Source organism: Clostridium isatidis (assembly GCF_002285495.1).
Classification (GTDB): Bacteria; Bacillota; Clostridia; order Clostridiales; family Clostridiaceae; genus Clostridium; species Clostridium isatidis.
Map to the genome: position 1 here is coordinate 1,757,132 of NZ_CP016786.1, position 57,671 is coordinate 1,814,802.

Consider the following 57,671-nt stretch of genomic DNA (forward strand, 5'->3'; position numbering starts at 1 on the left):
TTGCTGTTGTATCATCAAATTCTATGATACCATCAATCATATCTCTTTCAGATTCATTTATCGCACCATTTTCTTCTCCTATTTCTATAAGGCTTCTAATTTCTTCCCTTGATATTTGCTCTTCTACTCCCTCATTCTTAAATCCAAAAATCTTCATTATTAGATTAGTTGAAAAGGATAAAAACCATACAAAGGGTTTTGTAACCTTAGACACAAATAGAATTATTTTTATTGCAAACATTGCTACCTTTTCAGTATTTTGCAATGCTATTCTTTTTGGTACTAACTCTCCTAAAACTAGTGTTAAATAGGAAATTATTAAAGTTGTTACTACTAATGCAATATCATCACTATATGGCACATTAAAATTATTAAGAAGTTCTGCAAAGCCTACTGAAATTGATGTTGCTGCCGATGCTGAAGCAAAGAATCCAGCAAAGGTTATACCTACTTGTATTGTTGATAAAAGTTTATTTGGCTCCTTTAGAATATCTCTTAATAATATTGCTTTTTTATTTCCTTCTTCCGCTAAAATGTTTATTTTAGTTTTATTTAAAGATACTATTGCCATTTCTGCAGATGCAAAAAATGCATTAACCAATATCAATATAAAAATTAAAATAAAACTACTCTCGGGACTACCTTCCATTAACTCATTCTCCTTTTAAATTTATTGCTTATAATTTTATAGTAATTATTATTCTATCATATTTATTTAAATTTTCAATCAAATTTGTCTTTGTTAATAATTATTTAAAAATCCAAAATTTGAAATTTGCTCCATTTTTAATAATTCATCAAAATAAAAAAAGTGCTTTCGCACTTTTTTTATTGCTTCTTAAAGGCTTCTTGAATTGTATGCCATGCAAGCACTGCGCACTTAACTCTAGCAGGCATGTTTGAAATATTTTGAAGCACCATTGCATCTTCTAATTTTTCTAATTCTTCTTCATCTTTAATTTCTCTTTTTATCATTCCAATGAAAGTTTCAACTAAGTTTAATGCTTCTTCCTTACTCTTTCCTTTAAGCAAATCTATCATCATTGAAGTTGAAGCTTGAGAAATTGCACATCCTTGACCTGAAAAAGCAAGATCTTCTATTATATCTCCATTCAATTTAAGTTCAAGAGTTATTTCATCTCCACAGCTTGGATTATGACCTCTTTCACATATATCTGGATTATCAAGTTTTCTTCTATTATGCTTTGAAGCACTTTGCTCCATTATAAGTTGGGTATATATGTCTTGTAAATCCATTGTATTACCTCCATTTTGCGAACATATCGTAAGTTTTCTTAATCGCTTCTATTAACTTATCTATATCTTCCTTAGTATTGTATAAATAAATACTTGCTCTACAAGTAGCATTAATTCCCATATATCTCATTAAAGGCTGAGCACAATGATTTCCTGCTCTAATGCAAACTCCTAGGGAATCGAAAATTGATGCGCAATCATGTGGATGAACTCCATCAATTGCAAAGGATATTACTCCTCCTCTTTTTTCTACTTCCTTTGGACCATATATGGTTACATAAGGTAGTTCTCTAATTTTTTCCATAGCATAGCTCATTAATTCATGTTCTATTTCTTCTATTTTATCCATGCCTACTTCATTTAAATAATCTATAGCCTTAGCCAAACCTACTGCACCTTCAACATTTTGTGTTCCAGCCTCAAACTTATATGGTAATTCATCAAATGTAGCTTCTTGTTCATATACATACTCTACCATATCTCCACCAAAGGTTACAGGAGGCATTTTTTCTAGTAATTCTTTCTTACCATAAAGTACTCCTATTCCCATAGGTCCTAAAAGCTTATGAGCAGAGAAAACTAAGAAGTCTGCATCTAAATCTTGTACATCTACTTTCATATGAGGTACACTTTGAGCTCCATCTACAACAACTACTGCTCCCTTTGAATGAGCATATTTAGCTATTTCCTTAACTGGATTTATTGTACCTAATGCATTTGATACTTGAGTTATTGCTACTAGCTTTGTTTTATCTGTTATTTTAGTCATAATTTCTTCTTCTGTAAGCTCACCATTTTCATTAGTGTACATATATTTTAATAATGCACCCTTAGCTTTTGCTACTTGCTGCCATGGTATAAGATTAGAGTGATGTTCTGCAATGGAAATTACAATTTCGTCCCCTTCATTAATAAAATTTAAGCCATAGGATCTTGCTAAAAGATTAAAGGAGTCTGTTGCATTTCTTGTAAATATTATTTCTTCTTTATATTTTGCATTAATAAAAGCTCTAACCTTTTCTCTTGCTTCATCATAAGCTTCTGTTGCTGCAACACTTAATGCATAAGCTCCTCTATGAGGATTGGCATTTGAATTTTGATAGTACTCTACCATAGCCTCTATAACTGATTGTGGTTTTTGTGTTGTTGCAGCACTATCTAAATATACTATTCTCTTACCATTTACTTCTTTTGTTAAGGTTGGAAAATCTTTTACTATATCTCTATTATTCATTATCCAAACATTCCTTTATAGCCTTAAATATTTCTTCTCTAGAATTTTGATCATCTATCTTATCTATTATAGGATTAAATGCACCTTCAATTATTACCCTTCTAGCTTCGTTATAATCTAACCCTCTAGTCATTAAGTAAAATAGTTTGCTTTCATCAATTTTACCTGAAGCTGCAGCGTGTTCTCCTGAAACATCATCTTCTTCACATAATAGTAAAGGTAATGCTTTTGATCTAACCTTTGGAGATAAAATCATGCAATATTCATCTTCAGCTCCAGTACTTCTTGATGCTCCTCTTTTAAAATCTATTGTTCCTCTGAATATTTTTTGCGCTTCATCTTTTAATGCTCCCTTAGTAGAAATATTTGAACTGCTTCTTCTACCTCTGTGTGTCATAACATAATTAATATCTATAACTTTATCTTTAGCACCTAAATAGATTGAATTTAAAGTTGAAGCTGAGCTTTCTTCTTTTAAATCTCCATGATAGTTAGTTATACTATATTTTCCACCTAGCTCTGCTGCTATAAAATCAACGCTGCCATTGTAGCTTACATCTGATACATTTGAATCTAAGTGCATTGTATTATTGTTTAATAAGTTTATCTTTGTTAATTTTAACTTGCTGTCATCTTTACTAAATACTTTTAAAATACCATTGTGATATCCTTCAGAAGCGTCCAAAGAATTGTATTTTATAATAATATTTGCTTCAGATTGTTCTTCACAAACTATTATTATATTATCTACTAAGGTATTATTGTTTTTATCCATATTGAACTCTATTATAATAGGTTCTTCTATTTTTGCTTTTCTTGCTATATTTATAATATAACCTTGGTTAAAGTCCTTTTCACCTTGATTAATTAATTCTTCTGATACACCGTAAGTAAAGTTTTTATTAAAAGGAAGTACTTTGTCCCTATCTATCTTTTCAATTATTACTCCATTATTTTCATTAGCAGTTATTTTTACATTTTCAAAAGTACCTATAGCTGGAGCCTTATACTCTAATGTTACATCATTAACCTTTAGCCAACTTTTTGTTCTTACAGGAGTCTTATTTAAATTACTAAAATTAATTTCATTAACCATTATCCTATGCTCCCTTCTAGTTCAAGCTTAATTAAATTGTTCATTTCAACTGCATATTCAAGAGGTAATTCCTTTGATATTGGTTCAACGAAACCTCTAACTATCATTGATTTTGCTTCATCTTCGCTTATACCTCTGCTCATTAGGTAGAATATAGCTTCATCGCTTATCTTACCTATTTTTGCTTCATGTCCGATTTCTACATCATCTACTGCTAAATCAATTACTGGAATTGTATCTGATTTTGAAAGATTGTCTAGCATTAGAGATTCACAGGATACAGTTGATTTTGAATTATGAGCATTTGCATTAACTTTAACAACTCCCCTGTAAGTTGCAGTTCCGCCGTTTTTTGATATTGATTTTGAGTTAATTGTTGAACTTGTATTTGGAGCAGCATGAACAACCTTTGCTCCAGTGTCTAGGTTTTGACCTTTACCAGCAAAGGATACTCCAGTAAATTCTGCAGTTGCTCCTTCTCCCTTTAAAACACTCATTGGGTATAGCATAGAAATATGTGATCCAAAGGATCCTGATACCCATTCTATTCTTCCGTTCTTTTCAACAATTGCTCTCTTTGTATTAAGGTTTAACATATTTTTAGACCAGTTTTCTATTGTACTGTATCTTAAAGTTGCTCCTTCTTTAACAAATAACTCAACACAACCTGCATGAAGGTTTGTTACATTGTATTTAGGTGCTGAACATCCTTCTATGAAGTGAAGCTTAGCTCCTTCTTCTACAATAATTAATGTATGTTCAAATTGACCTGCTCCAGGTGAATTTAATCTAAAGTATGATTGTAGCGGAATATCTACATTTACTCCCTTTGGTACATATACAAAGGATCCACCTGACCATACAGCCCCATGTAAGGCTGCAAATTTATGCTCTCTTGGAGATACGCATTTCATAAAGTATTCCTTAACAATATCTCCATATTCTCTTATAGCTGTCTCCATATCAGTGTAAACAACACCCTGTTTTACTAAATCTTCTTTTATACTATGGTAAACAACTTCTGAATCGTACTGAGCTCCAACACCTGCTAGGGATGTCTTTTCTGCTTCTGGTATTCCTAGAAGATCAAAAGTCTTTTTAATATCTTCAGGAACTTCATCCCAGCTTTCAGCCATTTTAGATTTTGGTCTAACATATGTAACGATATTATCCATATCTAATTCATCTAAAGATGGTCCCCAAGTTGGTAAACTAATTTCATTATATATATCTAAAGATTTTAATCTAAATTCAGTCATCCATTCTGGTTCATTTTTTTCTTTTGAAATAGTTGTAACTATTTCTTTTGTAAGACCTTTATCAGTTTTAAATTCAAATCTATCTTCATTCTTAACGTCATAGATTCCTCTATCCATTTCATCTATGACAGTTTTCTTTCTATTTTCCACAGGCTCACCTCCAAACTAAATTGCTGCCTTCTTAAATGCTTCATATCCATCTTGTTCAATTTGTTCAGCAAGGCTTGCGTCTCCAGTTTTAACAATTCTTCCATCAACTAAAACATGAACGTAATCAGCTTTTAAGTTTTCTAATATCTTTGTATTGTGAGTAATTATTAATACTGCATTATTTTCATTTGAGTACATTTTAATACCTTGAGAAACAATTCTTATAGCATCTACGTCTAGTCCAGAATCTGTTTCATCTAGTATCGCTAGTTTAGGGTTTAACATAAGCATTTGAAGAATTTCGTTTTTCTTCTTTTCTCCTCCTGAGAAACCTACATTTAAATATCTCTTTGCATATTCTGGTTTCATTTTTAATTCTTTCATATTATTCTTTAAGTCTTTATCAAACTTTAAGAACTTGATTAATTGACCATCTATAGCAATTTTAGAACTTCTTATAAAGTTCTCAACAGTTATGCCAGGTACTTCTTCTGGATGTTGGAAAGATAAGAATAAGCCCTTTCTTGCTCTTTCATCTGTTTTTAATTCTGATATATCTTCACCTTCGAAAACTACTTCTCCAGATATTACCTTATATTTTGGATGAGCCATTAATGTGTTAGCTAGAGTTGATTTACCTGCTCCATTAGGACCCATTATTACATGAATTTCACCTTTTTTTATTTGTAAGTCTAATCCCTTTAGGATTTCTTTTCCTTCAACCTCTGTTCTTAACCCACTTATATTTAATAATACTTCGCTCATTTTTACATCTCCTTGTTTATATAATCCATACAATTTCACTCTGATTTAATTATATCATACTAAATAACTCGTATTTAATCAAATATATTTTTTATAAATATAGGCTGTATGTATTTATTTTCACATAGTAGCTTTTAATAGCTATTTATTTCTTATGAAAATGATAGGATTTTACATATTTACGAGTAATCCTATCAATTATTGTGTAATGTAGAATTTTCAAGGTTCATTCTACATTACTATCTTAGTTCTTTAGAAAGAATGTATCTCCTTAACCCTCCGTATTTTAGCTTATCTTTTTTTATTTTATAACCTGAATTTAAAAATGTGTTTAGACTATATTTATTATAAGGTGATACTGTTGCTGCAAGAAGCTCCATTCCATCTTCTCTTGCAATTTCCTCTATTCTCTCGCATATTATCCTCTGTAATCTGTTACCCCTATACTCTTCCTTAACAACTGTTGTCTCAATTTGGGCAGTTTTTAAAAGTATTTCTCCTTCTAAGGCTAAATCATAAGCATAATTTTCCTTATCATATCCCTTTTTTAAATAAACCCCCATCGCTATTAAATTATCTTCTTCATCTAAACACCCTATTACTTTTCCCCTTTCAAAGGATTTTATAAATTCCTCCCTATCTGTCTTTGCAAATAACTGCTTATCTTCTAATCCCTTATATATTTCTTCCTGCAGTTCCATAATTTTATCTAAATATGATAGATCCAATTCCTTAAAAAAAGCATCTATAATTTTACCACTTCTATTTTTAATTCTTAATTTAGTCATAATACATCACCCCTTTAATTCAGTGTGGAGTTTTGAGTTTGGAGTGGGGAGTGTGGAATTCAGTGTGGAGTTTTGAGTTTGGAGTGCTGAGTGGGGAGTTGTTTGGGCTGGACAAGCTAACTGATAACTACTAACTCAAAACCCAACTCCAAACTCCTAACTTCTAACTTCTAACTACTAACTCCACACTCCTAACTACTAACTCCACACTCCTAACTCCTAACCCCTAACTCCACACTTCTAACTACTAACTCCTAACTCCTAACTCCTAACTCCTAACCCCTAACTCCTAACTGTTTCTAACTATTTATAAAGTTGCTTATTGCAAGGTATGCCTTAACATCAATCTTCTGTCCTGATTTTAATATTTCTCTTCCCTCTTCCTTAGTAATTAATTTTACTTCTATTTCTTCATCTGCTTCTAAATTTTCCAAGGATACTTTTCCTTTGCAATTACAGCTAACCAAAGCAAAAGACTCATCTGTCATTCCCACTGAAGCATAGGTTTTTTCAATTGTCTTATTATAATCTATGTTAACTAAATCTAATCCAGTTTCTTCTTTTAATTCTCTTTTAACTGCTTCCTCAAAAGTTTCATTTCCATCAATTAAACCTGCTGGAAGCTCTATAACAAAATCATTAAGAGGAACTCTAAATTGCTTTATTATTACTAACTTATTTTCTTCTATATGTCTAGGAATTATTACAACCGCATCTATTTTATCTTTTTTCCCTTGAAAGAATTTATCATCTATCTCTTGTTTATTTTTTCTAGAAGCTATTGTCCACTTCTTATTTTCTCCAAGCTTATTAATATACTCTGCTTCATATAAGTTTAAAAATTTAGTTTGAGCTAGAGTATTGATTTTAGTTATTTTTCCCATAAAATCACTCCAATGTCTACTATTTTATTCAATTTTTATTATACAATATATTATTGTAATAAGCTTCTAAAATATGTATAATATTTCTAATAAAAATAAAAGGATGTGAAACTTTGAAAGAAATAGACGAAAAATTTAAGAAAAATTTATTATTAGGAACATTATTGATATCAATATATTTTATATTTTCAAACTTAGGTTATTTTTTAAAAGGCTTTAATGTTTTTATACAAATAATCAATCCATTTTTAGTTGGTTTTGCAATTGCCTTTGTATTAAATATCCCTATGAATTTTTTTGAACTAAATGTTTTTTCTTTTTTAGATACCAAAAAATATATTAAATATAGAAACTTCAAAAGACCATTGTCAATATTAGCTACTTTTCTAACAGTAATAGGTCTAATTACTGCACTAGCATTATTTGTTATTCCACAATTAACTTCTAGTGTTTCCACATTACTTAAAACTATTCCTGGACACATGAGTTCTTTTGAAAGACTAATTTCTCAATATATAAATGATACTGAAATTTCTAAAGAAGTTTTACAAAAAGTTTCTTCAACAATTATGGCTGCATGGAAAGACTTATTCACTGTTGGCGGAGAAATTATTTCTAATTCTTTATCTAGTATTTTAAATACCACAATGAACATAACTAGCGGCTTAATAAATTTTATTTTATCAGTAATTCTTTCAATTTATATGTTATCTAGCAAAGAAACATTAATTCATCAACTAAGGAAAATAATTTATGCCTTTTTACCTAAAAAAGCTGCTGATAAACTTATTTATATAGGGAATTTAAGTAATATTACCTTTTCAAAATTTATTTCTGGCCAATGCGTAGAAGCTGTTATTTTAGGTACTTTATGTTTTATTGGAATGCTAATATTAAGAATGCCTTATGCATTATTAATAAGTGTATTGATTGCTGTTACAGCTTTAATACCGGTATTTGGGGCCTTCATTGGAACAATACCTGCTGTTTTCTTAATTCTTTTAATAAGTCCTATAAAAGCCTTATGGTTTATTATCTTTATACTATTTCTTCAACAATTTGAGGGAAATATCATCTATCCTAAAGTAGTTGGAAACTCTGTTGGTCTTTCAGCCCTATGGGTTATGATGGCCATGTTAGTTGGAGGAAGCACCTTAGGAATATTAGGAATGCTTATTGGTATTCCAATCTTTAGCGTTTTATATCAGCTATTAAAAGAAAAGACCAATAAGAAACTAAAAATGAAAGAAATTGAAATTGAATAAGAAAAAAAGGCTAATCCTCTTGGATTAGCCTTTTTAATATATTTGTATCTCAATACTCTTAATTCCCCTTAGTTATCCTATCTAATATCGCCTCACAAAGCCTATGAGTTTCTAAAGCATCTTCTAGACTTATTGATGGCTCCCTGTTTTCTTTTACTGAATTAATAAATTCATCAATAATTGGCTCAAAACCTCTTCTATATAAAATTCTATCCCAATCATTAAATTCTTTTATTTCCTTTTTATTATTCTTGTATATTTTAGAAGTCATTAAATTTTCAACGATTACTTTAGTTCCAGAGGAAATATATTCCACATTTTCTTCATTGTAACCGCTATCTCTATTCATCATAGCAATAGCAGTAGAATTATTTGTCTTTAGAGTAACAACTATATTATATAACAAATTATCCTTCATTAAGAAATTTAGCTCAAAATCTTCTATTTTATCTCTTAGTAAAAATCTTGTAGTATCAAGAACATGTATAAAGTCATCTAAAATAATAATTTTAGCTTCTTTAGGACTAAATACTCTGTTTTTTTCTACTTTAATAGTGGTTGGAATATCCTGTTCTATAAGATTTTTATACATTGGAGCAAACCTTCTATTAAAGCCCACCATTAATATTTTATTTTTCTCTTTTGCTAGATTATAAGCTCTTACACTTTCCTCATAAGAATAACTAATAGGCTTATCAACATAAACATTAATTCCAGCCTTCAATAACTTTTCTATTATTGAAAAATGACTTTCTGTAGAGCTATGCACAAAAGCAGCATCTATATCCTTGTCTAAAAGCTCATCTACATTTGTATAAGCTTCATTTATTCTATATTTTTTGGCTAATTTATCTAGTTTTTCCTTGTTTCTTGTGCAAAAGACAAGCTCAATATCTTCTTTTGATGTAATATATGGAAGATATGCTTTAGTACATATATTTCCAAGTCCAATAATTGCAATTCTCATAAAATCCACCTCACACCCTTATTTACATAAGGCTATCAAATTTTTCGCTATTTTCTTTTATAACTTCTATAAAGGCATTACTTAATTCTGGATCAAACTGTGCACCTGAACATCTTTTTAATTCTTCAATTGCCTCTTCATAAGTTTTTCTCTTATTATATGGTCTATTTGATGTCATTGCATCAAAACTATCAACAATGCATAAAATTCTTGCTAAAAACGGTATTTCCTCTCCTTTTAATCCATAAGGATAACCTTTTCCATCGTATCTTTCATGATGATGAAGTATTATTGGCATCGCTCCTGATAGACTATCTATAGTCTTTATTATTTCAACTCCATTTTCAGGATGCTGCTTAAGCATTTCCCACTCTTCATTTGTTAAAGGCATCTTCTTCATAAGAACTTCCTTAGGGATATTAATTTTACCAATATCATGCATATATGCACCATAAATTAAGTTTTCTTTATCTTTTTTACTTAAATTTAATTTATTAGCCATTAAACGACTGTATAAAACAACCCTTTCTGAATGACCATATGTATATCTATCTTTAGCATTAATCACGCTAATCAAGGTTTTTACTGAAGATACTAACTCTATGTCTTTATCTTCTATGTCCTTTTCTAATTCTTCTAATATAGATTTATATCTTTCAACTCTGTTCTTATTAAAGAATTTCGCCCTATATAAAGCATCATCAGCACTCTTTAATAATTGCACTTCATCTTTAGCCCTATCAGGGAAAACAGAAACTCCTGCAGAAATTGTTAATACTTTATTAGGTTGATTTTCCTCACCATAGAAGCTTTCTTTTTCAACTGTTTCTCTTATTTTATTTGCTATTTTTATAGCGTCCTCTTCATTAGTTTCTGGTAAAATTATAGCAAACTCTTCTCCTCCATATCTAGCAGCAAAATCATCATCCCTAATATTTGCTTTTACAATTTCTCCAATGGTTTTTAAAACTTCGTCACCCTTTTGATGGCCATTTAAGTCATTATAATGTTTAAAATAGTCTATATCAAAAAAAATCATTGAAACTGGCTTTTTAGTTTTTTTTGATAATAATATTGTCTTCTTTAATTTTTCCTGAAAAGATCTATGATTATACAAACCAGTTAAAGCATCTAAATTAATTAATTCTTCTAATTGTTTAATATGTTCTCCTTCTACTTTTACATAAAAACCCAAAATCCAGGCAGTTAACAAAAATATTCCGGATAAAATTATATCATTTTGAAAGTATGTATTTACTTCCTGATTCGATCCAGAAATTAAATCAAGAAATAATATTAAACATGAACTTATACTTGCTATAGTCAATCCTGTTTTTAAACCTTCTTCAATTGTTACACTACATATTATAAATAAAAATAATATTTTATATGGACTTTGGTATCCACCAGTTACGTTAATTGCATAAAAGAATATAGCTATAAAAATTACGTTTTCAATCCAATTACCATATTTTAAATCTCTTTTACTGAATTTTTTAATTGAAAATGTCCATAAAAAATAAATAAGAAATAAGCCTAATCCCGTAACATAAATTAAAATTGAAGTAGTTTGAGTATAAAACAAGCCTAAATTCACATTTTTGCCATCAAAAATATACCAAAAAAATATAATGCTCGTTAGCATTAAAGAAGATAGTTTAACTATTGATACTATATTATTTATTTGAATTATTCTATTATCTTTAATCATTTTCATACAATCACCTATTTATTAAACAGAAAGATCGGTTACCCGATCTTCCTCTTTAATTTTATTCGTCTCTTAAGCACTTTGGTTCCTCAGGTTGGTATCCATACCAATAGCATGCAGAAGTTGCAACTGTTGAAGCAATAAGTGTTGCTAATGCTGCTACTGCCATTAGTACCTTATTATTAATTTTTCTCATATTGCTTTCTCCCCTTTCTAAAAAGAATAAATATAAAAAAGGAATCCATTAACTTAAATACTATATGACCTAATTTTGTAAGAGTAAAACTCTGCCATAAAGTTCCTATAGCAATACATAAACTATATACTAAGAAACTTAAATTATTTAGTTTTACACCAAGAAAAATATTTAAAGTAATTATAATCATATAAATTATTAAAGTAATTAAGGATCCCTTCTTTAACCTTTTAATCTTCTTTTCTGATCTTATGGGCTTATTTGGACTATCAACAGGGGCTAATTTATAATTTAAATAAATTGAAACTATGAATATCAAAATACTGATTATTATTGTATAAGTTATATTTATATTGCAAGAATCTAAAATAATCGCTGGAATAACGGTTCCTACAACTCCAATACTAGCACAGGACAATTCTGTACTTGCATGAGCTCCCCCTGAAGACCTTCTTAAAATACTAACTGTAAAACTTATTATCAAAGCTTCTAATAAAACCCCAAATGCAGCCCCAAATATTATAACAAGTATTACTGATAGAAGTGCATGAAAAAAAGCATGCAAACCATATTCTACAACTTCATATTTTTCTTGATTAAATTTAAGTTCTTCGGATAAATTTTTAGCTAAATTACTTGAAATCCCTTTCAAATTAAACATTTCTAGCATCAACCTTCTTATTATAAAAATAAAATAGTAATATAATAGTTATTGTAATTATTAATGATGGTATCCCTATTAAACATTTAGATACTGGATCTACAAATACTTTATCTATATCTAAGTTAGGAATAAATTTAATAAGAAGCATATTAACTGCTTCAGATAAATATTGAAGAATAAAAGTAATAATTGTTGACTTTGCAGCTTCAGCTAAATTAATTTTGTTATAATTTATTGATAATAACATTATAAACAAAATCGATAGAACAGTATGAGCTCCAAAAACTATAGGCAAAAGCCTAATAATATATATAAATACTGCTGTTATTAAAGCTGAAATTACATATCTTTTTTTATCTAATTTAGTACCTGAAAAAACATATACAGCTAAAATATAGATAAATCCTTCCGGTAAGCCTCTTAATAAAAACTCAATTGGTTGTATCTGTAACATATTAATCCTCCTAAACATCTTAATTAGATTAAATTCTAATTAAATTTTCTTTTGTATTAATTTCTTTTATTACACTATAAATAATTATAAAAACATATGCTCTTATAAAAATATCACCTAAGCTAAGTACAGTATACCCCATATCAAATATATCTGTTAAAAACTTCAGCTTAGTGGATTCATTCCCTAAAATATGTATATTATCTACCTTTCCAAAGGCATCTAAATCTGCATAACCTGTTATACGTGAGAGAGTTGGAAATACAGGCATAAATCCATTATTAGCTTTTATGGCTATATCATTTAAAAATCCTCCAATAAATATAAAAGCTGCACCTATTATAGCTTGTACATACTTTTCATAATAAAATATTAATGGTAAATAAGAACACAAATAAATAATTTTTAATATGTTAACATATTTAATCATGAAATAATTGCCCATAAAAATATTGATTTGAGCAAATAAATATATTATTTCTAAGGCTAATACAGGATAGATTGTCCAATTTTTAAAAATTCCTTTTATTTTATATCCTTTAATTTTAGAAAAAATTAAAGAAATAACTATTGTTTCTAACATATATTCACCTTTTCAAAATATTCGAAATATTTTTCCAAATTCTCACTGTTACATTATACCATTATAGAGTAATATTTTCCATATAATTTTGAAATTTATATTATATTTTTTTTAATTATATTAAAAATTTTATCTAATTTTGCAAAAAAATGACTGTATCTAAAATAATTTTTAGGATACAGTCATTTAATATTAATTTTTTAATTATTTGTCACCATATATATTTAAAGAAAATCCTTTATTTAAAGCTTCTTTTGCATATTCCTTTGCTCCAAATAAGGATAAATCTCTATAATTTCCACATTGAATTTCATTGGCTGCTGGAATTTCTGTAGCTTCTAGTACTTTTTTTAGTGCTTCTTCAAGAGCTTTCTTTATTTCTAAAGCTTCTCTATCTCCCCATATACTTAAATAAAACCCTGTTCTACAACCCATTGGAGATAAGTCTATAATTCCAGTTAAACTTTCCCTTAAAAAATTAGCTAATAGATGCTCTAATCCATGCATTGCCGCAGTTCCGAAAGCTTCTTTATTAGGTTGTAAAAATCTAATATCAAACTTAGTAACTTTGTCCCCTTTTTCTCCACTTAATACACAGCACTTTCTTATATATGGTGCCTTAACAATTCTATGATCTAATTCAAAACTTTCTACCTTTTCCATATCTTATCCCCCTTAAATATTAATAATTCAACTTACTAAATTACAAAACACTCTTAATTTTCATCCCTGCTAAAAATCTAACTTCATTCTACTCTGCATATTATATATGTGTATTAATTTTTTACTAATAACAATATAATTGATATTAAACTAAAAGCTAAACTAACTGCATTTATGTACATTACTACTTGTTTTGGTGAAAATCCTTTTGCTTGTAATCTAAAATGTATCTGACTTCTATCTGCTTGATATACTGGTTTTCCATCAATAAATCTCTTTATTATTACAAATAAGTTATCAAATATTGGTACTGCCAAAGCTAATATTGGTATAAAAATACTCATTAAAGTAGCTTGTTTAAAAGCTCCATCTAAAGCAATTATACTTAAAATAAAGCCAAGAAAATTTGCTCCTGAATCTCCCATAAATACCTTTGCAGGATACTTATTATATATTAAAAAGCCTATAGTTATTGCTACTACTATTATCGAAACTAATATTGACTCATCCTGCTTTAATATTATTGCTGCTCCTAAAAAAGTAATAGAAGATATGCAAGACAAGCCACCAGCTAAGCCATCCATTCCATCACACCAATTAATAACAGTTGTAACACCAAATATCCAAGTAATTGTTAATATCAATTGTATTATTGATGATAATTCTATATATATTCCTGTTAAGGGATTTGTAAAACCCCTGAATATTATTCCTGTTTTATAAATAATAAAAGCAGAAAAAAGCTGAATTAATAATCTTGGATATATAGGAAATTCCTTTCCCTTAGTTTTATAAAAATCATCTATTAAGCCAATAGCTATTATTAATGTTGAAGCAAAAAAAATAGACATCTTTTCATGAATACTAGAATAATCATTAAAAATAAAAAAACTAATAAAAAAAGCTATATACATAGCCAATCCACCTGTAAGAGGTGTTTCTTTACTATGCTTCTTTCTTTTAGTAGGCTTATCTGTAAAACGAATTTTAAAAGCAATTTTAATTAAAACCGGAGTTAATAAAAATACAATTAAAAATGCTAATATGAAGGCCAAAATATATTGCATATTATTCTCCTTAAATTTAAAATGTTAATGTTGTATTGAAACTTTCTTCCATATTACAAAATAGCTTCAAATTTTTTCTAATGCAAATAATTTATTATTTATTATACTATTATTATAATAAATTATCAATTAATAAAGATTATATAATTATTAACAAGGGAGTATTTATATGAGTATTTTAACCTTTTTCTTAACAGGCATTGGTCTGTCAATGGATGCCTTTGCTATATCATTAACTAAAGGCTTTTGCATAAGGAAGGATATTATTAAAAAATCACTTATAATATCCTTATTTTTTGGCTTATTCCAAGGGATAATGCCCCTGCTGGGATGGCTTTCTGGTATTTATTTTGAAAGTTATATTAAATCTATAGATCATTGGATAGCTTTTCTCCTATTAGGCTATTTAGGTGCTAAAATGATTTATGAAAGTGTTAAAAATAAAGATGAGGAAGATTTAGAATGTTCCTTAGAGGATGATAGTTTAAAGCTTAAGGAATTATTTATTCTTGCAATAGCAACTAGCATTGACGCTTTAGCCGTTGGCATTAGCTTTGCCTTTTTAAATGTAAACATAATCCAAGCATCAATAATAATATCAATTACAACTTTTATTATATGCTTCTGTGGAGTTTCCTTTGGAAAAGTAATAGGTAAGTATATACAAAAATATTCCGAAATATTAGGGGGGATTATTCTAATAGGAATTGGAATAAAAATATTAATAGAACACCTTTTTATCAGTTAACAATTAATAAAGATTGCGAAACAATCTTTATTAGTGTGCAGTGTACAGTTTACAGTGTACAGTTGAGGAAATAATTCAGCTTAAGCTGAATTATAATATTTATAATCTCTAAAAGAGCTTATAGAAATATAATTTTAGAAACTACGCAGTAGTTTCTTCCTTAACTGCTAACTGCACATTATAAACTGTAAACTAAAAGATTGCTTCGCAATATTTTATAAGTATTCATCTGTAATTACCAGTCCTCCATGACTATATTTTGCAATTTCTTTCTTTGTTAACTTTTCACCTGCTAGAAGCCTAGGTAATAATACATCAAAGGTTGTTGATTTTGAAAAAATAACTCCTCCTGGTAAACCTAAAATAGGAAGCTCTCCTTTATAAGAAACTAAGAACATTGCTCCAGGAAAAATTGGTGTTCCATAAGATACAATTTCTCCTGTAACTTCTTCAATTGCCTTTGGAGTAATATCATCTGCATCAACAGACATTCCTCCTGTACAAAGTATAAGTTCCGCTCCTTTATTAATCCATTCAATTACAGCCTCTTTTATTTTCTCCTTATCATCCGGTAAAATACTTTGTCCTATTATTTCGCAATTGTATTTTTCTATTTTCTTGCTAATTGCAGTTTTAGATGCATCTTTTATTCTTCCATAATAAATTTCGCTGCCAGTCGTTACAATAGCAATCCTCTTAGGTATTATTGGAATAATTTTAATTATTTTTTCTTTTAATAATTTCCCTGCCTCAATTAATTTATCTTTTTTTATTGCTAAAGGAATAACTTTTGTAGCAGCTATTTTGTCTCCCTTTTTTACAACAGTATTATTTCTTATGGTTGATAAAACTATTTCTTCTATAGAATTTAATTCTATCAACTTTTCTACATCTATCTTCAACAGACCATCAATCTTTGCAAATATTTCTATCTTTCCTTCCTTTGCTTCAGCTGCTACAGTTCCTTCACCACAAGTCATATTGAAAAGCTCCTCCGCTGCCTCATTTTCATGTATAAGTTCCTCATTATCATCCCAAATATAAATATGATCCTTCCCTAAGGAAAGTAATTCTTCTATATCTTCTTCCCTAATTATATGTCCTTTTTTAAAGGCAACTCCCTTAAATTCTCCTGGTACTATTTTAGTTATATCATGACAAAGGGCAACACCTACAGCATCTCTAACATTAATTATTTTCATACTATCAATCCTCTGCTTTTAATAAATTTATTTCTTAATATTATATATAATTTTCAAACTATTTCAATCCAACTTCTATATCATTTATATTAATATACATTTACCATTCTTAGTTAATCCTTTATAAAAATATATCTTAAAGATTAGCTAAATCCAAAATATATTTTATTTAGACTTTTCTATACTTTCACTATTATTTAATTCTTTAATCTCATTTTCTATATTAAAATTAATGAACATCAGCTCAATTTCTAAATCTTTTAATATTTTAAGAATATCTAAATTAATTTCTTGTTTAAGTTTTTCATATTTGTAATAATTCATTTCTGTTGTATAAAAAAAAATGAATATTCCATATCCATATATTGAAAATTCATTGAAACTCACAATTATCATTTCCTTATCAATTTTTTCCTTAAGATTTAAATATTCTTCAACTGCATTTACTGCTTTTTCTATTTTTTCAACTTCAATATTTGGTCTTATTATAAACTTATAACTAATCTTCATTACTTTTCTTTGAGAAAAATTAAATATATTATCATTAGCAAGCTTTGAATTAGGTACTGTAGCTATTGCCTTTGAAAAAGTTCTAATCTTAGTACTTCTAAAGGTTATTTCTTCTACTATTCCTTCAACTTCTTCTGTTTTAATCCAATCTCCTATAGCAAAAGGTCTATCTAAAGCAATAATCACTCCACCAAAAAGATTTGAAAAAGTATCTTGAGCCATTAAGGCAAAGGCTACCCCACTTATCCCAAGACCAGTAATAAAACCTGAAAATCCAAATTCCTTTGCAATACAGCTAACACCTACAATAATAATTATTAATCTTATTACTATAGATAGAAAGGGAAAAGCCATTGTATTATTTGCATTATTCTTCCCCATATTTTTATATAATAAGGAATTCTCTAAAGTTAAATTATATAAAAAGCAGCATACAACTATGACTATTATCATCTTTCCTAGTCTATCTAAGGAAACCTTAGCAATATCTATCTTCTCATATTCTATTATATGTAAAGATATATGAGCAGCCTTTAAAAATATAAATAATTTTAATGGTTTTTCTAAAGCTTTAACTACACTATCATCAGCAAAATTTTTTGTTTTTTCTGCAAATTTAATTATGTATCTAAAAATATTTGTAATAATATATTTATTAGTTAATGAAGCAAGAAAAATAATAGTTATTGATAACATATGTCTGCTGATACTAATTCTAGACATTTGAATAAATATTCTCTCTAATTCTTCCATATTACACCTGCTTTCAATTAACACTTAACTATGAACTATTATATTTTTTCTCTTTTAATTTTTATTATTCAATTCTAAACAATGAAGAAAATATAAGATAACTTAAATTTATTTAGAAAAATAGGGATAGCATTGCTATCCCTATTTCTATAGTTTTACTGTAAACTTACTGTAATTACTTTAATTCAAAGGAATTACAGTCTGTGCATTCTGGAGTAGTTGCACGGTTTTCATGTTTTCCAATTTGAATACCATCTAAACTACAGTAATTGTCTGATTGTGCATGATATTTACATTCACTTACTGTACATTTAATACTTGGATTCTTATGCATCACTAATCACCACCTTACAAAATTATTATTTGCGTTTTTATATTAAGTATTCACTGATAATATTTCCTATAATGGTGATATAAATGCATTCTTTTAATAATCTTTTATTTTTAATTTAACTTTAAAGTTTGGCTATATTAAAATTCCTTAGCTAATGTCTTAGCCTTATCAATTGCTTCATTTAGTATCGAATTTACATCTAATCCTTGTACATCTAATTTTTCAGCAGCAATTGATTTTATATCTTTAACACCAAAGAAAGTTAAAATTGTTCTTAAATATCTTTCTCCCATTTCAAAAGCAGCTCCTTGAGGACTTGAATAATCTCCACCTCTTCCTGCAACTATAAGAGCTTTTTCAGCCTTACATAATCCCACTGGACCATTTTCTGTATATTTAAATGTAATTCCACTTACACATACATAATCAAAATAAGCCTTAACTATTGCAGGATTTCCTAAATTCCACATAGGTGCAGCTATAATAATCTTATCAGCTTCTACCATTTGATAAGCATATTTTAAAATTGGATGATTTCTGCTTTCTTCTGTTTTAGGTCCAAATATTGATCCTAAATCTTGTGGTCTTAAAAAATCAATATTTTCCTTATATAAATCTAATACTGTTACTTCATCTTGAGGATTTAATTTTTTATATTCCTCAATAAAAGTATCAGAAATTTTAAAGGTTCTTGATTCTCCTTCTGACTTTATGTTTGCTTTTATATATAATACTTTACTCATTTTTACCCTCCAATTAATTAATAATCTTGATTTCTTATTTAATAATAATAAATATTAATTGATTTTTATTATCAATATCTTTTAATAAAAGAATACACTATATAACTTATTTTTACAAGTATTAATTTTTTTATACACAACTAATAAAGATTGCGAAACAATCTTTTAGTTTACAGTTTATAATGTGTAGTTAGCAGTTAAGGAAGAAACTACTGCGTAGTTTCTAAAATTATATTTCTATAAGCTCTTTTAGAGATTATAAATAATTATAATTCAGCTTAAGCTGAATTATTTCCTCAACTGTACACTGTAAACTGCACACTGCACACTAATAAAGATTGCTTCGCAATCTTTATTAATTCTTCCTAAATTGTCTATTAGTTTCTGTCAATTATCCATTAAAAAAAGTCTTTAGCTATTAACTGCCAAAGACTTTTTTTCTTAATTCTATTCCTGTTTTTGTCACTGCAACTCCGCCTTCTCCTGTTTCTCTTAAGGATGCAGGAAGATTTCTTCCAACCTTATACATTGCTGCAACCGCATCATCAAAAGGGATTTTTGATTCAACTCCTGCCATAACTAAATCAGCTATACAAAGAGCATTTATTGCACCGCCTACATTTCTTTTTGCACAAGGAACTTCTACCAAACCTGCCACAGGGTCACATACTAAGCCTAAAATATTTTTAAATACAATTGCTCCTGCATCTAAGGACATTTTAGGACTTCCTCCCATCATTTCTACAATGGCTGCTGATGCCATTGCAGCTGCAGAACCACATTCTGCCTGACAACCACCCTCGGCTCCTGCAAAGGTTGCATTTCTTCCTATTATCATTCCAACTGCTGCTGCTGCAAATAAAGCCTTTATAAGCTCCTCATCACTTTTAGAAAATTTTTCTCCTGCAGTTAGTATAGCTGCTGGTAATATTCCACAAGAACCAGCTGTAGGACAAGCCACTATTTTTCCCATAGAAGCATTTACTTCAGAAGATGATAGAGCCATTGCCATAGCAAGAAGCATAGTATCACCAGTTAAAGATTTTCCACTATCTAAGTACTTCTGTATTTTATAAGCATCTCCACCTATTAAGCCGCTTACAGAATAAACTTCTCTTTCTCTGGCTTCCTTGGCACTATTTTTCATAACATCTAGTACTCTCTTCATTTTTAAAATAACTTCTTCCCTGGATAAATCATTATCTTCCATTTCCCTTAAAATTGCATATTCACTTAAGGAAATTGAATTTTCCTTACATATTCTTATTAGTTCTTCACCAGACTTTGCTATATCCATACCTTATTCGCCATCCTCTACCTTTTCTATTAGTATAACCTTCTCTATTCCTTCTACATTTTTTATTTTATCAATTAAAGCCTTATCTACCTTGCTATCTAATTCAAAGCTCATAGTAGCAATTTTACCTTTTTGCTTTCTTTCTAAATTCATAAAAGCTATATTAATTGCACTTGAATATAATATGTTAGTTACCTTTGCTACTGTACCTGGAATATCTCTATGAGTAGTTATAATAGTATCATAAGTGCCAGTAAAATGAACTTTGCTTCCGTTAATTTCAACTATTTCAATATTTCCTCCACCAATTGAACTTCCTACTATTTCACAAATGTTATTATTAGTACATTTTATTAAAAACTTAACTGTATTTGGATGATAATCTCCCAAATCCTCTTCCTTAAAGATAATATTTACTCCCTTTTCCTTGGCAATTTTCAACGAATCTCTTAATCTGTCATCAGAAGGATTCATCCCTAATATTCCTGCAGCCAAAGCTCTATCTGTTCCATGACCTTTATAGGTTTTAGCAAAAGAACCATGTAATAAAAAAGTTACTTCCTTTACTTCACAGCCCGCAATCGCCCTAGCAACCTTTGCTAATCTAGCAGCCCCTGCAGTATGTGAAGAAGATGGACCAACCATTATAGGACCTATAATATCAAAAACTCCTAATCCAGACATATTTTATTTCCTTTCTTTAATCCTCATTTCTATTTTTAAGCCACTAGGGACAATATTGCAATAAATTATCTTTTCTTAAAAATTTTATAACTAAAAACTATTTAAAAGTATTATATATTATTTTTCTAAAACTAGTTAGATATATACACAAAAAATAATAAATTAAAAATATTATTTCTCTTTAGAAAAAAGCTTTACTAAACTTGTATTATATATTTTTATTAAGTATGGATTATCTTTAAATAATAAATATAATTTTTTTCTATCTTTTTCAAAGCCAATTGTATATATTTTATTATTATTTTCTCTTAAATTAATTTTATCAATTTCACTCATTTTATATTTTATTGTATTATTCCTTTTTATTATTTCAAACTGATATTTATCTATATTAAATACTATATTAGTATAATAATAACTACTACAAATAAATAATGTTATTACTAAAACTAAAAATAAGATTTGAATTAATGACTTCCTCCAATTAGTCAAAATAGGATTAATCAAAAGGAAATAAATTAAAAAATTATCTATAATTCTTTTTCTAAATCTTCCCTTGTATATAAATTCTTCATCATTAGCTATAATAAGTTCCTTCCCCTTCTTATTTCTTAAAATCATATAGCCCCCTACAATAATCTTGTTTTTTATATAATATTATACACCAATAAAAGTAAATAAATATATAAATTGTAATATGAACTAATAAAAAAACCCCCATTACTAGGGGATTTTCAATTAATCAACTCCACACTATTATACACTCCAAACTCCTAACTCCACACTCCTAACTCCACACTCCTAACTACTAACTCCTAACTCCACACTCCTAACTCCACACTCCTAACTCCACACTCCTAACTACTAACTCCTAACTCCACACTCCTAACTCCTAACTGAACTTCAACTCCTAACTCCTAACTTTTTCACACTGTTCTAGTATTTATAAAAAATGCTTCCTCCAATAAACTCCCTCAATATACTGTTAGTTGGAACATAATCCTTATCTATTTCCTTAAAGAAACCTAAAAAAGATTTAAGCCTGCTGGCTTCTAAATACACTGGACTATCTTCTTTAATCTTATCTAATTCCTCTAAAGCATATTTCTTTAAAACACATAGTTCATATACTAAGGTTGAATTAAACATTACATCAGCTTCTTCCTGATAAACAAAGATATTTCTTTCTTCTCCTCTTCTTATAGAAGGCCACATCTTTAAGGTAAGCTCTCCTCCATAGCCCCTTGATAAAATATCCCTAACTATTCTCCTTACCCTTCTTATATCTGTTGTTGCAATTCTATTGTGATTATCTAAATTTAACTGAGTTAAGGCTGAAATATATATTTTAAACTTATTTTCATCAGGTACAGAGCTGGTTAGCATTGGATTTAAACCATGAATTCCTTCAATTATAAGTATTCCCTTTTCTGGAAGACGAAGCTTATTACCTACCCATTCCCTTTCTCCAGTCCTAAAATTATAATAAGGAATTTCTACTTCTTCCCCCTTTAATAAGCCAGTTAAATTCTTATTAAATAAATCTAAATCAAGGGAATAAATACTTTCAAAATCATAGTCTCCATTTTCATCCTTTGGTGTGTTCTCTCTATTTACAAAATAATCATCTAAGGAAATTGGAATAGGGGTGTAACCATTGACCTTAAGCTGAATTGCAAGTCTGTTTGCAAAGGTAGTTTTACCTGAAGAGCTAGGTCCAGCAATTAAAACTATTTTTGTTCCCTTCTTATCATGAATCATATCAGCTATTTGAGCTATTTTCTTTTCATGTAAAGCTTCAGAAACCATAACTAAGTCTCTAATTTCGTTATTTTCTATCTTATTATTTAATGATCCTACCTCACCAACGCCAAGTATATTTATCCATCTTTCTGTTTCTATAAAAATCTGTGAAAGCTTTCTATTTTCCTTAAAGAAAGCTAATTTCTTTAAGTTATCTTTTTTAGGATATCTTATAATAAAACCTGGCTCGTAATACATTAAATCAAAAGTCTTTATTACACCTGTAGAATAAGCCATTTGCCCATAAAAATAATCATATCTTCCATCTAACTCATATAATTTTACAGTTTCAAAATCAACATGACTTAATAAGGATATTTTATCTTCCATGCCATAGCTCTTAAAAATTTCCATGGCCTTTTCCTTTTTAACTTTTATCTTATTTATAACTATATCTTTATTTATTATTTCAATCATTCTATCTTTAATTTTATGAACATCATTTTCTTTTAAAGGCTCCGGCTTATGAATTTCGCCAAAAACCCCACCATCTAAACTATGTTCTATAGTTATAGTCGCATCTTTTGGAAAAACATCTAATGCAGCCTTGATAAATATAAACTGCAAAGTCCTAGTATATATTTTATATCCAATTGGACTATCAAAACTTATTAATTCAATAATTCCATCTCTATCTACTTTATCTATTAATTCTTTATATTCGCTATTTATTCTACATAAGGCAAATTCACTTGGATCCATTTTTAGATAGTTTTCTATAAATTCTCTATAATTTGTGTCTTTATTCACAATATACTCTTTATTATTAAACTTAACATTAAAATTTCCCATAATTCCTCCTATCTCTATTATATTCTAATATATTTTAATAACATTATATACATATAGCTGTAAAAATGCATAAGAAAAACACTAGTTATCTTTTTAACATCATAAGTTTATCTTCTTCAAGAATAATCAATAAAAAAATGCAAATACTACCATTGAGAGGTGTTTTATATGTTAATCGTCTTACTAAGAACAATAATTTTATATGCTTTAGTTATATTAGTAATCAGATTAATGGGAAAAAGACAAATAGGTGAACTTCAACCTTATGAATTCGTTATTACAATAATGATTTCAGACCTTGCATCATTACCAATGCAAGATACAAGGCTTCCATTGATTTTAGGAATAATACCCATAATTACATTATTGTTTATAAAAATAGTATTATCAATAATTCAATTAAAAAGTCAAAAGGCTAGAAAAATATTAGAAGGAGAACCTACAATTTTAATTGCAAAAGGAAAAATTCATTTTGAAAACCTAAAAAAACAACAAATCAATCTAGACGAGCTTATGGAGGAAATAAGATTAGCTGGATATTTTGACTTATCAGAAATAGAATACGGAATTTTAGAGAACAATGGTCAAATGTCCTTTTTAACTTCTGAAAATAATAAATCATCTTCCATGCCGGTAATCTACGTTTTAGATGGAAAAATAAATACAAACTCTCTAACTTCTGCTGGTAAAAGCAAGGATACAATACTTAAAGAATTAAAAAAACATGGAGTTTCTTCAATTGAAAATGTATTAATAGCAATGACTGATACTAATGGAAAATTCTTTTGTCAACTATACGAAGAAAAAGGTGATGCTTAATGAAAAATACAGTTATCTCCGTAATACTCTTTTTAATATTAGTAACTAGTTTAATTTATATTAATTATAAATTTACTAATTTATGTTCTAATTTAATAGATCAATCCAATGAAATAGAGAAATTATTAGATAAAGAAGATTTTGATACAGCTTACTTAAAATCTTTAGAACTTTTAGATTATATAAGCTCCAATGATTTTATTCCATCAATATATTTAAACCATATAGATTATGACGATTTAATAAATGAATGTTTAAAATTATGTGTTTATATAAAAAGGGAAGATCTTGCCGAGGCCTCTGCCTCCTTAGATTTAATAGAATTTTCCTGTGAACATTTAATAAAAATACAAAAGATAAATTTAAAAAACATACTTTAGTCAGTTCACTGGGCACAGTTAGAGGAATGATTTAGCTATAGCTAAATCATTTTTAAATACCTAAAATTTTATTCCTTAACTGTGCATTTTTTTTTGTGCATAAAAATAAATTTTACTTGCATATTTATGCAAAATAGTTTTATAATTATAAATAAGATTTTACTTTTTATTACTTAACACATTGGGGGTAGAAACAATGAAAAATATTAATAGTATAAAAAAGGTTGTCCTTGCTTATTCTGGAGGGCTTGATACTTCAATTATAATTTCATGGCTTAAGGAGAATTATAATTGTGAAGTTATAGCCGTAGTTGGAAATGTTGGACAAAAGGACGAGCTAATAGGATTAGAAGAAAAAGCTCTAAAAACCGGAGCATCTAAATGCTATATAGAGGATTTAACAGATGAATTTGTTAATGATTATATTTTCCCGACAATAAAGGCTGGAGCAGTTTATGAAGGAAAATACTTATTAGGAACATCCTTTGCCCGTCCAATAATCGCAAAAAGATTAGTTGAAATTGCTATTAAAGAAGGAGCCGATGCTATTGCTCATGGATGTACTGGAAAAGGAAATGACCAAGTAAGATTTGAGCTGGCTGTTAAAGCTTTTGCTCCTGATATGAAAATAATAGCTCCTTGGAGAATTTGGGATATAAAATCTAGAGAAGAAGAAATTGAATATGCCTTAGAAAGAAAAATTCCTATATCCATAAGCTATGAAACTAACTATAGCAAGGATAAAAATCTATGGCATTTAAGCCATGAAGGACTTGATTTAGAAGATCCTGCTAATGAACCTAAATATGATAAAATTCTTGAAATGTGCAATACTTTAGAAAATGCACCAGATAATCCAAGCTATATAAAATTAAAATTTGAAAAAGGTATTCCAGTTGAATTAAATGAAGAAAAACTAGATGGCGTTACTTTAATTGAAAAATTAAATAAAATTGGCGGAGAAAACGCTATTGGAATAATAGATATGGTAGAAAATAGATTAGTTGGAATGAAATCTAGAGGAGTCTATGAAACTCCAGGGGGAACTATTCTTTATAAAGCCCATAAAGATTTAGAAGAAATATGCTTAGACAAAGAAACTGCTCACTACAAGCAGCAAGTTGCCTTAAAATTTGCAGATCTTGTTTATAATGGCCAATGGTTCACTCCACTTCGTGAAGCCCTTTCAGCCTTTATAGACAAAACTCAAGAAACAGTTACTGGAGAAATCACTTTAAAACTATACAAAGGCAACATCATAAATGCCGGCATGACTTCCCCTTATTCACTTTATAGCGAAGAATATGCAACCTTTGGAGAAGATGCTGTTTATAATCAAAATGATTCCTCTGGATTTATAAATCTTTTTGGACTGCCTATAACAGTAAAAGCAAAAATGGAAGAAAAATTAAAGAAGGGTGATAAATAAATGAAACTTTGGGGCGGACGTTTTGAAAAAGGAATTAATGAAAATGTAAATGACTTTAATTCATCAATAAGAATAGATAAAAGAATGTATAAGGAAGATATAAAAGGAAGCATTGCCCACTCAAGAATGCTTGGAAAAGAAAATATTATCCCAGAAGAAGACAGTCAAAAAATCATTTCTGGGCTTAATAAAATATTAAAAGAAATTGAGGAAGGAACTCTTGTTATAGATGATAATGCTGAAGATATCCACAGCTTTATTGAAAAAACTCTGACTTCCTATATAGGTGAAGAAGGAAAAAAACTTCATACTGGAAGAAGCAGAAATGACCAAGTAACCCTAGATACAAAACTATATCTAAAGAAGGAGTTAAAAATAGTTGCTAGTTTACTCTTAAATCTTCAAGAAGTTATATATGATAAGGCAAAGAGAAACATTGATACAATAATGCCTGGCTATACCCATATGCAAAAGGCTCAACCAATTACCTTTGCCCATCATATTTTAGCTTATACTCAAATGTTTCAAAGAGATTTAAGCAGGCTGGAAGACTGCTATAAAAGACTAGATGAAATGCCTTTAGGAAGTGGTGCCCTTGCTACTACTAGCTATCCTTTAAATAGAAACATGGTTGCAAAAGAATTAGGATTTTCTTCTATAACTTATAACAGCATTGATGCAGTTTCTGATAGAGACTATGCAATTGAAGCCTTATCAGTTTTATCTATGATAATGATGCATTTATCTAGATTTTCTGAAGAAATAATTCTATGGGCAACTAATGAATTTAACTTTATTGAATTATCAGATGAATATAGTACAGGCAGCAGCATTATGCCTCAAAAGAAAAATCCTGATGTAGCTGAACTTGTAAGAGGTAAAACAGGAAGGGTTTACGGAGATCTAATTACACTTCTAACTGTTATGAAAGGTCTCCCTCTAGCTTACAATAAAGATATGCAGGAAGATAAAGAAGCATTATTTGATGCTTTAGATACTGTAAAACTGTCATTAAAAACCTTCACTGGCATGTTAGATACAATGACTATAAACAAGGAAAAGATGAAAAAAGGTGCAGCTCTAGGTTATACTAATGCTACTGATGTGGCTGACTATTTAGTAAAAAAAGGCCTGCCCTTTAGAAATGCTCACGAAATTGTTGGGGAAATTGTTTTATACTGTATAAAGAAAAAGCTTGCTATTGATGATTTATCTTTAGAGGAATTAAAGAACTTCTCATCTCTTTTTGATATAGATATATATAAAGCAATCAGCCTAACAACATGCGTGGAAGAAAGAAAAGTAATTGGCGGCCCAAGCTCCTTCTCAGTAGAACTTCAATTAGAAATTCTTGAAAATTCAATTATAAAATATAAGGAAATCTTTGAAAAACTTAAATAACAATATTTACCAGTACAGAGTGCACAGTTCACGGTTCACAGTTAAAGGATGAAACTGTGTACTGCAAACTGTGCACTGTAAACTTTATAATATTGAACTTATCCTTTTATCGAGCTTTTATATCCGCAATTTATAATATTTTCTCATAATTTTCGTCTTAATTAGATATAATATTCTTATTGTAAATGTAAATTTCATTTTTTTATTTCATTTAAACTTAATTTAGGTTATAATACATATATATGGATACGCAACTCCCCGTTGTCTATCCTTGTAGTAATTAGATTTAGTACTAATTATAATTAAATTTATATTTTGGAGGTTTGTACCATGTTAGTTTCAGCAAAAGAAATGTTAACTAAGGCAAGAGCAGGACATTATGCTGTTGGTCAATTTAATATTAACAATTTAGAATGGACAAAAGCTATATTATTAACTGCTCAAGAAAATAATTCACCTGTTATTTTAGGAGTTTCTGAAGGAGCTGCTAAATACATGACTGGCTATAAGACTGTAGCTGCAATGGTTAAAGCAATGATTGAAGAATTAAACATCACTGTACCAGTTGCACTACACTTAGATCACGGTAGCTATGAAGGTGCTTTAAAAGCTATGGAAGCTGGCTTCTCATCAATAATGTTTGATGGTTCTCACTATCCAATAGATGAAAATATAGCAAAAACAAAGGAAATGGTTAGATTAACTTCTGAAAAAGGTCTTTCTTTAGAAGCAGAAGTTGGTTCAATCGGAGGAGAAGAAGACGGAGTTGTTGGTGCTGGCGAAATTGCTGATCCAAATGAATGTAAAGCAATCGCTGACCTAGGAGTAACTATGTTAGCTGCTGGTATTGGTAACATCCACGGAAAATATCCAGAAAACTGGCAAGGATTAAACTTTGAAGCTTTAGAAAAAATAAATCAAGCAACTGGAGAAATGCCATTAGTATTACACGGTGGTACTGGTATTCCAGAAGATATGATAAAGAAAGCTATTTCTTTAGGAGTTTCAAAAATCAATGTTAACACTGAATGTCAATTAGCATTCCAAGAAGCTACTAGAAAATATATTGAAGAAGGAAAAGACCTTCAAGGAAAGGGCTTTGACCCAAGAAAGCTTTTAAACCCAGGATTCGAGGCTATAAAAGCTACAGTTAAAGAAAAAATGGAACTATTCGGATCAATCAACAAAGCATAATAACATAAAAAAAGAGCTGTTATCAGCTCTTTTTTTATGCAGTCACAGAGCACTGTAAACTGATGCTCTCTATCCTAAAGCAACATCTAAGACCATCATCACAATAAATCCTAAAATAAGGCCTAATGTAGTTAATTTTTTATTTTCCATAGAAGCTTCTGGCAATAGTTCTGCTCCAACTACGGCAATCATTGCTCCTGCTGAAAAGGATAATAAAAATGGTAATATACTTCTAACTGCTAAGGCTGCTGCCACTCCTATAACACCTGCGATTGGTTCAACTAAGCCTGAAGCTTGTCCATATAAGAAGCTTCTTGTTCTTGATAAGCCTTCCCTTCTTAATGGAAGAGAAACTGCTGCTCCTTCCGGAAAATTTTGAAGCCCTATTCCTAAAGCTAAGGTTAAGGCAGCTACTAATGAAGCTCCTGGAATTCCTACTGCAACTCCTCCAAAGGCTACCCCAACGGCAAGACCTTCTGGTACGTTATGAAGAGTTACAGCTAAAACAAGTAAAATACTTCTTTTATAACTATTTTTTATAATAGCTTCTGTAGCACATTCAGAATTATTATTTTCAATCTCAAAACCATAACAATATTTGTCCATTAATTTATCAACAAAAATTAGAAATAATCCTCCTAATAAAAAGCCAAAGGCAGGAATAATAATACTATTAAAGCCTAAATCTTCACATAAGGTTATGGCAGGACTAAGCAGAGACCAAAAGCTGGCAGCTATCATAACACCTGCTCCAAAACCAATCATTGTATTTAAAATTCTTTTATCTACTTTTTTAAAGAAAAATACTAAAGCAGCTCCAAGAGCTGTAACAAACCATGTAAATATAGTAGCAAGGAACCCCTGTAACAAAGGGTTTAATTCACCAAACCACTCCATATTAAACCTCCTAATAAAAAAGTCCTTACTACTAATCTACTAAATTAACTTTATTTGGTTACAAATATCATCAAAAAATTCCATTGAACTTTATAATCCTGCAGTTTTATTTTTATTTAACCCTCTTTCTTCTAAAAATTCATAAATAGTTTTTGAGCTTGTGTCATTTAATGTATAACCTAGTAAATTAACTATCTCCTTTAGACTTTCTAAGGATTTAGTTTCTATTTCTATGTAGGGAAAAGGACAAAAACTCTTATCATTAATATCAATTTCAATAAGCGAATCTTTTAATTTATAACTTTCCCTATATTTTTTTATTGAATGTTTTAATTCAAGGCCTAAAGATAAAAATATTCTTTCTGCAGCCTCCTTATCTTCTACTATAGTTTCATTTTCCTCCATTTCCTTAAAGGTACCTTGACTTAACATTTTCTTTGTTGTCATATAAACTACTTCTCTATTATTTAATTTATCTTCAACTAATCTTATTCTTGCATAGCCTTTTTGCTTTAAAAGAAAATTATCCTTAAAATCGTAAATATTATTTATTTGATTTTCTTCTTTAACCTTTATAGCATTTAATCCTTCTAACTTTCTTCTGATTTCTTCTACATCTATATCAAAAATCCTTGTTTCTAATTCCTTCATTTAAAAACCTCCTATAAGTAATTTTTTAATCATTATAACATAACACAAATTTAATTAATAATAAACTTTCTCATTTTAATATTTATAAAAAAGCTATACATTTTTTACCTAAAAAGTATTAGATTGTTTTATTTTTTCAAAAATAATTATATAATAGATATAGTATTTATTTTTATGGAAGTGGGGTAAGTTAAATGGAGCTTAATAAAAAATATATTAATTTAGAAGATTTAAAGGTTGGAATGATAACTTCCAAAGAAATTATGGTCGATAACACTGTTTTAGTTGGTAAAAATATCTACATAACAAAAGGTATATTAAATAAACTAATTCAGTTTTATCCTGGTAAGAAGATTTGGGTGTATGCTCCCAAGGAGGATAATCAAAAAGAAATAGAAGAATTGAAGGAAGTCCAAAGTGAATTTAAAACCGTATCAGAGAATATAAAAGACATTTTTAGCGAAAATAATATTAACCTTAAGACTACTAGTGAAATAAGTAAATACTCTGTAGAATTAGAAAAATTTATTAGATCAAATAAAAGTGTTCTAAAAAGTCTAATTATCAATGGAAGTAATGAAGATACAATATATACTCACTCTGTAAATGTTGCTTCATTAAGTTACTTAATTGGTAAATGGCATGGTTATGATGATAAGATGCTACATAATTTAGTATACGCTTCCCTATTACATGACTTTGGAAAAACAAAGATAGACGAAAATATAATTAACAAGAAAGACCCTATAACTAAAGATGAATATGATATTCTCAAAACTCATTCATCTCTTTCTTATAATGCAGTAAAAACTATTCCATATATTAATAGAGATATAGCTTTTGGAATATTATTGCACCATGAAAGAAATGACGGTTCTGGATATCCTCTTGGTATAACTGGTGATAAAATACCGGAAATTGCAAAAATTATAGCAATAGCTGACGTATTTGATGCAATAAATTCAAATAGACTATACAAGAAAAAGAAAAAGCCTTTTGAGTCTCTTCAAGAAATTAAAGATGAAAGCTTAAAAGGAAAACTTGATTACACTTTATGTAACACTTTCTTAAATGGTTTGCTAAATTTCTATGTTGGACAAGAAGTTGTATTATCAAACGGAGAAGTAGGAAGAATAGTTCAAATGGATATAAACAATATTTCCAAACCTTTAATTCTATGCGATGAAAAATTTATTGATTTAAAAACAGAAAAAGATTTAACTGTAACAAAAATCCTTTAAATATATAAAGGCTGAATAAAAGGATATGCTAAACAAGCATATCCTTTTAACTTATATTTAGGCTTTTTATTTTAATTTAATCTTTTTTCCAAATTAGAATTTACATTATATCTAAAACCTTGTCTATTATAAAAATTAAGTTCTTCTTTTGTAAACTTTCTTCCAGTCACTAATATATCGTTTACATATTCTTTTCTAATATGAGCTTCTAATTCTAAAAGCAATTGATATCCAACACCAAGCCCCCTATACATTTCATCAACTACTAAATCTATTATTTTTACTCTATTATTTTCATCTATATCATATTTTAAATATCCTATTACATCATCATTTAATTGAGCAACAATTATCTTATTATCTCTCACTAATTCTTCTTCCAAATATGCTTTATCTGGATTTAATTTAATAATATAGTTATAGTCTCCCTTTTTTATAGTTCTAACATCAAATCCTACCATAATTATACCCCCATATCATATGTGTAGATTTAATATATAAAAATATATTAAATATATATTTTTATAATATTAAGAATTTTCTAACTATTTATATTTTAATTATACAACTTTTTTATAATTATTTCCATATATTTTTCAAATATACGAATTTATTTTTTATTTGCGATTTATTATATAAAAAGAAACTATTTCTTTACATTTAGAAATAGTTTCTTTCTTGTCTTGCTTTATATTAAAATTATAATTTTTCTCTGCGCCTGCTTGATTTTATAAATAACTCCTTTAATAATTTTTCATCATCATTTAATAAAGCACTTTTTATCTTATTTAATTCATTCAAAAAGTTATTTATTGCCTCAAGTAAGTTCTCCTTATTTTCAAAAAATAGCTCACTCCATAAATCTTCATTTATATTCGCTATTCTTGTTAAGTCCCTATAGCTGTCTCCAATAAATTTTCCAGTATCTCTTCCCTCTTCATCACTATTAATTAAAGCTACAGCAATAGCATGAGGAAGCTGACTTGTAAAGCCTATCATTTTGTCATGGTAGCTCGGACTAACATATTTTATATTTTTAAATCCAAGGTCATAAATTATCTTTTCTAAAAGTTCTATATTTTCCTTCTTATTTTTTTCAGTTAAGGTTATCAAATAGTTTGCATCCTTAAATACTTCCTTTGATGCATAATCTATTCCTTTTTTCTCTCTTCCAGCCATAGGATGTCCAAAAATAAAATCTACATCCTCAGGCAATATATCTAAGATTTCTTGAACAAATAGCTCTTTAACTCCTGCTACATCTGTAATAAGGCTTCCAGCTTTAAAGTATTCCCTATTTTCTAAGATAAAATCTTTTACCAACCTAGGATATAAGGAAATTACTATTAAATCCATATCTTTAATAATATCCTTCCCCTTTGAATATCCCTCCTTTATTATTCCAAGAGCTTTAGCCTTTTCTAAAGTTTCTAAATCTATATCTATTCCATAGACCTCATTATAACCTGCAGCTTTAAGTGCCATAGCATAACTTCCCCCTATGACACCAAGCCCTACAATTAAAATTTTTAAATTCTTCCCTTCCATACTACAATCCTACCCTCTTTACTTCCTATTTAATAAAGATTGCGAAGCAATCTTTTAGTTTACAGTTTATAAGGTGCAGTTAACAGTTAAGGAAGAAACTACTGCGTAGTTTCTAAAATTATATTTCTATAAGCTCTTTTAAAGATTATAAATATTATAATTCAGCTTAAGCTGAATTATTTCCTAAACTGTACACTGTAAACTATACACTGCGCACTAATAAAAAGTACTTAGCACTTTTTATTTATTATTTTAATAATATTATCTAGCACATCACTAATTGTCCCATCATTTGCTACTTTGTAGTGGCAGTATTTCTCATATAACTTATGCCTTTCTTCATATAAGCTATAAAGGCGGGCCTTTCCATCCTTTAATAGAGGTCTGCTTTCTGTATCTATATCCTTTAAAATATCTTCAACAGACCTAGAAATATAAATAATTACAGCCTTATCTTTAAAGGCATCTATATTTTCCTTTCTTTTAACTACTCCGCCGCCGCTTGCTATAACTGTTCTCTTTTTTTTAGAAAGTTCTAAACAGGCCTCACTTTCACAAGCCCTAAAATAATCCTCACTTATGGCAAAAAGCTCCTTAACTGCTTTATTAGTCTTTTCTTCAATATAAAGATCCATATCGCAAAAATCATAGCCTAATTTTGAAGCTAAGAGCCTTCCTATAGTACTTTTGCCTGCTCCAGGCATTCCTATTAATAAAATCAATTCCTTATTCATAAGCTTTCCTCTTAATTATTTTTATTTATTTTAGGATGATTTTTTAATTTATCATATATTTCTTTTATTATTTCCTTGTCGATAGGCCTTTGCTGCCATATTTCCTGGGCTTTAAGGGCCTGCCCAATAAGCATATATAAACCACCAACAGTTTGCTTTCCAAGCTTTCTTCCCATTTCTAAAAACTTAGTTTCAATTGGATTATATATTAAATCTACTAGAATATTAAAGTTCCTTATTATATCTTCATTGACTGGAGAAACATCTACCTTAGGATACATACCAAGAGGAGTTGAATTTATGATTATATCTCCTTTTATGCCTTCCAGTTCCTTATAGCTTATCATTTCTACATTATTTTGAGTAAATTCATTTTTCTTAGGATTTCTGCTTACGATATAAACCCTGTCTATCCCCATATCTAGTAAATAACATAGCACAGCCTTGCTTGCTCCCCCACTGCCTAAAATAGCAGCAGTTTTATCCTTTAAATCTATCTTATGAAGCTTTAACATATAGACAAATCCATAATAATCAGAATTATCCCCATAAAGTTTTCCATTAAGCAAGGAGATTGTATTTACAGCTCCAATTCTTTTAGCCTCTTCTGATATATGATCTAAATATTTCATTATTTTTTCCTTATAAGGAATGGTAACATTAGAGCCCTTGACCTTTAAGATTTTTAAAGCATTAGCAAAAGCCCCTAGGTCCTTTTCTTCAACTTCAAATAATTTGTAGGCTCCCTCTTCCCCTATATATTTTAATATTTCCCTATGAATTTCCTCTGATAGACTATGGGAAAGTTTTTCTCCCAATAAACCATAAAACTCCATAAAGTCACCTTCTTTTATTTTAAACTTGATTTATAACTTCCTAATATCCTAAAATATCTGCTGTTTTCTTCTATTCGGCTTAAAGCCTTTCTTACATATTCATTTTCTAAATTTCCTTCAAAATCTACATAAAGAAGGTATTTCCAGGATTCATTTTTATTTGGCCTTGATTCTATCTTTATCATGTTTATATTATTTTCTGCAAAATATCTTAATAAACTATACAAATTCCCTGCCTTATCTTCCAGCGAAAATACTACACTTATTTTATCGCTCTTTTTATCATAATTAGGATTTCTTGATATAACTATAAACTTGGTACAATTATCTTTTTTATCATTTATCTTTTCCTTTAATATTTCTAAGCCGTATATCTCAGCTGCCCTTCTGCTTCCAATGGCAGCTTTCCTTTTATCCTTTAAATCAGCTACATATTTAGCGCTTATGGCTGTATTATAGTAAGGAATAAGCTTAACCTTATCAAATTGACTTAAAAACTTTTTACTTTGATGAAAGCCTTGAGGGTGGGAATAAATTTCTTCAATTTCCTCTAAAGCAGCACCCTTAATTCCAATTAAATGCTGATCTATCTTTACACATTCTTCTCCAATTATATAAAAGCCATATTTAACTAAAAGGTCGTAAACTTCGCTTATAGCTCCAGTATAGGAATTTTCTATTGGTAATACCCCATAATTAATTTCTTTTTTCGCTATGGCCTCAAAGACATCTTCAAAATGCTCATATTTTTTTGTATTTTTAGGATTATTGAAAAACTTTAAAACTGCTTCCTCACTAAAGGCTCCTTCTAGTCCCTGATAGCCAATTACCATTTCTTCCTTATTTATAGAGCTTTCATCAGCTTCCTCTTTAACTATATTCTTTTGAAGGGATCTGCTAAGCTCCATTATCTTTTCAAAAAACTCTTCTGTTATATTTGAATAATTTATATTTTTAAGCTTAGATATATTTTTTTTAATTACCTCTTTTTCCCTTGCTTCATTTAATATAGGAAGATTATTTTCCTTTTTATATTCCCCTACCTTTACTGCAAGGTCCATTCTTCTTTCAAAAAGAGAAACAAGTTCCTTATCTATTAAGTCAATTTCCTTTCTATAGTTCTCTAATTTACTCACTGCCCTGCCCCCTTAATTAAATCCAATATTCCTATAGCTGCCACTGCTTCAATTACTGGCACTGCCCTTTGAACTATGCAAGGATCGTGTCTTCCTTCGACCCTAAACTTAACATTTGTCTTGTTATTTATATCTATTGTATTTTGTTCCTTGGCAATAGAAGCTGTAGGCTTTATTGCAACCTTAAAGATTACTGGCATTCCATTTGTTATGCCCCCTAGTATTCCTCCATTATTATTAGTTTTTGTTTTTACTAAATCCCCATCATAATAAAATTCATCATTTGCTTCTGAGCCAAACATCCTTGTCATTTCAAAGCCCTTACCAAATTCTATTCCTTTTACTGCCGGAACGCTAAAAATTAAATGGGCAAGGGTTGATTCAACTGAATCAAAGAAGGGGTTTCCTAGGCCAGCCTTAATTCCTATTATTGCACATTCAATTGTTCCTCCAACTGAATCTCCCTCATATTTAGCTTGTAATATTTTATGCCTGATCTTATGCTCTAAGGATTTATTTAATAAAGGAAGCTCCTCTTCCCTTAAGTTAAATAATTCTTCCCTGGTTAAATTAACTCCATTAAAGTCGTCATCCTTTATATCCTTTATTGAAGATATGTGGGAAGCTATATATATGCCCTCTTTTTCTAAAACCTGCTTACATATAGCTCCTGCAAAAACTAAGGGAGCTGTTATTCTTCCTGAAAAATGACCTCCACCTCTATAATCATTAAAGCCTGAATATCTTATATGTCCAGTATAATCTGCATGGCCAGGTCTCATATAATCCTTAAGTTTACTATAATCCTTAGACCTTGTATCCTTATTTCTAATTATCGCACATAGGGGAGTACCTGTTGTTCTTCCTTCAAAGTATCCGCTTAATATTTCAGGAAGGTCCTTCTCTTTTCTTGCAGTAGACAATTCATTTTTCCCTGGCGCCCTTCTTTCCATCTCAAAAAGCAGCTTTTCCATGTCTATTTCAAAACCAGATGGCAAGCCATCTATGGTTATGCCTATAGCATTACCATGAGATTCGCCAAAGATTGAAACTTTTATGTTATTTCCCCATATTCCACTCATCTGCAATTCCTCCTAAAGTTTTAAAATCCTCGAAGAAACTTGGATAGGACTTAGCTACACAGTCATAATCAATAAGATTTATAGCTTCCTTACATCTAGTTGATGCTATTGCCAAGGTCATTGCAATTCTATGATCCTTCCAGCTCCAGACATCAACACCTCCCTTAAATTCTTCTACTCCATATATTACTAAGCCATCTTCCTTTTCTTCTATTTTTGCACCAATCTTATTAAGCTCACTTGCAACAGCCCTTAATCTATCACATTCCTTTATCCTTAATCTTCCTGCATTTATTATTTCTGTTTTTCCCTTGGCTAAGGCTGCGGCAACAGATAAAACTGGTATTATATCTGGACATTGAGATCCATCTATAATTGTTGATTTAATTTCATAAGGAGCTGTACACCCAATTCCATCTTCTTCCTTATAAAATTTTGCTCCCATACTCTCTAATATATCTATAACAGCCTTATCTCCTTGAAGGGAAGTTAAATTTAAGTCTTTTACTTTTACCTTTGAGCCAATTAGGTCTGCTACTAAGTAAAAGGCAGCCTGGGAGTAGTCTCCTTCAACCCTGTAGTTCCTTGATTTATAGCTTTGATTTCCCTTAATTATAAGTTCCTTATAATCCTTATTTATTATTTCTACTCCAAAGTCCTTCATGCAGGAAATAGTTAAATCTAAATAGCCCTTTGATTCAAGTTCTGTTGTTATAATAATCTTTGAATCTCCCTTTAATAAAGGCAGGGCAAATAAAAGTCCTGATATAAATTGAGAGCTTATATTTCCTGGGACTGTAAAAGTTCCAGGCTTTAGAAGCCCCTTAATTATTAAATCTAATTTATCCTTTGTATAATTATATTTAATTCCTTGTTCAGCAAAAATATTATAATAAACATCTAAGGGTCTTTTTCCTAAATTCCCTTCTCCAGTAAATTTAGAAATTCCATCAAATAATAAGGAAATCGGTACTAAAAACCTCAGGGTAGAACCAGATTCCTTACAATTTATATCCCTTGCATTTTTTCTTACTGCCTTTTCATTAAAGATACCTGTAATATTAAGACTGTCAGGATTTTTCTCTATTATCGCCCCTAATTCCTCCATGGCGCTTATGGTTGCTATAATATCATCAGAATAATCTATATTTTCTACTATAGATGTTTCCTTTCCAATGGCTGCACAAATAATGGCTCTATGAGCTATACTCTTTGAAGGAGGAACTTTTACACTTCCACTAAGAAGTGATTTTTTTAAGTGTAATTTATTCATAAGATTTCCCCTCTCTTAAAGAAAAAATTCCTTTTTTGTTTTATAAATAAAGCTTTCCCCTATTTCCTTTAAAGCAATTATATTTAAAGTCTTGCCCAAATTCTTTTTATCTAACTCTATAGTTTTTATAAGTTCTTTAATATCAATATCCAAATTATAAGGCAGTTTATATTTAATTAAAATTTCCTTAATTGCTTCAGAAGTTCCTTCTTTTGTTATAGTGTATTTTTCAGAAATTTTACTTATTATATACATTCCGATAGCAACAGCTTCCCCATGGGTATACTTATCATAGTTATAATACTGCTCTATTGCATGACCTATTGTATGGCCAAAATTTAATAACATTCTTTCTCCAGTATCTTTTTCATCCTTTTCAACAACTTGGGCTTTTATTTTGCAGCAAGTGTGAATAATATATTCAATATTGTGCATAACATCTTCTTTATTCTTATAATTTAATAATTTATAAAAAAACTGTCTATCCTTTATACAGCCATACTTTATTACTTCTGCCATTCCATCACTGAAAACTCTATCTGTCAAAGTTTCTAAAACTATAGGGTCTATTAAAACCTTCTTTGGATGATAAAAACTTCCTACTAAATTTTTTCCCTTATCTAAATCAACTCCAACCTTTCCTCCAACACTGCTGTCAACTTGGGCAAGTAAAGTTGTTGGACATTGAACAAAGGGAACTCCCCTAAGGTAAGTTGAAGCAATAAAGCCAGCTAAGTCCCCAATTACTCCACCCCCAAGGGCTATGATTAAATCACTTCTTGTAAATTTAAAATTAAGAAGTTCATCATAAACTAAAGGCAGAGTATTAAAGGATTTTGTCGCTTCTCCTTCCTTTAATACCAGCTTTTTTGCCTTATAGCCTGCTTCTAATAAATTATTTAACACCTTATCTCCATAATATTTATCTACTATTCTGTCAGTAATAATAAATACCTTATCCCCTTTAAAGACCTCTCTTATTTTCTCAGAAATTTTATTTAGAATGTCCTTTTCTATATTAATAGAGTAGCTATTTTCTTTTAAATTTACCTCTAGCTTCAATTTAAATTTCCCTTCCAACTGCATTTGCAATAGGTTTAAGTTCTTTTACTAAAGCATCATAATCTTCTGGCTTAATTGATTGAGGTCCATCTGATAAAGCTTTTTCAGGGTCATTATGCACCTCTATTATAAGCCCATCTGCTCCAACGGCAACTGCTGCTTTTGCTAAAGGTGCTATCATAAATCTCTTACCTGTTGCATGACTAGGATCTACTATTACTGGTAAATGGCTTAATTTTTTAATTGCAGGTATTGCACTTAAGTCTAAGGTATTTCTTGTATAAGTTTCAAAGGTTCTAATTCCTCTTTCACATAAAATTACATTATTATTACCGCCAGCTAAAATATATTCAGCACTCATTAAAAATTCTTCTATAGTTGCAGCAAACCCTCTCTTTAATAATATTGGCTTATTTATTTTTCCTAATTCCTTTAATAAATCAAAGTTTTGCATATTTCTTGCTCCAACTTGAATTATATCTACGTCTCTCTCAAAAATTTCAATATCTTTAGCTGACATTATTTCTGTCACTATTGGCAATCCTGTCTTTTCCCTTGCTATTTTTAATAATTCAAGTCCATCATATTCTAAGCCTTGGAAACTATAAGGTGATGTTCTTGGCTTGAATGCCCCACCTCTTAAAAAGCTTGCCCCTGACTTTTTAACTTCCTCAGCTATAAATTTTATTTGATCTTCACTTTCTACAGAACAAGGTCCCGCTATCATTGCTATTCTATTTCCGCCTATTTTTCTTCCATTAACATCAACCACTGTATTTTCTGGATGAAAAACTCTATTGGCTTTTTTGAAAGGTTCTTGAACTTTTATTACCTTTTCTACAATATCATGTGCTTCAATTTTTAATGGATCAATTTTTGTTGTGTCTCCTATGATTCCCAAAACTGTTAACTCCTTACCTATTACAGGACAAACATCTATGCCCTCTTTTTTTAATTCTTCTGTTAATTTTCTTATATCCTCTTCTCTAGTTTTTGCTTTTAATACTACAACCATTAATATGCCCCCTTTTATTATTGTTTTTTTATATAAAAAAGAGAACCCCAAAGAGTTCCCCAATAAAGCAATTTATAACTATACTTATATAGTTTCTAAATTTATTTAAAAAACTCTGCTGAAAGGGATTATTTTATTGTATAGAAAATAGCCAGCGCTAAAATAAAAGCCCCAGAAAGCAAAGTAAAAGCTATAAAATTTTGCTATTCCCTTTATAATACCTTTCATAATTTCCTCCGTATAAATCTAGAAAACATATACTTATATTTTATTTACATTTCTTATATTTTACTTATATTTTCTTACAATTATATATTTTATATAATTCTATATCAAATATTCTGATAATGTCAATATAAAGTTACTTTCTAAAATTATTTTTAATAAAAATTCTATAAGGAGGGCTGTCCACAACAACCCTCCTTATATTCATAGGATTTCAGTTTGCTGAAATTCCTACTAATTTTTAATTATGAATTGGATAAATTTATTTATCACCAAAATATCTGTTTAATAATCCTAAGAATGCCTTTCCATGTCTTGCTTCATCCTTGCACATTTCATGTACTGTGTCATGGATTGCATCTAAGTTTAATTGTTTAGCTAATGTTGCTAAATCTTTCTTTCCTTGAGTTGCACCGTATTCAGCTTCTACTCTTGCTTCTAAGTTAGCCTTAGTATCAGCTACAACAACTTCTCCTAGTAATTCAGCAAATTTTGCAGCATGTTCTGCTTCTTCAAATGCTATTCTCTTATATGCTTCAGCAACTTCTGGATATCCTTCTCTGTCAGCTTGTCTTGACATTGCTAAATACATACCAACTTCTGTACATTCTCCAACGAAGTTTGCTCTTAAACCTTCTATAACTCTTTCATCTACACCTTGAGCTACTCCTATTCTATGTTCGTCAGCCCATTTTAATTCTCCTGATTGTTCTACGAACTTATCTGCTCCAGCATGGCATACTGGACATTCAGCTGGTGCTGCTTCTCCTTCATAAACATATCCACAAATTGTACATACAAACTTTTTCATAAACTTACCTCCTAAAATTTAAATATTTTAATTTCAATATCATAAGAATTTATTTACACTAGGAATTTTTTAAGCAATCCCTTTTCATAGTCATTATTATATAATAGTAATTATCTGTTGTAAAGTGTTTTATAGTAAATTTTAACTTTTTTTATTTTTTATCTTTTTAATAACACCTTTCCTCTAAGTATAAAAGCTGCCATCTTATTAGAACCCTTATAAAAACTTATCACAAATATAAATAAGAGCCTCCCACTATAACTAATGTAGAAAGCTCTTATTTATATTTATATATTATTTAACTGCATTTTCCATATCCCTTAATACAACATCTGCACCCTTAAATCCAGGTCCTCCTATATACCAAGCAGTTGGTTCAACATAAATAATATGTCCATTCTTGTAAGCATCAGTGCTCTTAATTAAATCATTATCTAAAGTTTCTTGAGCTGTAGCTTTTCCTTCTCCGCTGCCTGTAGCATAAGTTCTATCTAATACTATTAAGAAATCCGGATTCTTTTCTTTAATGTATTCATTAGTTACTTCTTGTCCATGAGTTGCATCATCTATGTTTGTATCAATTGGTGTAAATCCAAATTCATTATAAACATATCCAAATCTTGAATCTGCTCCTTGAGCACCATAGGAACCTTCATTAACCATTAAGAATAAAGCTGTTGCATTTAAAGCCTTTGTCTTTGAAACTAATTCTTCTTTTCTTGCATTTATTGAAGCTAATTTTTCTTCTACTTCTGCTTCTTTACCAAAAATTTGGCCTAAGACTCTTGCTGTTCTTTCTAATGAAGCAAAATAGTCTCCATCACTTCCTAAGTATAAAGTTGGTGCTAGCTTTTGGAATTCAGCAATTGCTTCTTCTTGTCTTCCTTCGATAATAATTAAGTCAGGTTGTGCTGCTGCTACAGCTTCCATATCATATGATTTTAAGCTTCCTAAATCAATATATTTATCATCTTTATATTTTTCTAAGTATGATGGTATTGATGCCTTTGGAAGTGCCACTGGTTCAATTCCTAGGTCATCCATTATATCTAATGAAGCAAAATCTAAAACTACTACATTTTTAGGATTGTAAGCTACTTCTACTTCCCCCTTTCTATCTGTAACTGTTATAATATCTCCATCTTGATGTTTTGCTGTTTCAACATCAGAATTTGCCTTTGTATTATCCTTACCCTTATATTGTGTAACTCCTAAAATTGCCGCAACTACAAGGATAATTGCAATTATAATTCCTGTTCTTTTTTTCATGTTAAAAATCCTCCTAAAGTATTTTTATATATTAAAGTCATTTATATTTTAAAAATAAATACAAATGTTTTTATTATTAATATTTTGAATGTTAAAGTCCATATCAAAGATATCATTTAATACATCCTTTTGAATTATGTTCATAGCTGTATCATTAGCTACTAACTTCCCATTTTTTAAAGCTACTATATTATCTGAATAACAAGAGGCAAAATTAATATCGTGGATTACAAGAATTATTGTTTTTCCAAGATCTTCTGCCATCTTTTTAAGAAGTTTCATCATTTCAACTGAATGCTTCATATCTAGATTATTTAATGGCTCATCAAGCATTATGTATTCTGTATCTTGGGCTATAATCATAGCAATAAATGCTCTTTGCTTTTGACCTCCACTAAGTTCATCTAAATACTTATCTTCAATATCCTTTAGACTCATATACTCTAATGCATTATCAACCATTTCTATGTCTTCTTTCTTTAACCTTCCTTCACAATAAGGAAATCTACCAAAAGAAACAAGTTCCCTGATTGTTAATCTAACATTTATATTGTTGCTTTGCCTTAGTATTGATAAGGTTTTGGATAATTCTTTTGTATCCCAGTCCTTTAGATTTTTACCATCTATAACTACATCGCCTAAATCCATAGCTATAAGTCTTGAAATCATAGATAATATTGTACTTTTTCCTGCACCATTAGCACCTATAAAAGATGTAATCTTTCCCTTTTCTATATTAAAGGAAACATTATCAACAACTTTTTTATCTCCATATGATTTACAAAGATTTTTTACCTCTATCATACTTTTCCCTCCTTAAGTAATAGCCTTATAAAATATAATCCTCCAACAAAATTAATTATTATACTAATAGTTCCTCCAAAGTTTAAAAGTCTTTCTAATATAAATTGACCTCCAACTAAGGCTATAATGCTTATCAGTATTGATACTGGTATAAGCAAATTGTATTTATAACTTTTTGTCAGCTCATGAGTTAAATTGACTACTAATATACCTAAGAAAGTGATAGGGCCAACTAAAGCTGTTGCTACAGATACTAAAATAGACACAAATGTAAGCATTTTTTTAGTAAATTTATCATAATTAACTCCTAGGTTAATTGCTGTATCTCTTCCTAATGATATAACTTCTATTTTACTTATTTCCTCATAAACTAATGCAAAGATTATAAGAACAACTGCTAAAACTATAAGTAATATGTCCTTATTTATTAAATTAAAAGAAGCATTAATCTTAGCATATAAAGCATCATATTCATTAGGATCTATAATTACCTGCATAAAGCTTGAAATACTTCTAAATAAAGTCCCTATTACTGTTCCCACCAAAAGCAGAAAGAAAATATTATTCTTACCATCCTTTAAAACCAGCTTAAATAGGATCATTGCCAGTATTAACATAAGGCTGCAGTTTACTACAAAATTTACAGGCTTACTTGTAAAAACAATAGATGTCGAACCAAACAAGAATACAACTACTGTCTGTACTAAGCCATATAGAGCATCAAGACCCATTATGCTAGGAGTTATTATTCTATTTTGAGTAACCCCTTGAAAGAGCATACTGGAAAGGGCAATGGCACTGCCGGCAATTACAATTGCTATAAGCCTAGGCACTCTTATGTAAAAGCTGTATCTTAAAATTTTAGGATTTAAGCCCCAAAATACATATAAAGCTATGGATATCAAAGCTAATAAGCTAAGCAAAATTATTGTTCTTTTCTTATTGTCCATTATTTATTCCTCCTGAAGATTAAGTAAAGGAATATTGCTCCTCCTATAACACCAACTGTCATTTCAATTGGTATCTCGTAAGGGAATATAATTATACGACTGATAATATCACAAACAAGTAAAAAACTTGCTCCAAGCATTGCTATAAAAGGCATATTCTTTTGAAGGTTGTCTCCTTTCATTATTGAAACAATATTAGGAATAACTAAACCTAGAAAAGGTATATTTCCAATTACTATAACGACTAAAGCTGATATTAGAGATACAATTATAACTCCAATATTACTTACTAATTTGTAATTAAGCCCAAGTCCTACAGATATGTCTTCTCCCATACCAATTAAGTTAAACTTATTAGCATAAAGGAAAGCTGCTACAAGCAATGGTATAGTCAGATATAACATTTCATAATTTCCTTTTATTATGGTTGTAAAACTTCCCCTAAGAAAAGAACCCATATTTTGACTTAAATCATTTTTATAGGCTATAAAATCAGCTATTGAACCAACAACATTTCCAAGCATTATCCCTACTAGGGGAATAAATATTATATCCTTTACCTTAAGCATTTTTAGTATTCTCATAAAAATAAAAGTTCCTAAAACTGCAAAAATAAATGATATTACTATTTTTTGGCTTGTTGATGGTTTTGGAATTAATACAAGAGCCATTAAAACCCCAAGTTTTGCTGAATCTATAGTTCCTGCTGTTGATGGTGAAACAAATTTATTGTTACCAATCTGCTGCATTATGATTCCACTAATACTCATACCTATTCCAGCAAATAAAATACTTATTAATCTTGGTACACGACTTATGAGTATTATGTCTAACTCCTCTTTTCCTATATTAAAAATACTTATATCTGATACTCCTACAAATAGAGATACTATAGATAATATGACTGTAATTATAAAAAGTAATTTTGTAGATAAATTTTTAGACATAATAACTCTCCTTTACAATTGATAATAATTATCAACACTAAATGAATTATATATGATAATAATTATCATTGTCAATGGTTTTTTAATAAAATATTTCCTTTAAATGAACATTTTTTATAATAGCTGAAATATTTTCTTTCCTTTGTAATAATATCTAGTAAAAAGCTATAGTTATTTTCCACAATTTTACTAGAAAGTTCTTATAAAGAATTTAATTTATCAAATGTATTTCTTAGAACATTTAAGAATTTTTATCATAATATGTAGTATATCGGGTATAACTTATGATAATAAAAAGGAGGAACTTAAATGAACATCGATAAATATATAGACGCACTTTATTATGAAGAATTTGAAAAATATGATGACGATTATGATTTTGAATGGGATGAATGGAAGGAAAAAGAATGCAAGAAACGCAGAGAACCTAAATTTAGATGTGTAAAATATCCTGTATGCCCAAAACATTATCCACAACAATATCAATCATGCCAATGTCCTGCACAAATTCAACCACGTTATAAGTGTCATATAGATAAAAATAGAAAAGCATCTGAAACTTGGATTCCTTATGCTTCAGGAGCTGATCTTGATTTAACTATTGCTGCAGGCGGTACTACAGCATCTGCTGCAGTTGGCTTTGGAAGCAGTGGAGCTGTTACTGTTGCTACTACTCTAGGTACTATAAATTTAGTTAATGGAAGTAACTTTGCCTTTGCAGTTCCAAGAGAAGGCTGCTTAAGATCCTTTACAGCATATTTAACAGTAACTGGTGCAATAGATGTTGCTCTAGGATTAGTTACTGTATACGCTCAGTTATACAGAGCTGAAGCAGGAAGCACTCTATTTACGCCAATTCAAGGGGCAACAATAACCTTCCCTGCTATTTCTAGTACTACAGCTGCAGGTACTACCTTTAATGGTATTATTAAAGGAATAAATTATCCATTATGTGAACAAGACCGTCTATTGCTAGTTTATTCAGCAACTTCTACAACAGCAGCAGGAACAGATCCAATTACTATACCTGTTACTGCAAGCGCAGGAATTTCTATATCATAATCATATTAAAATCTTTAAAATAAAAGTCTTATAAAATAAATAAGGCTGTTATACAACGCCTTCAGTTGTATAACAGCCTTTATTCTATCACTTAAAAAATTATTCTATTAAACATATAAAGTTAAATAAACCATATTAATTAGAACAATTACTAATTTCACATCATATTATATATTATATCAAATACTAACTAAGATAATAAAAAGGGGGGAACTAATATGAAAAATACTAGATATATTGATGAACTATATTATGATGAAATTAAAAGAGCTAATATGCACTTTTGCTGCTGTAAAGATCATATAGAAAATAAAAAATGTCCAAAATGTGGGCCGAAAAAAATAGGTCCAACTATAATTCCTTATTCATCTGATGGAGAACGAGAATTTTCATTTGAGCTAATTAATGGTGTGACTTTAACTACTCTTTCCACTGCTATTGGTTTTGGAGATTCAGCACTCGTAACAATACAGCCAACAGGACTTATCAATGGAGTTGATAATGACGGTATGACAGCCTTTGTTCTTCCTAGAGCAGGTTGCCTACAAACTCTAGCTGTATCTGCCACCGTAACCGATCCATCAGAAATCCCAGCTGGAACAATAATAACAATTATAGCTCAATTATATAAAGCCCAATGTAATAGCAGCATATTTGCTCCTATTCCTGGAACTCAAATTATTCTAGCTCCATCAATCACTTCAAGTACTGTTGTAGGAACAGTATTTAACGGATGCGTAGATAATTTAAATTATTCCTTAAATAAACTAGAACGTTTGGCATTAGTTTTTTCTGTGTCAATTCCAGCAGCAGTTGACACCGAATTTAACTTTGCAGCTAATCTTAACGGTGGAGTAACCATATTATAATAAAAACTATTATAATTATTATAAAGTAAAAAACTTCTACACAAAGATTTACTGTGTGGAAGCTTTTTATTTATAAATAAAGATACTATTCTTCTTTTAATATAAAGAACATTCTACAATAAATGGAATATTATGTACTATATTAAATATCCTTAAGGAACAAAGGAGGATTTTATGGGTAAACCAAAATATATAGACAAACTTTGCGATGATTTGTCTTTAAAATACGATTCTGACCGCTTCTTTTATGAAATCCTTAAAGATTTGGAAGAAGCTCCATGCAAAAGAGAGAAAAGGGTCAGAAAAGAAATTGATCTGCTAAAGGAAGAAAAATTTAAAATACCAGGAAAATGCAGGGACATAGAAATATGTCCAAAAGAACCTGAAATATTAAACTGTAAGGGTTCCTTAAGCCTTATTCCTTACGCTTCAGGTGGCACTGTAGCTTTAGATGTTATCCAGCCTAGCTCTACAAATGCAAATGTAGGAATAATAGCTTTTGGAAATAATGTTACTACTGCAACTGATATTCCAAGTAGAACCATTACTGTACCAATTGGCGGCACTACTAATATGGCATATACAGCATCTAATTTTATAAAAATAAGATCAATTACTGCAGATTTCACTTTAGTTGATGCAGAACAAATAACTTCAGGCTCAATAGTTATAAAAGCTCAATTATATAGGTCCTTCCCTCCATCAAATATCTTTTCTGCAATACCTGGTACTGAAATAACTTTAGGTCCTGCTTTAACTGGTGTTGTTCCTTCCGGAAGTATTTTGGTTGGAATTAAAAGAAATATTCATGCACCTGAAATTTGTCCACAAAGTCGAATAATCCTTGTTTTCTCAGCAGTAGCTCAAGGAACAGGTGCAACAATAGCTACTTCTCCAATAAATGGTTATGCAAGTGCAGGGGTAACTATTGAGTTAAAATAGCATCTGCATAATAAAAGGAGTTATTAGGCAAATATAAACCTGATAACTCCTTTTATTTTGTATTACTTAAATTGAACATTTATTAAAATCTAATTAATTTTTACTCTCTATATTTTCTAATTTCTTTTTTTATTAATTCTAATAGATTATTAAGCTCATGTACTTCCCCATCTTCAATTAGCTTATTTAAAGAAAGCTCAAATCTACTTGCTTCTGCAAATTTTCCTAAAGAATGTAAAATTAAAATATTATTCATAATATTTGATATTATATCTGATTTTACTTCAAATAGCTTTTGCGCATCTTTTATTTCATCCTTAATATCCAACATTAATTCATCTAGTTCAAAGGCTGCATCTGCTGCTTTTTTTAGTTTTTCCCTAACATGACTTGGCAACTGCTTTTTATACTTATAATTTAAGGAATGTTCTATTGTAGCCCAAAAGTTCATAGATAAAGTTCTTATTTGAAATTCAGCTAATATTACTTTTTCCCCTTCTGCCATATTTACAGGATATTTAATAATAATATGGTAACTTCTATAACCGCTTTCCTTTACTCCTCTCACATAGTCCTTTTCATAAAGGATCTGCATATCTTTTCTGCCTCTTATTATTTCTACAACAGTATCTATATCATCAACAAACTGGCACATAATCCTAATTCCAGCTATATCTTCAATTTCATACTCTAATCTATCCATTGGGATACCAAATTTATTTGCTTTTTCTAATAAACTTGATACTTCCTTTACTCTCCCTGTTACAAATTCAATTGGAGAATATTCATTTTTCTTTCTAAACTCTTTTCTTATACTTCTAAGCTTTACCTTTAACTCTTCAACCGCTTGTTCATAGGGCATAAAAAATCCCTTCCAATTTTGAACAGTCATATCTAATCACCCTCTTTAAACTTCACCTTATAATTATATCAAAAATAATATTAGGTGTAATCAGATTTATTTTATTGATTAAAAACTTTTATTTTTATATCATCTACATTCTTTTCATAATATGTTATAATATATTATACATAAGGGATAATATGTTATAATATACTAAGGGATAAAATTTATCTAAAATATATGCAGCTAAAGATAAAACTAAATAAATCGAAAATATAAAAAATGACTCAATTAGGATATATATTAGGAGGTATTAAAATGGGGTTATTTTCTAAAAAAAATAAAGAAAAAAATATTCAAAATGCTGTTGAATCAACAGAAGAAGTAAATCAAGATGATTTTATAGAAAATGATTCAATGGCTACTGATCTACACCTAAACAATCACTTAAAGGAAGAAATAGCAAATATAAGTGAAAGTAGTTCTAACATTTCTCGTTCAGTACAAGATGTAAACGACTCATTATCTAGCTTGGCATCTTCTACGCTTACTCAAACTGAAGAAATATCAAATGCCAGCAGTATTTTATCAAGCTTTAGCGAAAAAATGGAACAATTAGCTTACAACGTTACCAATGTTCAAATTACAGTATTGGATACAGATAAAGCTGCAGATGATGGTTTAAGTGCCTTCAGCGTATTAGATGAATCATTAAAAGATTTACAAAATGCTTTTAAAATGGTTAGTAATACAGTTAACAATCTTGTTTCTAAGATAGAATCAGTTAATATAATTACAGACTCTATAAGCCAAATCGCTAGCCAAACAAACTTACTTTCATTAAATGCTGCAATTGAAGCTGCAAGAGCTGGAGAAGCTGGTAAAGGATTCTCTGTTGTTGCTGGAGAAGTTAGAAAACTTGCTGAAAATTCTAAGCAATCAGTTCAAAGCATTACTAAAATATTAGATGATATTAAAACTGATATTTTAGAAACTTCAAAGGCTATGGAAGCTGGAAGCGTAGCTATTGATAATCAACAAGATACTTTAGCTAATACAAAAAATAGCTTTAATAATATAAAAACCTCTATTAGTGAAGCAGTTCAAGAAATAGATACTGCCATCGTTAACTTAACTGAAGCAGCTTCTCAAAAAGATGAAGTTTTATCAATTGTTCATAATGTAAGCAATATTTCACAAGAACATTCAGCATTATGCCAAGAAATTGTTGCAAATATGGATTTACAAGCAACTAGTCTTGAAAACTTAAATAATTCTATTTCAGCATTAAATAATCAACTTTAATTCAAGATTATTACATAGCACAAAGTTGTTTTTTAATTAAAATATAACTTAAAAGGATCAAATTAATATACTAGTATATTTTTAAAATGTCAATTTAAATTATCCGTTACTAAAAAAAGAAGATTGCAACCAGTCTTCTTTTTTTAGTATACAAAATATTATTATTTTTCCACCATGAATTACAAAAAACTTTACTTTTAAAGTTTTTTTACTTTTATCTTTCCCCTCCCAAGCTCTACAAGATCCCTTCTTTCTAACTCCTTAAGCTTTCTGCTGACTACCTCTCTAGAAGTCCCTATATCAGCTGCAATTCTTTCATGAGTTACATATATTATCCTGCTGCCATTATTTTTAGCAATATTTTCTTTAAAATAATTAATCAATCTATTCTCAATACTATCAAAGGTTACCTTTTCTAAACCACTTACGACATTTTCGAATTTGTTATATAAATTTCTAAAAATATATTTTAGAAAATGAACATTATTTAATATATACATTTTAAAGAAAGGCATGGGAACAAGAGCAATTAATGCATTTTCTTCTACTTCTATAAAAGAATCACTTTCAGAATTAGTTAATGCACATAAGACAGTATTAAAACAATTATCACCTCTTCTTAATCTATATAAGGTGATTTCTTTTCCATCATCACCTATTTTATAGACTCTTATTTGACCAGATAATATAAGCGAAAAACCTATACAGCTTTGTTTTTCATTAAAAATTCTGCTGCCAATTTCATAACTTCTAACAACAAGTACATTAAACATTTCCTCTAAAGCTTTATCATCTAGACTTCTTAAAAAAGGATAATATCTCAAGACCTTATTTCTAATATTCATAATTTACCTCATATAAATTCCTTAATACTTTATTACATATCTTATTATAACTCTAATTTTATTGTTAATAAAAAGAAAAGAACTGTCTTTAATTATAAAAGGCAGTTCCATTCCTTAAATGCATATTAAGAATTATTATAAACCTAATATACCATCTATTCTCTTCTTATCAAAACCTACAACTATATTTCCGTTAATATCTAATACCGGAACTCCCATTTGTCCGCTTTTTTGCACCATTTCCCTTGCTGCATCTTGATCAAGTCCAACATTTACTTCTTCAAAGCTTATCCCATTACTCTTTAAATAATTCTTTGCCTTAACGCACCATGGACATGTTGATGTTGTATAAACCTTTATATTATTCATAAATATAACCCCCAATTAATTATTTTATTATACAATAATTATATTATACTTTTCTTGTATAAACTGTAACAAAGTCACAAAAGTAATTTTTATAATAAGAAGTTATACATTATTTCAATTAAATTCTTTTAATATTTCTTCTAAAAAAGCTATAAAAAATTAATCCAGATATTTTTTAAAAAAGAAGTTATTCTACAACAATATCAAAAATGTCCCAGAATAACTTCTTTTTTTTGTAATCAAAAATATTAATTTATATCTCAAATTCTAAGTTTATATTAATTTCTTAGCATTTGTCAACAGTATCATATAAATTTCTATTTTTAATTACTAAATTTATTTGCTAACATGAGCAGTTTGCCCAAGCTCTTCTTTATTAAAGTATTTAATTAATCCAAAAATAGCTGCTGCTACTACAGCTCCAATTATTAGGAATTGAATTATATCAGCTCCTGTTGCTACTCCTGTGATTAAAGTTGCTGCAAACTTAAAAATATATGAACAAATCCAAGCTAATGCAAATTGATAGCTAACTGACAGCCACATCATTTTAGTTCCATATTCATGTTTCATAACTCCAATAACTGCAAAGCAAGGTGTATATAATGATACAAATATTAAGAAAGCATATGCTGTTATTGTGCTAAATACTGTTGGTAATACTACAGCTAGATCCCCATAAACTATTTCCATAGTTCCTATAATAACTTCTTTAGCTGCTAAACCGGAAAGTATTGATACTCCTGCCTGCCATGTGCCAAAGCCTAATGGAGCAAAAATTGGAGCAACTATTCCTCCTAAGGCTGCAAGGAAGCTTGAATCTATTTCTGTTGTAAATCCATTCATATTGAAGTAAGTTAAAAACCAAACTAATATAGAAATTCCAAAGATTAATGTTCCCGCTCTAACAATAAAGCCCTTTGACTTTTCCCAAGCATTTAATATTAATGTTTTAAAACTTGGAAGTTTATATTCAGGTAATTCTAATATAAAAGGTTCTTCATCTTTTTTAAATAATGTATTTTTAAATAAAAATCCAATTAATATTGCTACTATAATTCCTAACAAATATAAAGACATAACTACTAAATCTTGATTTTTTTCAAAAAAGATTGATGCAAATAAGGCATATACTGGCAATCTTGCTCCACATGAAACAAGAGGTGCAATTAATGCTGTCATCTTTCTATCCTTTTCACTTTCTAATGTTCTAGTTGCCATTATTGCTGGTGCTGAACATCCAAAGCCCATTATAATTGGAATAAATGCCTTTCCAGATAATCCAATTCTTCTCATAATTCTATCCATTAAAAAGGCTACTCTTGACATATATCCACTATCTTCTAGGAAACATACTCCTAAGAATAAAGCAAATACTATTGGGAAGAATACTATAACTCCACCAACTCCTGCAACGATACCATCTAAAATTAATGATTGAAACCATTCTGAAGAATTTTCTAAAAATCCTCCTATATATGGTGTTAAAGTATCTGCCACGAAAGCATCTAACATATCTGCTAAAGGTTGTCCAAACCAATTAAAAGTAAACTTAAATACTACTAATAGTGCCAAAAGGAAAATTGGATAAGCTAGTATAGGATTTAGTATTATTTTATCTACTTTTGTTACAAATTTTTTAGTCTTTCCTGGATTTTTTAAGCTATTTTTTATTATCTTATTTAAATAGCTGTAAGTTTCATTTTCAGAGTTAAATTTTAAGTTATATTTTACTACACTGCCTTTTACATTCATTACTGTTTCTTCTATTTTATCTAACCCCTCTTTAGTTTTAGCTGATATTGGAAGAACAGTAACTCCTAATTCCTTTCCAAGCTTTTGACAATCAATGTCTACTCCTCTTTTTTTAGCAATATCCATCATATTAAGTAATATAATGATTGGTTTATTAAACTCCATTAATTGAGTTGTTAAATATAAATTTCTTTCAAGGTTTGTTGCATCAACAACATTTAAAATTACATCTACATCATCTTGTTCTAAATATTGTCTTGATATCTTTTCTTCATTAGAGAAGGTATCCATAGCATAAATACCAGGTAAATCTACTATTTTTATATTTTTATTTAAAAATCCATACTTCTTATCTATTGTTACTCCTGGCCAGTTTCCTACATATTGTTTTGAACCAGTTAAGGCATTAAATACAGTTGTTTTACCTGTATTAGGATTCCCTATTAATGCTGCATTTATCATACTTCCACCCCTTATTTACTTAAATGTATATTCTTAGCATCTTTTTTTCTTATAGCCAAATCAAATCCTCTAAAAGAAACTAAAATAGGATCTCCTAAAGGTGCAACCATCTTAACCTCAAGCTCCGTTCCTTTTACACATCCTAATGCTAATAATCTCTTTGCTAATTTCTTATCTCCAAGAACCTCTTTTACTGTGCCTTTTTCTCCGACCTTTAAATTATAAACTGTCATATATAGTTCCCCCTTGCACAAAATTTCCACCTATATATAATTATATTCAATTGATATTGATTGTCAATAACATCATAAACTTTTTTGATATTTTTTTATCAATTGTAATTCTTCTAAAATAATCATTATTAATTAACTCTTTAAATTTATTTGCTTTATAAGCAAAAAATAAAAAAAGATTCGACTTTACTACTAAGTCAAATCTTCTAACTAAGTTCAACTCCACACTCCAAACTCCTAACTCCACACTAAATTCACACTGTTTAAAGTATTTTTCTAGGATTAAAATCTAAGTAATCACAGGCAGTCATTATATATTCTATCCCATCAAATTCTCCATCTAACACATTTGCCAAAGCTGGACCATGAATATGACCATATATTACTTTTTCTACATTATATTCTTTAAATAAATCTGTAAAAATAGAAGCTTCTTTTTTTTCATTGACTGGTGGGTAATGTATCATAACGATTATTTTATTATATCCACTTTTTACAGCTGCATCTAAAGACAATCTTAATCTTATTATTTCCCTATTTAATATTTTTTGATCCTTTTGAGTAAATTTATCTGAAGTATTTAAAATCCATCCCCTGGAACCACAAATAGCATAATCTTCATATATATAAAAATTGTTTTGTAAAAATTTAGTATTTTCATATAAACTATTTAATTTTGTAATTCCAGTCCACCAATAATCATGATTTCCCTTAGATACAATTTTTCTTCCTGGCAAAGAATCCAGCCAATCTAAATCTTCCTTACTTTCCTTAGAATTCATAGACCAAGACACATCTCCCGCAATAAGAACTGTATCTTCTTCCTTAATTTTTTTAAGCCAATTATTTTTAATTTTTTCATCATGCTTAAACCACTTTTCACCAAATATGTCCATTGGTTTATCTGTTGTAAAAGCAAGATGAAGATCTGAAATAGCATATAATGCCATTACCTATCACCGCCAATCTTTCTATCTAAGTCCGCTACATAGGCTATTATATGCGCTACTGCTTCGTAAAGATCTGGAGGAATATATTCGCCAACATCTACATTGCTAAGCAAATCGGACAGTTCCTTATTATAAACTATCGGAACATCATTCTCCTCTGCCTTTTCTATTATTTTATCGGCAATATGCCCCATACCACTTGCAGTAACTATTGGAGCTATTGAATTTTCTTCATATTTTAAAGCAGCCGCTTTTTTTATATCTTTCATATATACCCCCAAAATCAATGCACAATTCATAATTCAAAAATGTTATAATAATTCAACAATTCTTAAATTAATTAATTTATATTCTAAAATTTTAGAAGCTTCTTATAAATTTCATTTTTAACTGTGCACAATAAACTTATCACTATAAACTGAAAGATTTTGCAGCACAAAATCTTTCTTAGACCTTTCTATCTAATCTTAGGCTTACTCCTGTATTGAAAAAGTCCCTACAAGTCGTAAGTGAAACTTCTTTCTCTTTTTTTGATACGTTAATATTAACATTAAAGCCCATGTTTTCAATATTTCTTTCTAATATTATTTTGCTCATGTTTATTATTTTAACAGAATCTTCATCACATTTTAAGTTAATATTTATATTTTTATCTTTTACCATTACATAGCTGTCAATTGTTCCAAGATTTTTTGTATCTATTGTAATAATCATTTTTACATTCTTGCTGTCTATTTTCTTTCCTTTTTTTCTATTGTCTTTAACTATTATCTTACAAGGGTATTCATTATCTTTAACTGTAACTGGAAATTGTCCATAATAATATTCTTCACTAAATTTATTAAATAGCTTTATTTCATTAAAATTATTCTTAATTATATCAATAACCTTTTCTGTTAACTGACCTTCACTTTTTAAAATTGATAAAGCTTCTTTAATAATACTTTTATTTTCTTCCCCAGCCTTACTTATTGATACTTCTACCTGCTCTTTTGATGTTAAATTCCCCTTTATTATTTCCTTATCTAATATATCCTTATTTAAAGCTTCATTAATATTATTTTCTTTATTTATATTATCATTAGATACATTTTTATTATTTATTATTTCCTTATTATTTATTGCATTCTCATTAGTTTCTATATAATTTTCATTTTGAATATTTGCTATTTCACTGTTTTCGGCTTCCTTATTTTCTGTATATATTAAATTTTCTTCTAATAAGCTTTGATATTTTAAATTAATTGCATCTTTTAATTTAGTAAATTCATCATTCATTAATTCTATTCTACTACCTAATTCTTTAGATAATGCAAATTCTAATTCTGTCTTAGTAAAATCTAAATATGATTTAAATCCTGAAACTTCGTAATTTCTTTTATTAACATAATTACTAAAATCGTCTACTAGTCCTCTAGGTCCTATTTCTTCAAAATCATTCATTGTCTTTATTAAATTATTGATAAATTCTTTTGCGTCTAGTTTATTTATCTCATTAAGTACTCTTTCAAACTCATTGCTTGTAAAGGAAAGTCTTTTATTAATAATTATATCCTTTAATGTAGTATTTATTATTTCCTCTGATTGCCCTGATAATGATTTTAATAAGGATAACATACTTATTTTAGCATTAGAAACATCATTTTTATGATAAGTTTTATTAGCTATTTTACTTTCAATACTTCCATCTTGACTCTTATTTGGAGCTATATCCTTTGGAAGCATTTCCTCTTCAAAATTATTAATATCTTCACTTAACAAGGTCTTATTTACTCCGCTATCATCCTGTTCATTATTAATTATGTCAGAAAAACTTGATAATAGTTCTGGCAGCTTACTATTTCCCTTAAATAGATTATTATAAGCTTCAATATTTTCCTTATTAAATTCTATATTATTTTCTAAAAACAATAATATGTCTTCCTTAGATAAGTTCTTAAATTCCTGTAGGAAATTCTTTAATAAATTAAAAATTTTCTCTCCCTTTTCCGATCCTTCACTAATTCCCTTGCCTAGTAAATAATTTTGAATAAATTTATCTATTTCTTCTGGATTGTTATTAATTCTATCTAAAAATTGAATTATTCCCTGTATGTCTTTTATATTTTTTTTAGTTAAAGGAATGTTAAATTTAAGCATAGATTCTAAAAGAAGCTTATCATTTTTACTATAACTTCCCTTAGCAACCAGTTCAGTAAGATCTTTTTGAGCTAGTCCTTCTCCTTCACTTTCTTTATTTATCAGCTTTAATTTTAACTTACCATTTTCAAAACCTTCTACTTCAAATTTTTGAAGAACATCCAGCATAGCAGTAATATTTTCATCTAATTCCGCTAAAAACTGCCATCCGTCTAATAGTTTTATTAAAACTTCATTGCCTTCTCCGACTTTTACTATTTTTCCTGAAAACTTATCTCCAACATCAAAGCTGAGCTTACTAGATACTTTTTTATTGTTACTAT

At 29.1% G+C, this 57,671-nt stretch carries 61 protein-coding genes (2 of these 61 running past the window's edge); 12 read left to right on the forward strand and 49 right to left on the reverse strand.

What is annotated here, in order from left to right; genetic code table 11:
* The 8 genes from BEN51_RS08300 to BEN51_RS08335 form a co-directional block, all read right to left on the reverse strand.
* Positions 1 to 649: the beginning of a hemolysin family protein gene (locus tag BEN51_RS08300; RefSeq protein WP_119865603.1), read on the reverse strand. It extends 656 nt beyond the left edge of the window; 649 of the gene's 1,305 nt are visible here — the first part of the coding sequence; its start codon is at positions 647 to 649; the stop codon falls past the left edge of the window.
* A 179-nt stretch (positions 650 to 828) separates the two neighbouring features.
* Complete coding sequence (sufU, locus tag BEN51_RS08305) at positions 829 to 1,257, reverse strand: Fe-S cluster assembly sulfur transfer protein SufU (RefSeq protein WP_119865604.1); 429 nt, start codon at positions 1,255 to 1,257, stop codon at positions 829 to 831.
* A gap of 4 nt (positions 1,258 to 1,261) precedes the next feature.
* A complete protein-coding gene (locus tag BEN51_RS08310; protein ID WP_119865605.1) occupies positions 1,262 to 2,491 on the reverse strand; it encodes a cysteine desulfurase in 1,230 nt (409 codons plus the stop codon).
* Positions 2,484 to 3,587 carry a Fe-S cluster assembly protein SufD gene (sufD, locus tag BEN51_RS08315; RefSeq protein ID WP_119865606.1) on the reverse strand — a complete coding sequence of 368 codons (1,104 nt, stop codon included), beginning with the start codon at positions 3,585 to 3,587 and terminating at the stop codon, positions 2,484 to 2,486. Before sufD ends, BEN51_RS08310 begins: the two co-directional genes overlap by 8 nt.
* A complete protein-coding gene (gene sufB, locus BEN51_RS08320) occupies positions 3,587 to 4,996 on the reverse strand; it encodes a Fe-S cluster assembly protein SufB (RefSeq protein WP_119865607.1) in 1,410 nt (469 codons plus the stop codon). The genes sufD and sufB overlap by 1 nt, the downstream gene beginning before the upstream one ends.
* A gap of 15 nt (positions 4,997 to 5,011) precedes the next feature.
* Positions 5,012 to 5,761, reverse strand: coding sequence for a Fe-S cluster assembly ATPase SufC (gene sufC, locus BEN51_RS08325; RefSeq protein WP_119865608.1), 750 nt, complete (start codon positions 5,759 to 5,761; stop codon positions 5,012 to 5,014).
* Between the two features lie 239 nt (positions 5,762 to 6,000).
* Positions 6,001 to 6,549 (reverse strand): GNAT family N-acetyltransferase, encoded by a 549-nt coding sequence (locus BEN51_RS08330; protein WP_119865609.1) that lies wholly within the window; start codon positions 6,547 to 6,549, stop codon positions 6,001 to 6,003.
* 299 nt (positions 6,550 to 6,848) lie between these two features.
* The gene (locus BEN51_RS08335; RefSeq protein WP_119865610.1) at positions 6,849 to 7,433 is read right to left on the reverse strand and encodes an NUDIX hydrolase; all 585 of its coding nucleotides are present in this window, start codon (positions 7,431 to 7,433) and stop codon (positions 6,849 to 6,851) included.
* A gap of 113 nt (positions 7,434 to 7,546) precedes the next feature.
* Between BEN51_RS08335 and BEN51_RS08340 the strand changes: the two genes are divergently transcribed.
* Entirely contained in the window at positions 7,547 to 8,698 is a 1,152-nt protein-coding gene (locus BEN51_RS08340) for an AI-2E family transporter (RefSeq protein WP_119865611.1), read from the forward strand.
* A 58-nt stretch (positions 8,699 to 8,756) separates the two neighbouring features.
* Here the strand turns inward: BEN51_RS08340 and BEN51_RS08345 are convergent, their stop codons facing one another.
* The 8 genes from BEN51_RS08345 to BEN51_RS08380 all read right to left on the reverse strand — a co-directional run bounded on the left by BEN51_RS08345 (position 8,757) and on the right by BEN51_RS08380 (position 15,003).
* Entirely contained in the window at positions 8,757 to 9,665 is a 909-nt protein-coding gene (locus BEN51_RS08345; protein WP_119865612.1) for a Gfo/Idh/MocA family protein, read from the reverse strand.
* A gap of 22 nt (positions 9,666 to 9,687) precedes the next feature.
* Positions 9,688 to 11,382, reverse strand: coding sequence for a diguanylate cyclase (locus BEN51_RS08350; protein ID WP_119865613.1), 1,695 nt, complete (start codon positions 11,380 to 11,382; stop codon positions 9,688 to 9,690).
* Positions 11,383 to 11,437: 55 nt separating this feature from the next.
* Positions 11,438 to 11,572, reverse strand: coding sequence for a cyclic lactone autoinducer peptide (locus BEN51_RS08355; RefSeq protein WP_119865614.1), 135 nt, complete (start codon positions 11,570 to 11,572; stop codon positions 11,438 to 11,440).
* Positions 11,559 to 12,233, reverse strand: coding sequence for an accessory gene regulator ArgB-like protein (locus BEN51_RS08360; protein WP_119866601.1), 675 nt, complete (start codon positions 12,231 to 12,233; stop codon positions 11,559 to 11,561). Before BEN51_RS08360 ends, BEN51_RS08355 begins: the two co-directional genes overlap by 14 nt.
* Positions 12,226 to 12,690, reverse strand: coding sequence for a hypothetical protein (locus BEN51_RS08365; RefSeq protein ID WP_119865615.1), 465 nt, complete (start codon positions 12,688 to 12,690; stop codon positions 12,226 to 12,228). The genes BEN51_RS08360 and BEN51_RS08365 overlap by 8 nt, the downstream gene beginning before the upstream one ends.
* Before the next feature lie 28 nt (positions 12,691 to 12,718).
* Positions 12,719 to 13,273 carry a DUF5317 family protein gene (locus tag BEN51_RS08370; RefSeq protein ID WP_119865616.1) on the reverse strand — a complete coding sequence of 185 codons (555 nt, stop codon included), beginning with the start codon at positions 13,271 to 13,273 and terminating at the stop codon, positions 12,719 to 12,721.
* Between the two features lie 204 nt (positions 13,274 to 13,477).
* Positions 13,478 to 13,936 carry an S-ribosylhomocysteine lyase gene (locus BEN51_RS08375; RefSeq protein WP_119865617.1) on the reverse strand — a complete coding sequence of 153 codons (459 nt, stop codon included), beginning with the start codon at positions 13,934 to 13,936 and terminating at the stop codon, positions 13,478 to 13,480.
* A 113-nt stretch (positions 13,937 to 14,049) separates the two neighbouring features.
* Positions 14,050 to 15,003 (reverse strand): glycosyltransferase family 4 protein, encoded by a 954-nt coding sequence (locus BEN51_RS08380; RefSeq protein ID WP_119865618.1) that lies wholly within the window; start codon positions 15,001 to 15,003, stop codon positions 14,050 to 14,052.
* Positions 15,004 to 15,172: 169 nt separating this feature from the next.
* Between BEN51_RS08380 and BEN51_RS08385 the strand changes: the two genes are divergently transcribed.
* The gene (locus tag BEN51_RS08385; protein ID WP_119865619.1) at positions 15,173 to 15,751 is read left to right on the forward strand and encodes a manganese efflux pump MntP; all 579 of its coding nucleotides are present in this window, start codon (positions 15,173 to 15,175) and stop codon (positions 15,749 to 15,751) included.
* Positions 15,752 to 15,966: 215 nt separating this feature from the next.
* Here BEN51_RS08385 and BEN51_RS08390 read toward each other — a convergent pair whose 3' ends face one another.
* From BEN51_RS08390 to BEN51_RS08425, 8 genes are all read right to left on the reverse strand, one after another.
* A complete protein-coding gene (locus BEN51_RS08390; RefSeq protein ID WP_119865620.1) occupies positions 15,967 to 16,953 on the reverse strand; it encodes a molybdopterin-binding protein in 987 nt (328 codons plus the stop codon).
* A 165-nt stretch (positions 16,954 to 17,118) separates the two neighbouring features.
* A complete protein-coding gene (locus BEN51_RS08395; protein WP_119865621.1) occupies positions 17,119 to 18,216 on the reverse strand; it encodes a mechanosensitive ion channel family protein in 1,098 nt (365 codons plus the stop codon).
* A 175-nt stretch (positions 18,217 to 18,391) separates the two neighbouring features.
* Positions 18,392 to 18,550 (reverse strand): DUF1540 domain-containing protein, encoded by a 159-nt coding sequence (locus tag BEN51_RS08400; protein WP_119865622.1) that lies wholly within the window; start codon positions 18,548 to 18,550, stop codon positions 18,392 to 18,394.
* Positions 18,551 to 18,687: 137 nt separating this feature from the next.
* Positions 18,688 to 19,293, reverse strand: coding sequence for an FMN-dependent NADH-azoreductase (locus BEN51_RS08405; RefSeq protein ID WP_119865623.1), 606 nt, complete (start codon positions 19,291 to 19,293; stop codon positions 18,688 to 18,690).
* Between the two features lie 418 nt (positions 19,294 to 19,711).
* The gene (gene sdaAA, locus BEN51_RS08410) at positions 19,712 to 20,590 is read right to left on the reverse strand and encodes an L-serine ammonia-lyase, iron-sulfur-dependent, subunit alpha (protein WP_119865624.1); all 879 of its coding nucleotides are present in this window, start codon (positions 20,588 to 20,590) and stop codon (positions 19,712 to 19,714) included.
* Positions 20,591 to 20,593: 3 nt separating this feature from the next.
* Positions 20,594 to 21,274 (reverse strand): L-serine ammonia-lyase, iron-sulfur-dependent subunit beta, encoded by a 681-nt coding sequence (gene sdaAB, locus BEN51_RS08415; RefSeq protein ID WP_119865625.1) that lies wholly within the window; start codon positions 21,272 to 21,274, stop codon positions 20,594 to 20,596.
* 171 nt (positions 21,275 to 21,445) lie between these two features.
* Positions 21,446 to 21,895, reverse strand: a complete 450-nt coding sequence (locus BEN51_RS08420; RefSeq protein ID WP_119865626.1) for a hypothetical protein — start codon at positions 21,893 to 21,895, stop codon at positions 21,446 to 21,448.
* A 315-nt stretch (positions 21,896 to 22,210) separates the two neighbouring features.
* On the reverse strand, positions 22,211 to 23,869 hold the full coding sequence (locus BEN51_RS08425) for a nucleoside kinase (protein WP_119865627.1): 1,659 nt from the start codon (positions 23,867 to 23,869) through the stop codon (positions 22,211 to 22,213).
* Positions 23,870 to 24,037: 168 nt separating this feature from the next.
* On the opposite strand from BEN51_RS08425, the gene BEN51_RS08430 reads away from it, so the two are divergent.
* From BEN51_RS08430 to fba, 5 genes are all read left to right on the forward strand, one after another.
* A complete protein-coding gene (locus tag BEN51_RS08430; RefSeq protein ID WP_119865628.1) occupies positions 24,038 to 24,688 on the forward strand; it encodes a DUF421 domain-containing protein in 651 nt (216 codons plus the stop codon).
* Positions 24,688 to 25,068 (forward strand): DUF4363 family protein, encoded by a 381-nt coding sequence (locus BEN51_RS08435; RefSeq protein WP_119865629.1) that lies wholly within the window; start codon positions 24,688 to 24,690, stop codon positions 25,066 to 25,068. The genes BEN51_RS08430 and BEN51_RS08435 overlap by 1 nt, the downstream gene beginning before the upstream one ends.
* Positions 25,069 to 25,264: 196 nt before the next feature.
* A complete protein-coding gene (locus tag BEN51_RS08440; RefSeq protein WP_119865630.1) occupies positions 25,265 to 26,497 on the forward strand; it encodes an argininosuccinate synthase in 1,233 nt (410 codons plus the stop codon).
* Positions 26,498 to 27,898, forward strand: a complete 1,401-nt coding sequence (gene argH / locus BEN51_RS08445) for an argininosuccinate lyase (protein WP_119865631.1) — start codon at positions 26,498 to 26,500, stop codon at positions 27,896 to 27,898. It abuts the gene before it with no gap.
* 330 nt (positions 27,899 to 28,228) lie between these two features.
* Positions 28,229 to 29,092 (forward strand): class II fructose-1,6-bisphosphate aldolase, encoded by an 864-nt coding sequence (gene fba / locus BEN51_RS08450; protein ID WP_119865632.1) that lies wholly within the window; start codon positions 28,229 to 28,231, stop codon positions 29,090 to 29,092.
* 69 nt (positions 29,093 to 29,161) lie between these two features.
* Here fba and BEN51_RS08455 read toward each other — a convergent pair whose 3' ends face one another.
* Positions 29,162 to 29,989 carry a ZIP family metal transporter gene (locus BEN51_RS08455; RefSeq protein WP_119865633.1) on the reverse strand — a complete coding sequence of 276 codons (828 nt, stop codon included), beginning with the start codon at positions 29,987 to 29,989 and terminating at the stop codon, positions 29,162 to 29,164.
* Positions 29,990 to 30,079: 90 nt separating this feature from the next.
* Positions 30,080 to 30,640 carry a class IV adenylate cyclase gene (locus tag BEN51_RS08460; RefSeq protein WP_119865634.1) on the reverse strand — a complete coding sequence of 187 codons (561 nt, stop codon included), beginning with the start codon at positions 30,638 to 30,640 and terminating at the stop codon, positions 30,080 to 30,082.
* A 194-nt stretch (positions 30,641 to 30,834) separates the two neighbouring features.
* On the opposite strand from BEN51_RS08460, the gene BEN51_RS08465 reads away from it, so the two are divergent.
* Positions 30,835 to 31,881, forward strand: coding sequence for an HD-GYP domain-containing protein (locus tag BEN51_RS08465; protein WP_119865635.1), 1,047 nt, complete (start codon positions 30,835 to 30,837; stop codon positions 31,879 to 31,881).
* Between the two features lie 71 nt (positions 31,882 to 31,952).
* On the opposite strand, the gene BEN51_RS08470 is transcribed toward BEN51_RS08465, so the two are convergent.
* The 14 genes from BEN51_RS08470 to BEN51_RS08535 form a co-directional block, all read right to left on the reverse strand.
* Positions 31,953 to 32,342: a GNAT family N-acetyltransferase gene (locus tag BEN51_RS08470; protein WP_119865636.1), complete on the reverse strand. Its 390-nt coding sequence runs from the start codon at positions 32,340 to 32,342 to the stop codon at positions 31,953 to 31,955.
* Between the two features lie 238 nt (positions 32,343 to 32,580).
* Positions 32,581 to 33,429, reverse strand: a complete 849-nt coding sequence (locus BEN51_RS08475) for a prephenate dehydrogenase (RefSeq protein ID WP_119865637.1) — start codon at positions 33,427 to 33,429, stop codon at positions 32,581 to 32,583.
* Positions 33,430 to 33,659: 230 nt separating this feature from the next.
* Positions 33,660 to 34,163 (reverse strand): shikimate kinase, encoded by a 504-nt coding sequence (locus BEN51_RS08480; protein WP_119865638.1) that lies wholly within the window; start codon positions 34,161 to 34,163, stop codon positions 33,660 to 33,662.
* Between the two features lie 11 nt (positions 34,164 to 34,174).
* Positions 34,175 to 34,999 (reverse strand): shikimate dehydrogenase, encoded by an 825-nt coding sequence (gene aroE, locus BEN51_RS08485; RefSeq protein ID WP_119865639.1) that lies wholly within the window; start codon positions 34,997 to 34,999, stop codon positions 34,175 to 34,177.
* A 14-nt stretch (positions 35,000 to 35,013) separates the two neighbouring features.
* Entirely contained in the window at positions 35,014 to 36,135 is a 1,122-nt protein-coding gene (gene pheA / locus BEN51_RS08490) for a prephenate dehydratase (RefSeq protein ID WP_119865640.1), read from the reverse strand.
* Positions 36,132 to 37,217 (reverse strand): chorismate synthase, encoded by a 1,086-nt coding sequence (aroC, locus tag BEN51_RS08495; protein ID WP_119865641.1) that lies wholly within the window; start codon positions 37,215 to 37,217, stop codon positions 36,132 to 36,134. The genes pheA and aroC overlap by 4 nt, the downstream gene beginning before the upstream one ends.
* A complete protein-coding gene (gene aroA / locus BEN51_RS08500) occupies positions 37,195 to 38,490 on the reverse strand; it encodes a 3-phosphoshikimate 1-carboxyvinyltransferase (protein ID WP_119865642.1) in 1,296 nt (431 codons plus the stop codon). Before aroA ends, aroC begins: the two co-directional genes overlap by 23 nt.
* A gap of 15 nt (positions 38,491 to 38,505) precedes the next feature.
* The gene (gene aroB / locus BEN51_RS08505) at positions 38,506 to 39,552 is read right to left on the reverse strand and encodes a 3-dehydroquinate synthase (protein ID WP_335621833.1); all 1,047 of its coding nucleotides are present in this window, start codon (positions 39,550 to 39,552) and stop codon (positions 38,506 to 38,508) included.
* 1 nt (position 39,553) lies between these two features.
* Positions 39,554 to 40,567 (reverse strand): 3-deoxy-7-phosphoheptulonate synthase, encoded by a 1,014-nt coding sequence (aroF, locus tag BEN51_RS08510; protein ID WP_119865644.1) that lies wholly within the window; start codon positions 40,565 to 40,567, stop codon positions 39,554 to 39,556.
* A gap of 487 nt (positions 40,568 to 41,054) precedes the next feature.
* Positions 41,055 to 41,603 carry an NADH peroxidase gene (locus BEN51_RS08515; protein WP_119865645.1) on the reverse strand — a complete coding sequence of 183 codons (549 nt, stop codon included), beginning with the start codon at positions 41,601 to 41,603 and terminating at the stop codon, positions 41,055 to 41,057.
* A 294-nt stretch (positions 41,604 to 41,897) separates the two neighbouring features.
* On the reverse strand, positions 41,898 to 42,872 hold the full coding sequence (locus tag BEN51_RS08520) for a siderophore ABC transporter substrate-binding protein (RefSeq protein WP_119865646.1): 975 nt from the start codon (positions 42,870 to 42,872) through the stop codon (positions 41,898 to 41,900).
* A gap of 48 nt (positions 42,873 to 42,920) precedes the next feature.
* The gene (locus BEN51_RS08525; RefSeq protein WP_119865647.1) at positions 42,921 to 43,676 is read right to left on the reverse strand and encodes an iron ABC transporter ATP-binding protein; all 756 of its coding nucleotides are present in this window, start codon (positions 43,674 to 43,676) and stop codon (positions 42,921 to 42,923) included.
* On the reverse strand, positions 43,673 to 44,626 hold the full coding sequence (locus tag BEN51_RS08530) for an iron chelate uptake ABC transporter family permease subunit (protein ID WP_119865648.1): 954 nt from the start codon (positions 44,624 to 44,626) through the stop codon (positions 43,673 to 43,675). The genes BEN51_RS08525 and BEN51_RS08530 overlap by 4 nt, the downstream gene beginning before the upstream one ends.
* Positions 44,626 to 45,573: an ABC transporter permease gene (locus BEN51_RS08535; RefSeq protein ID WP_119865649.1), complete on the reverse strand. Its 948-nt coding sequence runs from the start codon at positions 45,571 to 45,573 to the stop codon at positions 44,626 to 44,628. The genes BEN51_RS08530 and BEN51_RS08535 overlap by 1 nt, the downstream gene beginning before the upstream one ends.
* Positions 45,574 to 45,882: 309 nt before the next feature.
* Here BEN51_RS08535 and BEN51_RS08540 point away from each other — a divergent pair, with 309 nt between their 5' ends.
* The 3 genes from BEN51_RS08540 to BEN51_RS08550 all read left to right on the forward strand — a co-directional run bounded on the left by BEN51_RS08540 (position 45,883) and on the right by BEN51_RS08550 (position 48,446).
* A complete protein-coding gene (locus tag BEN51_RS08540) occupies positions 45,883 to 46,635 on the forward strand; it encodes an exosporium glycoprotein BclB-related protein (RefSeq protein WP_119865650.1) in 753 nt (250 codons plus the stop codon).
* A gap of 218 nt (positions 46,636 to 46,853) precedes the next feature.
* Positions 46,854 to 47,504, forward strand: coding sequence for a hypothetical protein (locus tag BEN51_RS08545; protein ID WP_119865651.1), 651 nt, complete (start codon positions 46,854 to 46,856; stop codon positions 47,502 to 47,504).
* A gap of 174 nt (positions 47,505 to 47,678) precedes the next feature.
* A complete protein-coding gene (locus BEN51_RS08550) occupies positions 47,679 to 48,446 on the forward strand; it encodes a hypothetical protein (RefSeq protein WP_119865652.1) in 768 nt (255 codons plus the stop codon).
* Between the two features lie 100 nt (positions 48,447 to 48,546).
* Here the strand turns inward: BEN51_RS08550 and yjbM are convergent, their stop codons facing one another.
* The gene (gene yjbM / locus BEN51_RS08555) at positions 48,547 to 49,338 is read right to left on the reverse strand and encodes a GTP diphosphokinase (RefSeq protein ID WP_119865653.1); all 792 of its coding nucleotides are present in this window, start codon (positions 49,336 to 49,338) and stop codon (positions 48,547 to 48,549) included.
* A 270-nt stretch (positions 49,339 to 49,608) separates the two neighbouring features.
* Here yjbM and BEN51_RS08560 point away from each other — a divergent pair, with 270 nt between their 5' ends.
* Positions 49,609 to 50,595: a methyl-accepting chemotaxis protein gene (locus tag BEN51_RS08560; protein ID WP_119865654.1), complete on the forward strand. Its 987-nt coding sequence runs from the start codon at positions 49,609 to 49,611 to the stop codon at positions 50,593 to 50,595.
* Between the two features lie 197 nt (positions 50,596 to 50,792).
* Here BEN51_RS08560 and BEN51_RS08565 read toward each other — a convergent pair whose 3' ends face one another.
* The 8 genes from BEN51_RS08565 to BEN51_RS08600 all read right to left on the reverse strand — a co-directional run.
* Entirely contained in the window at positions 50,793 to 51,440 is a 648-nt protein-coding gene (locus BEN51_RS08565) for a Crp/Fnr family transcriptional regulator (RefSeq protein WP_119865655.1), read from the reverse strand.
* 135 nt (positions 51,441 to 51,575) lie between these two features.
* Complete coding sequence (locus BEN51_RS08570; protein ID WP_119865656.1) at positions 51,576 to 51,809, reverse strand: glutaredoxin family protein; 234 nt, start codon at positions 51,807 to 51,809, stop codon at positions 51,576 to 51,578.
* Between the two features lie 336 nt (positions 51,810 to 52,145).
* Complete coding sequence (gene feoB / locus BEN51_RS08575; RefSeq protein WP_119865657.1) at positions 52,146 to 54,026, reverse strand: ferrous iron transport protein B; 1,881 nt, start codon at positions 54,024 to 54,026, stop codon at positions 52,146 to 52,148.
* 11 nt (positions 54,027 to 54,037) lie between these two features.
* Positions 54,038 to 54,259 (reverse strand): FeoA family protein, encoded by a 222-nt coding sequence (locus BEN51_RS08580; RefSeq protein WP_119865658.1) that lies wholly within the window; start codon positions 54,257 to 54,259, stop codon positions 54,038 to 54,040.
* 46 nt (positions 54,260 to 54,305) lie between these two features.
* Positions 54,306 to 54,485: a hypothetical protein gene (locus BEN51_RS08585; RefSeq protein ID WP_119865659.1), complete on the reverse strand. Its 180-nt coding sequence runs from the start codon at positions 54,483 to 54,485 to the stop codon at positions 54,306 to 54,308.
* 37 nt (positions 54,486 to 54,522) lie between these two features.
* Positions 54,523 to 55,209: a metallophosphoesterase gene (locus BEN51_RS08590; RefSeq protein WP_119865660.1), complete on the reverse strand. Its 687-nt coding sequence runs from the start codon at positions 55,207 to 55,209 to the stop codon at positions 54,523 to 54,525.
* Positions 55,209 to 55,478 (reverse strand): EscU/YscU/HrcU family type III secretion system export apparatus switch protein, encoded by a 270-nt coding sequence (locus BEN51_RS08595; RefSeq protein ID WP_119865661.1) that lies wholly within the window; start codon positions 55,476 to 55,478, stop codon positions 55,209 to 55,211. The genes BEN51_RS08590 and BEN51_RS08595 overlap by 1 nt, the downstream gene beginning before the upstream one ends.
* 178 nt (positions 55,479 to 55,656) lie before the next feature.
* Positions 55,657 to 57,671 carry the 3' portion of a hypothetical protein gene (locus BEN51_RS08600; RefSeq protein ID WP_119865662.1) on the reverse strand. It continues 34 nt past the right edge of the window, so the window shows 2,015 of its 2,049 coding nt (coding positions 35-2,049); its start codon lies off the right edge, out of view; its stop codon occupies positions 55,657 to 55,659.

Coding starts and splice junctions, on each gene's coding strand:
- sufU (WP_119865604.1), bottom strand. CDS start 1,257: ATGGATTTACAAGACATATATACCCAACTTATAATGGAGCAAAGTGCT.
- BEN51_RS08310 (WP_119865605.1), bottom strand. CDS start 2,491: ATGAATAATAGAGATATAGTAAAAGATTTTCCAACCTTAACAAAAGAA.
- sufD (WP_119865606.1), bottom strand. CDS start 3,587: ATGGTTAATGAAATTAATTTTAGTAATTTAAATAAGACTCCTGTAAGA.
- sufC (WP_119865608.1), bottom strand. CDS start 5,761: ATGAGCGAAGTATTATTAAATATAAGTGGGTTAAGAACAGAGGTTGAA.
- BEN51_RS08330 (WP_119865609.1), bottom strand. CDS start 6,549: ATGACTAAATTAAGAATTAAAAATAGAAGTGGTAAAATTATAGATGCT.
- BEN51_RS08335 (WP_119865610.1), bottom strand. CDS start 7,433: ATGGGAAAAATAACTAAAATCAATACTCTAGCTCAAACTAAATTTTTA.
- BEN51_RS08345 (WP_119865612.1), bottom strand. CDS start 9,665: ATGAGAATTGCAATTATTGGACTTGGAAATATATGTACTAAAGCATAT.
- BEN51_RS08350 (WP_119865613.1), bottom strand. CDS start 11,382: ATGAAAATGATTAAAGATAATAGAATAATTCAAATAAATAATATAGTA.
- BEN51_RS08355 (WP_119865614.1), bottom strand. CDS start 11,572: ATGAGAAAAATTAATAATAAGGTACTAATGGCAGTAGCAGCATTAGCA.
- BEN51_RS08360 (WP_119866601.1), bottom strand. CDS start 12,233: ATGTTTAATTTGAAAGGGATTTCAAGTAATTTAGCTAAAAATTTATCC.
- BEN51_RS08365 (WP_119865615.1), bottom strand. CDS start 12,690: ATGTTACAGATACAACCAATTGAGTTTTTATTAAGAGGCTTACCGGAA.
- BEN51_RS08370 (WP_119865616.1), bottom strand. CDS start 13,273: ATGTTAGAAACAATAGTTATTTCTTTAATTTTTTCTAAAATTAAAGGA.
- BEN51_RS08375 (WP_119865617.1), bottom strand. CDS start 13,936: ATGGAAAAGGTAGAAAGTTTTGAATTAGATCATAGAATTGTTAAGGCA.
- BEN51_RS08380 (WP_119865618.1), bottom strand. CDS start 15,003: ATGCAATATATTTTGGCCTTCATATTAGCATTTTTAATTGTATTTTTA.
- BEN51_RS08385 (WP_119865619.1), top strand. CDS start 15,173: ATGAGTATTTTAACCTTTTTCTTAACAGGCATTGGTCTGTCAATGGAT.
- BEN51_RS08390 (WP_119865620.1), bottom strand. CDS start 16,953: ATGAAAATAATTAATGTTAGAGATGCTGTAGGTGTTGCCCTTTGTCAT.
- BEN51_RS08395 (WP_119865621.1), bottom strand. CDS start 18,216: ATGGAAGAATTAGAGAGAATATTTATTCAAATGTCTAGAATTAGTATC.
- BEN51_RS08400 (WP_119865622.1), bottom strand. CDS start 18,550: ATGCATAAGAATCCAAGTATTAAATGTACAGTAAGTGAATGTAAATAT.
- BEN51_RS08405 (WP_119865623.1), bottom strand. CDS start 19,293: ATGAGTAAAGTATTATATATAAAAGCAAACATAAAGTCAGAAGGAGAA.
- sdaAA (WP_119865624.1), bottom strand. CDS start 20,590: ATGGATATAGCAAAGTCTGGTGAAGAACTAATAAGAATATGTAAGGAA.
- sdaAB (WP_119865625.1), bottom strand. CDS start 21,274: ATGTCTGGATTAGGAGTTTTTGATATTATAGGTCCTATAATGGTTGGT.
- BEN51_RS08420 (WP_119865626.1), bottom strand. CDS start 21,895: ATGATTTTAAGAAATAAGAAGGGGAAGGAACTTATTATAGCTAATGAT.
- BEN51_RS08425 (WP_119865627.1), bottom strand. CDS start 23,869: ATGGGAAATTTTAATGTTAAGTTTAATAATAAAGAGTATATTGTGAAT.
- BEN51_RS08430 (WP_119865628.1), top strand. CDS start 24,038: ATGTTAATCGTCTTACTAAGAACAATAATTTTATATGCTTTAGTTATA.
- BEN51_RS08435 (WP_119865629.1), top strand. CDS start 24,688: ATGAAAAATACAGTTATCTCCGTAATACTCTTTTTAATATTAGTAACT.
- BEN51_RS08440 (WP_119865630.1), top strand. CDS start 25,265: ATGAAAAATATTAATAGTATAAAAAAGGTTGTCCTTGCTTATTCTGGA.
- argH (WP_119865631.1), top strand. CDS start 26,498: ATGAAACTTTGGGGCGGACGTTTTGAAAAAGGAATTAATGAAAATGTA.
- fba (WP_119865632.1), top strand. CDS start 28,229: ATGTTAGTTTCAGCAAAAGAAATGTTAACTAAGGCAAGAGCAGGACAT.
- BEN51_RS08455 (WP_119865633.1), bottom strand. CDS start 29,989: ATGGAGTGGTTTGGTGAATTAAACCCTTTGTTACAGGGGTTCCTTGCT.
- BEN51_RS08460 (WP_119865634.1), bottom strand. CDS start 30,640: ATGAAGGAATTAGAAACAAGGATTTTTGATATAGATGTAGAAGAAATC.
- BEN51_RS08465 (WP_119865635.1), top strand. CDS start 30,835: ATGGAGCTTAATAAAAAATATATTAATTTAGAAGATTTAAAGGTTGGA.
- BEN51_RS08470 (WP_119865636.1), bottom strand. CDS start 32,342: ATGGTAGGATTTGATGTTAGAACTATAAAAAAGGGAGACTATAACTAT.
- BEN51_RS08475 (WP_119865637.1), bottom strand. CDS start 33,429: ATGGAAGGGAAGAATTTAAAAATTTTAATTGTAGGGCTTGGTGTCATA.
- BEN51_RS08480 (WP_119865638.1), bottom strand. CDS start 34,163: ATGAATAAGGAATTGATTTTATTAATAGGAATGCCTGGAGCAGGCAAA.
- aroE (WP_119865639.1), bottom strand. CDS start 34,999: ATGGAGTTTTATGGTTTATTGGGAGAAAAACTTTCCCATAGTCTATCA.
- aroC (WP_119865641.1), bottom strand. CDS start 37,217: ATGAGTGGAATATGGGGAAATAACATAAAAGTTTCAATCTTTGGCGAA.
- aroA (WP_119865642.1), bottom strand. CDS start 38,490: ATGAATAAATTACACTTAAAAAAATCACTTCTTAGTGGAAGTGTAAAA.
- aroF (WP_119865644.1), bottom strand. CDS start 40,567: ATGGTTGTAGTATTAAAAGCAAAAACTAGAGAAGAGGATATAAGAAAA.
- BEN51_RS08515 (WP_119865645.1), bottom strand. CDS start 41,603: ATGAAAAAGTTTGTATGTACAATTTGTGGATATGTTTATGAAGGAGAA.
- BEN51_RS08520 (WP_119865646.1), bottom strand. CDS start 42,872: ATGAAAAAAAGAACAGGAATTATAATTGCAATTATCCTTGTAGTTGCG.
- BEN51_RS08525 (WP_119865647.1), bottom strand. CDS start 43,676: ATGATAGAGGTAAAAAATCTTTGTAAATCATATGGAGATAAAAAAGTT.
- BEN51_RS08530 (WP_119865648.1), bottom strand. CDS start 44,626: ATGGACAATAAGAAAAGAACAATAATTTTGCTTAGCTTATTAGCTTTG.
- BEN51_RS08535 (WP_119865649.1), bottom strand. CDS start 45,573: ATGTCTAAAAATTTATCTACAAAATTACTTTTTATAATTACAGTCATA.
- BEN51_RS08540 (WP_119865650.1), top strand. CDS start 45,883: ATGAACATCGATAAATATATAGACGCACTTTATTATGAAGAATTTGAA.
- BEN51_RS08545 (WP_119865651.1), top strand. CDS start 46,854: ATGAAAAATACTAGATATATTGATGAACTATATTATGATGAAATTAAA.
- BEN51_RS08550 (WP_119865652.1), top strand. CDS start 47,679: ATGGGTAAACCAAAATATATAGACAAACTTTGCGATGATTTGTCTTTA.
- yjbM (WP_119865653.1), bottom strand. CDS start 49,338: ATGACTGTTCAAAATTGGAAGGGATTTTTTATGCCCTATGAACAAGCG.
- BEN51_RS08560 (WP_119865654.1), top strand. CDS start 49,609: ATGGGGTTATTTTCTAAAAAAAATAAAGAAAAAAATATTCAAAATGCT.
- BEN51_RS08565 (WP_119865655.1), bottom strand. CDS start 51,440: ATGAATATTAGAAATAAGGTCTTGAGATATTATCCTTTTTTAAGAAGT.
- BEN51_RS08570 (WP_119865656.1), bottom strand. CDS start 51,809: ATGAATAATATAAAGGTTTATACAACATCAACATGTCCATGGTGCGTT.
- feoB (WP_119865657.1), bottom strand. CDS start 54,026: ATGATAAATGCAGCATTAATAGGGAATCCTAATACAGGTAAAACAACT.
- BEN51_RS08580 (WP_119865658.1), bottom strand. CDS start 54,259: ATGACAGTTTATAATTTAAAGGTCGGAGAAAAAGGCACAGTAAAAGAG.
- BEN51_RS08590 (WP_119865660.1), bottom strand. CDS start 55,209: ATGGCATTATATGCTATTTCAGATCTTCATCTTGCTTTTACAACAGAT.
- BEN51_RS08595 (WP_119865661.1), bottom strand. CDS start 55,478: ATGAAAGATATAAAAAAAGCGGCTGCTTTAAAATATGAAGAAAATTCA.